The 57,671-nt window shown below is 33.4% G+C and carries 51 protein-coding genes, 1 tRNA gene and 2 pseudogenes (1 of these 54 only partly in view); 18 read left to right on the top strand and 36 right to left on the bottom strand.

The annotated features are described in order from the left end of the window. Window positions 1-36 precede the first annotated feature (36 nt). Window positions 37-1,815 (top strand): ABC transporter ATP-binding protein, encoded by a 1,779-nt coding sequence (locus AAGD42_RS03365; RefSeq protein WP_341753244.1) that lies wholly within the window; start codon window positions 37-39, stop codon window positions 1,813-1,815. A gap of 186 nt (window positions 1,816-2,001) precedes the next feature. Here the strand turns inward: AAGD42_RS03365 and AAGD42_RS03360 are convergent, their stop codons facing one another. Then, window positions 2,002-2,916, bottom strand: a complete 915-nt coding sequence (locus AAGD42_RS03360; protein WP_341760767.1) for a LysM peptidoglycan-binding domain-containing M23 family metallopeptidase — start codon at window positions 2,914-2,916, stop codon at window positions 2,002-2,004. 92 nt (window positions 2,917-3,008) lie between these two features. On the opposite strand from AAGD42_RS03360, the gene rpiB reads away from it, so the two are divergent. Then, entirely contained in the window at window positions 3,009-3,443 is a 435-nt protein-coding gene (gene rpiB, locus AAGD42_RS03355; RefSeq protein WP_341753242.1) for a ribose 5-phosphate isomerase B, read from the top strand. Window positions 3,444-3,567: 124 nt separating this feature from the next. Here the strand turns inward: rpiB and AAGD42_RS03350 are convergent, their stop codons facing one another. The 3 genes from AAGD42_RS03350 to AAGD42_RS03340 all read right to left on the bottom strand — a co-directional run bounded on the left by AAGD42_RS03350 (window position 3,568) and on the right by AAGD42_RS03340 (window position 8,082). After that, window positions 3,568-4,275, bottom strand: coding sequence for an outer membrane protein (locus AAGD42_RS03350; RefSeq protein WP_341753241.1), 708 nt, complete (start codon window positions 4,273-4,275; stop codon window positions 3,568-3,570). A gap of 567 nt (window positions 4,276-4,842) precedes the next feature. Continuing rightward, a complete protein-coding gene (locus AAGD42_RS03345) occupies window positions 4,843-7,113 on the bottom strand; it encodes an NADP-dependent malic enzyme (protein ID WP_341753240.1) in 2,271 nt (756 codons plus the stop codon). Between the two features lie 36 nt (window positions 7,114-7,149). Then, a complete protein-coding gene (locus AAGD42_RS03340; RefSeq protein ID WP_341753239.1) occupies window positions 7,150-8,082 on the bottom strand; it encodes an AEC family transporter in 933 nt (310 codons plus the stop codon). Window positions 8,083-8,650: 568 nt separating this feature from the next. Between AAGD42_RS03340 and AAGD42_RS03335 the strand changes: the two genes are divergently transcribed. Continuing rightward, window positions 8,651-9,592 (top strand): transposase, encoded by a 942-nt coding sequence (locus AAGD42_RS03335; protein WP_341753238.1) that lies wholly within the window; start codon window positions 8,651-8,653, stop codon window positions 9,590-9,592. A gap of 35 nt (window positions 9,593-9,627) precedes the next feature. Here AAGD42_RS03335 and blaOXA read toward each other — a convergent pair whose 3' ends face one another. The 3 genes from blaOXA to prfB form a co-directional block, all read right to left on the bottom strand. Next, a complete protein-coding gene (blaOXA, locus tag AAGD42_RS03330; RefSeq protein WP_341753237.1) occupies window positions 9,628-10,425 on the bottom strand; it encodes a class D beta-lactamase in 798 nt (265 codons plus the stop codon). A 19-nt stretch (window positions 10,426-10,444) separates the two neighbouring features. Continuing rightward, on the bottom strand, window positions 10,445-11,995 hold the full coding sequence (locus tag AAGD42_RS03325) for an Npt1/Npt2 family nucleotide transporter (protein ID WP_341753236.1): 1,551 nt from the start codon (window positions 11,993-11,995) through the stop codon (window positions 10,445-10,447). A 263-nt stretch (window positions 11,996-12,258) separates the two neighbouring features. Then, window positions 12,259-13,363 (bottom strand): peptide chain release factor 2 gene (gene prfB / locus AAGD42_RS03320; protein ID WP_341753235.1). Its coding sequence is split into 2 segments (ribosomal slippage): window positions 12,259-13,293 and window positions 13,295-13,363, totalling 1,104 coding nucleotides; the frame shifts between segments, so codons are not numbered across the junction. A gap of 193 nt (window positions 13,364-13,556) precedes the next feature. Between prfB and lepA the strand changes: the two genes are divergently transcribed. Then, window positions 13,557-15,359 carry a translation elongation factor 4 gene (gene lepA, locus AAGD42_RS03315; protein WP_341753234.1) on the top strand — a complete coding sequence of 601 codons (1,803 nt, stop codon included), beginning with the start codon at window positions 13,557-13,559 and terminating at the stop codon, window positions 15,357-15,359. A 212-nt stretch (window positions 15,360-15,571) separates the two neighbouring features. Then, a complete protein-coding gene (locus AAGD42_RS03310; RefSeq protein WP_341753233.1) occupies window positions 15,572-17,548 on the top strand; it encodes a UvrD-helicase domain-containing protein in 1,977 nt (658 codons plus the stop codon). Between the two features lie 299 nt (window positions 17,549-17,847). Here the strand turns inward: AAGD42_RS03310 and clpP are convergent, their stop codons facing one another. The 7 genes from clpP to murC form a co-directional block, all read right to left on the bottom strand. Next, window positions 17,848-18,450, bottom strand: coding sequence for an ATP-dependent Clp endopeptidase proteolytic subunit ClpP (clpP, locus tag AAGD42_RS03305; protein WP_341753232.1), 603 nt, complete (start codon window positions 18,448-18,450; stop codon window positions 17,848-17,850). A gap of 38 nt (window positions 18,451-18,488) precedes the next feature. Continuing rightward, window positions 18,489-20,018, bottom strand: a complete 1,530-nt coding sequence (locus AAGD42_RS03300; protein WP_341753231.1) for an NTP/NDP exchange transporter — start codon at window positions 20,016-20,018, stop codon at window positions 18,489-18,491. 442 nt (window positions 20,019-20,460) lie between these two features. Then, complete coding sequence (gene ftsA, locus AAGD42_RS03295; protein ID WP_341753230.1) at window positions 20,461-21,699, bottom strand: cell division protein FtsA; 1,239 nt, start codon at window positions 21,697-21,699, stop codon at window positions 20,461-20,463. 5 nt (window positions 21,700-21,704) lie between these two features. Next, a complete protein-coding gene (locus AAGD42_RS03290; protein WP_250311393.1) occupies window positions 21,705-22,499 on the bottom strand; it encodes a cell division protein FtsQ/DivIB in 795 nt (264 codons plus the stop codon). Next, on the bottom strand, window positions 22,496-23,461 hold the full coding sequence (locus AAGD42_RS03285; protein WP_341753229.1) for a D-alanine--D-alanine ligase: 966 nt from the start codon (window positions 23,459-23,461) through the stop codon (window positions 22,496-22,498). The genes AAGD42_RS03290 and AAGD42_RS03285 overlap by 4 nt, the downstream gene beginning before the upstream one ends. Beyond that, window positions 23,454-24,347 (bottom strand): UDP-N-acetylmuramate dehydrogenase, encoded by an 894-nt coding sequence (murB, locus tag AAGD42_RS03280; protein ID WP_341753228.1) that lies wholly within the window; start codon window positions 24,345-24,347, stop codon window positions 23,454-23,456. The genes AAGD42_RS03285 and murB overlap by 8 nt, the downstream gene beginning before the upstream one ends. Before the next feature lie 13 nt (window positions 24,348-24,360). Further along, window positions 24,361-25,809 carry a UDP-N-acetylmuramate--L-alanine ligase gene (gene murC / locus AAGD42_RS03275; protein WP_341753227.1) on the bottom strand — a complete coding sequence of 483 codons (1,449 nt, stop codon included), beginning with the start codon at window positions 25,807-25,809 and terminating at the stop codon, window positions 24,361-24,363. A 302-nt stretch (window positions 25,810-26,111) separates the two neighbouring features. Between murC and AAGD42_RS03270 the strand changes: the two genes are divergently transcribed. The 9 genes and pseudogenes from AAGD42_RS03270 (at window position 26,112) to AAGD42_RS07120 (ending at window position 32,071) form a co-directional block, all read left to right on the top strand. Then, window positions 26,112-26,912, top strand: coding sequence for a DNA polymerase III subunit delta' (locus AAGD42_RS03270; RefSeq protein WP_341753378.1), 801 nt, complete (start codon window positions 26,112-26,114; stop codon window positions 26,910-26,912). A 20-nt stretch (window positions 26,913-26,932) separates the two neighbouring features. Further along, a complete protein-coding gene (locus tag AAGD42_RS03265; protein ID WP_341753226.1) occupies window positions 26,933-27,457 on the top strand; it encodes a histidine phosphatase family protein in 525 nt (174 codons plus the stop codon). A 258-nt stretch (window positions 27,458-27,715) separates the two neighbouring features. Beyond that, on the top strand, window positions 27,716-28,216 hold the full coding sequence (hscB, locus tag AAGD42_RS03260) for a Fe-S protein assembly co-chaperone HscB (RefSeq protein WP_250312009.1): 501 nt from the start codon (window positions 27,716-27,718) through the stop codon (window positions 28,214-28,216). Then, window positions 28,207-29,073 (top strand): annotated as a pseudogene (locus AAGD42_RS07130) (Hsp70 family protein); the annotation flags it as partial. The gene hscB and the pseudogene AAGD42_RS07130, both read left to right, overlap by 10 nt. 3 nt (window positions 29,074-29,076) lie before the next feature. Continuing rightward, the gene (locus tag AAGD42_RS07125; protein ID WP_410521050.1) at window positions 29,077-30,183 is read left to right on the top strand and encodes an Hsp70 family protein; all 1,107 of its coding nucleotides are present in this window, start codon (window positions 29,077-29,079) and stop codon (window positions 30,181-30,183) included. 26 nt (window positions 30,184-30,209) lie between these two features. Beyond that, complete coding sequence (locus AAGD42_RS03250) at window positions 30,210-30,542, top strand: ferredoxin family 2Fe-2S iron-sulfur cluster binding protein (protein WP_250312008.1); 333 nt, start codon at window positions 30,210-30,212, stop codon at window positions 30,540-30,542. A gap of 14 nt (window positions 30,543-30,556) precedes the next feature. Beyond that, on the top strand, window positions 30,557-31,654 hold the full coding sequence (locus AAGD42_RS03245) for a hypothetical protein (protein ID WP_341753224.1): 1,098 nt from the start codon (window positions 30,557-30,559) through the stop codon (window positions 31,652-31,654). Further along, the gene (locus AAGD42_RS03240; protein WP_341750506.1) at window positions 31,623-31,820 is read left to right on the top strand and encodes a hypothetical protein; all 198 of its coding nucleotides are present in this window, start codon (window positions 31,623-31,625) and stop codon (window positions 31,818-31,820) included. The genes AAGD42_RS03245 and AAGD42_RS03240 overlap by 32 nt, the downstream gene beginning before the upstream one ends. Before the next feature lie 122 nt (window positions 31,821-31,942). Further along, window positions 31,943-32,071, top strand: a complete 129-nt coding sequence (locus AAGD42_RS07120; RefSeq protein WP_410520959.1) for a UDP-N-acetylglucosamine 2-epimerase — start codon at window positions 31,943-31,945, stop codon at window positions 32,069-32,071. A 56-nt stretch (window positions 32,072-32,127) separates the two neighbouring features. On the opposite strand, the gene AAGD42_RS03235 is transcribed toward AAGD42_RS07120, so the two are convergent. The 10 genes and pseudogenes from AAGD42_RS03235 to AAGD42_RS03190 all read right to left on the bottom strand — a co-directional run bounded on the left by AAGD42_RS03235 (window position 32,128) and on the right by AAGD42_RS03190 (window position 41,418). Next, window positions 32,128-32,463 (bottom strand): YraN family protein, encoded by a 336-nt coding sequence (locus AAGD42_RS03235; protein WP_341753223.1) that lies wholly within the window; start codon window positions 32,461-32,463, stop codon window positions 32,128-32,130. Beyond that, window positions 32,460-33,917, bottom strand: a pseudogene (locus AAGD42_RS03230) (NAD-dependent succinate-semialdehyde dehydrogenase). Before AAGD42_RS03230 ends, AAGD42_RS03235 begins: the two are co-directional and overlap by 4 nt. 1 nt (window position 33,918) lies before the next feature. Then, window positions 33,919-34,251 carry a HesB/IscA family protein gene (locus AAGD42_RS03225; RefSeq protein WP_250311486.1) on the bottom strand — a complete coding sequence of 111 codons (333 nt, stop codon included), beginning with the start codon at window positions 34,249-34,251 and terminating at the stop codon, window positions 33,919-33,921. A gap of 19 nt (window positions 34,252-34,270) precedes the next feature. After that, window positions 34,271-34,651, bottom strand: coding sequence for a Fe-S cluster assembly scaffold IscU (gene iscU, locus AAGD42_RS03220; RefSeq protein ID WP_094649773.1), 381 nt, complete (start codon window positions 34,649-34,651; stop codon window positions 34,271-34,273). 358 nt (window positions 34,652-35,009) lie between these two features. After that, window positions 35,010-36,047: an Rpn family recombination-promoting nuclease/putative transposase gene (locus AAGD42_RS03215; protein WP_341753222.1), complete on the bottom strand. Its 1,038-nt coding sequence runs from the start codon at window positions 36,045-36,047 to the stop codon at window positions 35,010-35,012. A gap of 40 nt (window positions 36,048-36,087) precedes the next feature. Continuing rightward, window positions 36,088-37,068 (bottom strand): Rpn family recombination-promoting nuclease/putative transposase, encoded by a 981-nt coding sequence (locus AAGD42_RS03210; RefSeq protein WP_341753221.1) that lies wholly within the window; start codon window positions 37,066-37,068, stop codon window positions 36,088-36,090. A 200-nt stretch (window positions 37,069-37,268) separates the two neighbouring features. After that, complete coding sequence (locus AAGD42_RS03205) at window positions 37,269-38,114, bottom strand: DUF2000 family protein (protein WP_341753220.1); 846 nt, start codon at window positions 38,112-38,114, stop codon at window positions 37,269-37,271. 175 nt (window positions 38,115-38,289) lie between these two features. Then, a complete protein-coding gene (locus tag AAGD42_RS03200) occupies window positions 38,290-39,546 on the bottom strand; it encodes an IscS subfamily cysteine desulfurase (RefSeq protein ID WP_341753219.1) in 1,257 nt (418 codons plus the stop codon). Then, a complete protein-coding gene (locus AAGD42_RS03195) occupies window positions 39,539-40,654 on the bottom strand; it encodes a cysteine desulfurase family protein (protein WP_341753218.1) in 1,116 nt (371 codons plus the stop codon). Before AAGD42_RS03195 ends, AAGD42_RS03200 begins: the two co-directional genes overlap by 8 nt. Window positions 40,655-41,016: 362 nt before the next feature. Beyond that, entirely contained in the window at window positions 41,017-41,418 is a 402-nt protein-coding gene (locus AAGD42_RS03190) for an Rrf2 family transcriptional regulator (RefSeq protein WP_341753217.1), read from the bottom strand. A 330-nt stretch (window positions 41,419-41,748) separates the two neighbouring features. Here AAGD42_RS03190 and AAGD42_RS03185 point away from each other — a divergent pair, with 330 nt between their 5' ends. Continuing rightward, window positions 41,749-42,339 (top strand): hypothetical protein, encoded by a 591-nt coding sequence (locus AAGD42_RS03185; protein WP_341753216.1) that lies wholly within the window; start codon window positions 41,749-41,751, stop codon window positions 42,337-42,339. Window positions 42,340-43,026: 687 nt separating this feature from the next. On the opposite strand, the gene AAGD42_RS03180 is transcribed toward AAGD42_RS03185, so the two are convergent. From AAGD42_RS03180 to AAGD42_RS03155, 6 genes are all read right to left on the bottom strand, one after another. Beyond that, a complete protein-coding gene (locus AAGD42_RS03180; RefSeq protein WP_341753215.1) occupies window positions 43,027-43,812 on the bottom strand; it encodes a DnaA N-terminal domain-containing protein in 786 nt (261 codons plus the stop codon). 347 nt (window positions 43,813-44,159) lie between these two features. After that, the gene (locus tag AAGD42_RS03175) at window positions 44,160-44,651 is read right to left on the bottom strand and encodes a hypothetical protein (protein ID WP_341753214.1); all 492 of its coding nucleotides are present in this window, start codon (window positions 44,649-44,651) and stop codon (window positions 44,160-44,162) included. Between the two features lie 116 nt (window positions 44,652-44,767). Continuing rightward, a tRNA-His gene (locus AAGD42_RS03170) sits at window positions 44,768-44,844 on the bottom strand. Window positions 44,845-44,991: 147 nt separating this feature from the next. After that, the gene (locus AAGD42_RS03165; protein ID WP_341760766.1) at window positions 44,992-45,186 is read right to left on the bottom strand and encodes an ATP-binding protein; all 195 of its coding nucleotides are present in this window, start codon (window positions 45,184-45,186) and stop codon (window positions 44,992-44,994) included. A 6-nt stretch (window positions 45,187-45,192) separates the two neighbouring features. Continuing rightward, window positions 45,193-46,428 (bottom strand): multidrug effflux MFS transporter, encoded by a 1,236-nt coding sequence (locus tag AAGD42_RS03160; protein WP_341753213.1) that lies wholly within the window; start codon window positions 46,426-46,428, stop codon window positions 45,193-45,195. Window positions 46,429-46,555: 127 nt separating this feature from the next. Continuing rightward, window positions 46,556-47,266, bottom strand: coding sequence for a winged helix-turn-helix domain-containing protein (locus AAGD42_RS03155; protein WP_341753212.1), 711 nt, complete (start codon window positions 47,264-47,266; stop codon window positions 46,556-46,558). Between the two features lie 480 nt (window positions 47,267-47,746). Here AAGD42_RS03155 and rpsF point away from each other — a divergent pair, with 480 nt between their 5' ends. Genes rpsF through rplI form a run of 3 tightly spaced genes read left to right on the top strand, consistent with a single transcriptional unit; the run spans window position 47,747 to window position 48,991 of the window. After that, entirely contained in the window at window positions 47,747-48,121 is a 375-nt protein-coding gene (rpsF, locus tag AAGD42_RS03150; protein WP_341750522.1) for a 30S ribosomal protein S6, read from the top strand. Window positions 48,122-48,141: 20 nt separating this feature from the next. Then, window positions 48,142-48,426, top strand: a complete 285-nt coding sequence (gene rpsR / locus AAGD42_RS03145) for a 30S ribosomal protein S18 (protein WP_341750523.1) — start codon at window positions 48,142-48,144, stop codon at window positions 48,424-48,426. Window positions 48,427-48,439: 13 nt separating this feature from the next. Then, the gene (gene rplI, locus AAGD42_RS03140) at window positions 48,440-48,991 is read left to right on the top strand and encodes a 50S ribosomal protein L9 (protein ID WP_341753211.1); all 552 of its coding nucleotides are present in this window, start codon (window positions 48,440-48,442) and stop codon (window positions 48,989-48,991) included. Between the two features lie 225 nt (window positions 48,992-49,216). Here the strand turns inward: rplI and AAGD42_RS03135 are convergent, their stop codons facing one another. The 6 genes from AAGD42_RS03135 to alaS form a co-directional block, all read right to left on the bottom strand. After that, window positions 49,217-52,462: an FAD-dependent oxidoreductase gene (locus AAGD42_RS03135; protein ID WP_341753210.1), complete on the bottom strand. Its 3,246-nt coding sequence runs from the start codon at window positions 52,460-52,462 to the stop codon at window positions 49,217-49,219. Window positions 52,463-52,716: 254 nt separating this feature from the next. Then, window positions 52,717-53,646 (bottom strand): DNA (cytosine-5-)-methyltransferase, encoded by a 930-nt coding sequence (locus tag AAGD42_RS03130; RefSeq protein ID WP_341760783.1) that lies wholly within the window; start codon window positions 53,644-53,646, stop codon window positions 52,717-52,719. A 38-nt stretch (window positions 53,647-53,684) separates the two neighbouring features. Beyond that, on the bottom strand, window positions 53,685-53,849 hold the full coding sequence (locus tag AAGD42_RS03125) for a MerR family transcriptional regulator (RefSeq protein ID WP_341753208.1): 165 nt from the start codon (window positions 53,847-53,849) through the stop codon (window positions 53,685-53,687). A 302-nt stretch (window positions 53,850-54,151) separates the two neighbouring features. Then, the gene (gene dut, locus AAGD42_RS03120; RefSeq protein ID WP_341753207.1) at window positions 54,152-54,592 is read right to left on the bottom strand and encodes a dUTP diphosphatase; all 441 of its coding nucleotides are present in this window, start codon (window positions 54,590-54,592) and stop codon (window positions 54,152-54,154) included. 253 nt (window positions 54,593-54,845) lie between these two features. Then, window positions 54,846-55,307, bottom strand: coding sequence for a peptidoglycan-associated lipoprotein Pal (gene pal / locus AAGD42_RS03115; RefSeq protein WP_341751002.1), 462 nt, complete (start codon window positions 55,305-55,307; stop codon window positions 54,846-54,848). A 182-nt stretch (window positions 55,308-55,489) separates the two neighbouring features. Continuing rightward, window positions 55,490-57,671: the 3' portion of an alanine--tRNA ligase gene (alaS, locus tag AAGD42_RS03110; protein ID WP_341753206.1), read on the bottom strand. It continues 608 nt past the right edge of the window; 2,182 of the gene's 2,790 nt are visible here — the last part of the coding sequence; the start codon falls outside the window, past its right edge; it ends in the stop codon at window positions 55,490-55,492.

Raw genomic sequence — 57,671 nt, 5'->3', positions numbered from 1 at the left:
TGAAGTGCATTTTGCATAATTAGAAAGAAATATTTTATGGTCTCTACCAAACAGCAAAATTATCCATTAAAATCATATTTATACTCCTTGGCTTACAAATATCGAGTATACCTATCTAGCATTGTCCTTATATATATCTGTGGTGCACTACTTGATATTTTTGTTAATTATCAAATTAGAGAAATTATTAATACTATTGCCAAGAATCCACATGACAATGTTACCCTACTTCTCTTAATATTTGTATTATATAAAATGATGCACCACGGGGTATATTTTACCTTTAGGCTTTTTGACATTAAATACAAACCAGTGATGCTGGCAGAAATCGTTGAATATGCCTACAACAAGACTATGAAACATTCTTTGCATTGGTTTGATTCACATTTATCGGGAGAAATTGCCAGTAAAATCACTGATTTTCAAGATGGCATTATAACTGTTATCACTATTCTTTGTCGTGCTTTGAGAGATATTGTAGTTGTTATAGGTGGCATAATATTTTTGTGTACAATGAATTACAAGATAGCCGGAGTGTTAATTGTTTTTATTGTGGTGTATGTACCAATATTATCAGTTTTACTCCAGAAACAAATACAGTTACAAGAAGAATATACTAAGGCACGACAAGAAGCGGTAGGTATTATCAATGACTCTGTTGCCAATATTTTTGGTATTAAAATTATTGGCAATGTTTGGACAGAACTGAAACTAAAGCTCCTGCCTGCCATTGATCAATGGAAAAGTTGGGATCGAAAAACTCGGGTATATGATGCTTATTATGTAGACCTGACTGATAGCATATTAATTACTCTAATGGCAGCGGCTCAAATATTTGTGGTAGCATATTTATATAAAACTGGACAAATCACTGCTGGTGATTTTGCCATTAGTATGGTGATTACTTTTAGAATTGAATGGGCGATTGATCAATTATTAGATAATATCATATTTTCCATTAATCCTAAAATCGCTGCTATCAAATCTTCATACAACTTTATTAATACTATCTCAAATGTCACCGATACAGAAAATGCTAAGTTGCTTCCTTCTGTCAAAGGTGATATTAAATATCAAGATGTAACTTTCAACTATGGTAGTGGTGGAGATAATATATTTGACAATCTTACATTACATATCAAAGCTGGAGAAAGGATTGGTATAGTTGGGACATCAGGGGCTGGCAAAACTACCTTAATCAAATGTTTGCTAAGATATTTCAATTTGCAAAGCGGAACTATTTTAGTTGATGGATATGATATTTCGCAGGTAACGGAAGAGTCGCTAAGAAGCAATATTTCAGTAATCCCACAGGATATTACGATGTTTCATCGTTCTATCCTAGAAAATTTGCAGCTGGCTAAATATGATGCTACTTTACAAGAGATTCAGGAAGCCTGTAAAAAAGCTAGAATACATGATGATATTCTGCAGATGCCCAATGGTTATCATTCAATAGTTGGTGAACGAGGGGTAAAAGTAAGTGGTGGGCAACGGCAACGAATTGCAATCGCTAGAGCTATTTTAAAAAATGCCCCCATCCTTATTTTAGATGAAGCAACATCGGCACTTGACTCACCAACCGAGGCTTTAATTCAAAAATCTATAGATGAAGTTTTGGAAACCACTAATGCTACAACTATAGTCGTTGCCCACCGTTTATCAACACTTTTACACATGGATCGTATTTTAGTATTCAAGCGTGGTAAAATTGTGGAAGACGGTACTCATGCTATGTTAATCGCTAGAGGAGAGTTATATAAAACTCTCTGGGATGCACAATATAGAGGATTTTTGCCGGACAGCGAGGTATAGCTAACCCGGTTAGTATTTAAGATTCCCGCTTACGCGGGAATCTGGATCCCTCACCGAAACAGGTATGACATACTACGCATGGATGACACAAAACAGGATTGCTTCGCTCTAGCTTCAACGCATCCTTGCTAATAGACGTTGACCATATACTATTTTAAAGGGTCTTGCTACGTTATGTTCTAAATTTTAATAGTTTACATATTGTAGCGGATCAACAGCTAGCTTTCCCTGGCGAATAGCAAAATGCAGCTGAGGGTATTCGGCATCTCCAGTACCCCCTACATGTCCTATTACTTCTCCTTGTGAAACTGTTGCTCCTTTTTGAACAATTAGGTCTTGTAAATAAGCATAAGCAACATAAAGGTCGCTATTATCTAATTTTACTATTAGTAAATTACCAAACTTCGTATCATTACCTGCAAACATTACTTTACCTGAGGCAATAGATTTTACATTAGCACCTTCTTTTGCAGCAATATTAATCCCTTTGCTTTTTCCTTTAGATGTTTGTTCACCAAATTTGATAGTAATTTTACCATCAATTGGTTTGATAAAATTTGTCGCATTTTCCATTTCTCTTATAGTGCTTTTTCTTATTGATCTTTCTTGATTTTTTTTATTTAACAGCTCAGTATTAACTTTTATCATGATAATTTGAGATTTGCTAAGATGGTATGGGGCAGACATGTTATTTAGCTCAGCTAATTGCTCAACCGTTTGACCATACTCATTGGCTATCGATTCTAACGTTTCTCCTGATTGAACCTCACGATAGATTATCTTATTATCATCTAGTTTTACTTTTGGGACTATTATTATATCGTCCTGATTTTGAGGCTTTATAGCATGGCGTTCCTGTAAGAAACCAGTTGGAGCATCAAACTCTTTTTCTTTCTCGTCAATCTCTCTACCTATTATTTCGCCTTCATCACTTTCTGATATATGGTTATTTTCAGAATATGTGGTAGTTGGTGGTTTTGTAGTTGTAGCTTTTTGGGAAAAATTCTTTCCACGATTATATTCAATAGGAGCTGGAAGTTGAGTAGCACATCCAGAAACCATAAATATTACAAAATAGATAAAAAATATATTGTTTTTCATAACTAACCAAAAAATTTGCAATTTTATTATGCAATAAACTAACTTTAATGTACAATTAATTTTAGTATTTTTTTCACCAAGATTACGTAATTATGAAAACTTACAGCGTTCTAATAGCCAGTGACCATTCCGGATTTTCACTCAAGAGTAAAATTATCAGTTATTTAAACAATAAAAATATATCTATCCTTGATTATGGTACCTATAGTCAAGAAGTAGTGGATTATCCAGATTATGCTAAAAAAGTTGTTGATGGAATCTTAGAAAATATAGCTCCTTTAGGAATTTTGATTTGTGGAACTGGTATAGGTATGTCAATTGCCGCAAATCGTATATCTGACATAAGGGCTGCTTTATGTTTTGACTTATTTATGGCAGAAAGATCAAGAGCCCATAATGATGCTAATATAATAGTGTTAGGAGCTAAGATACCAAACGAAGAATTGGCATGTCAAATAGTCGATAAATTTTTAACCACTAAATTTGAAGGTGGAAGACATAGTACTAGATTATCAAAAATAAACTAGGAGACACTAATTAATGTGAGCGTTCACGAATTTACTTATGATGATGAATAAATAACAAAAAAGAGGGCTAGTAAAATCCCCCTTCTTTTATAGAATAATAATAATGAATCGATAAACTATTATATTAGAGATCAAATCTTATACCAGCCATCAAGTTATGCCCTCTGATGTTATCTTTAGCTTTTTCTTTGTCTTTCTTGTCCTTATCTTTATCTTTTTTTGCATCACCTGTTTCCCCATAATCTCTCCAGCTATAGGTAAGATCTAGGTTTATGCCATCAGACACATTAAAAGAAGCACCAGCAGTCAACTGATAAGCAAAATTATTAGCGGTTTCATAGGAGAAAGTATTTGTTTGTTCCTGTTTGCCATCAATTGCATTAGTACCAGTTATCTTTTGTTGCACTTGAGCCATACCAATACCGGCTCCGGCAAAAAATTTAACAATACCTGCATCATATAAATCAACATAACCATTGAGTAATAATGATCTGACGATTTCTTTAGCTGTAGCTTCTGAAGAGTAATTCTTACCATCTTCCTTATCAGTATGAGAGTACTTAAATTCTGGATTTGGGAGGAGGCAGTCAATTGTCAGCTCTGCTCTAACATTATCCATGATATAATAACCAGCACCAACACCAAAAATACCAGAAAAAATGGGTTTAAATTTAATATCATTAATCTTAGCACTTTCAGTCTTAAATTTTAGCATATTCAACCTAGTTGCACCGCCTTCGGCTTTAAGATAAAATCCCCCTGTTTCAGCAAATGATGCAGCAGAAGTCAAAAGAGTTGTACTAGTAGCAGCAATTAACAATAATTTTTTCATATATATTTCTCCTTAAAAATTAATAAACAAGAATCCCTTATAGGCTCTTAAAATAAATACCCGTGAAACACAAATTCTTTTCAAATTCCACTTAGGTCACCTAGCTTTAAGTGTATAGCATAATATTTGTCTTCAGCCTACTTAAAAAATTACTATGAGCATTGAACAATAATATTATTGCGATAATTTGTGGCAATAAGAACACAGTATAAAGTATCTATATAGCTAACCCAATTATAGTCAATTCAGGAGAAGTTGGGGACGTTGTCGCTCAATGCTTGCCTATTACTTATAGGCGTCGCTCCATCGTTCCTAGCCCCAAATTCTCCTGAATTGACTATAGTATTTTCCTATAACAAACTGACGTCATTGTAAGCAGTAACTTTGCTGCAACGAAGCAATCCAAATCTTAATCTCTTTTCATTTTTTTGGATTGCTTCGTCTGCTTACGCCTTCTCGCAATGACGCCTTTTCGACTACTATTTTCTTAAGTTGACGCCTGTGTACAATGATGAGAGTACTATGTGGTTTCGCTAATAGACGTCAATATCGGGTAAACTAAACCTCCTAAAGGTTTATTGCATCTATACAAGCAAATGTGGCAATTTTTGTTATCTCACTTGCTGATGCCCCCATTCTTACTATTTGTACCGGATATTCAAAACCATTAATTATTGGTCCGATAAAAACACCTCTGGCTAATTCTTGCAATAGTTGCGTTGAGATTGCAGCTGAATGCAAACCAGGCATAATCAAGACATTAGCGGAACCTGATAACCGACAAAACTTATACGAATTACGTAAATTGGGGTTCAGAGCAACATCAGCTGACATTTCCCCATCATATTCAAAATCTAGATTCATCCTATCTAGGATTCTAACAGCCTCCCTTACTCTATTTGCCTTTTCTCTCATTGGATTACCAAAAGTTGAGAAGGAAAGTAGAGCAATCTTTGGCGTCATTCCTATATTTTTTGCTATACTGGCAGTTTGCAAGGTTATTTCTACGAGATCTTGCTCACTTGGCAGTTCAGTCACGCTATTATCAGCAATAATTATATTATGTTCCTTGGCAATCATAATAGAATATCCCAATATTCTATTATTCTTTTTGGGTTCCATTACCTTCATAATATCCTCTAAACTATTATAATAGCTCTTTGTTACGCCAGTAACCATACAATCTGCATCACCGCAAGCTATCATGATAGCTGAGAATATATTTTTATCACTTTTAACGAGTCTAGCACAGTCACGGTATAAATACCCTTTACGTTGTAATTGGCTATAAAGAGTATCTATATATTTATTAAGATTTTGGTTAATAGCCGCATTCATTACGGTAATACCCTCTAAATCATAATTCATACCTATTTTATTTAAAACAGCAGATATTTTATCATACCTACCCACTAGGATAGGGTGAGCATGACCAGCATCTCGCATAATAATAGCAGCCTTAATTACCTCTTCTTCCTCGCCCTCAGCAAAGACCACTCTTTTAGGCACTGATTGTTGGATTCTTTCAAATAACAGATTCATGTAATGCGAGGTAGGATTTAGTCTGCTCTCCAATTCCTTTGCATAATTCTTGAAGTCAAAATCTGTAATTCTAGCAACCCCACTATCTATAGCTGCCTTAGCTACTGCCATCGAAACAGTGGTAATTAATCTTGGGTCAAATGGTACAGGAATTATATACTCTGGACCAAAAATCATTTTTCTACCAGGATATGCTTTATAAACTTCATCGGGTACAGCTTGTCTTGCTAGCTCCGCTAAAGAAAGGGCTGCAGCTATTTTCATTTCCTGATTGATAGTAGTAGCTCTAACATCTAAAGCTCCACGGAAAATATACGGGAATCCCATAACATTATTAAGCTGATTATTGTAATCAGAGCGTCCTGTAGCAATAATCGCATCACTTCTAACTGACTGTATATCCTCTGGAGTAATTTCTGGGTCTGGGTTAGCCATCGGGAAAATAATGGGATTTTGAGCCATACTAGCTACCATTTCTTTTGATACCGCACCTTTAGAAGATAAACCAAGGAATACATCAGCTGACTTCATAGCATCACTTATGGTACGCAAATCGGTTTCGATAGCATATAATTCCTTCCATTCATTCATACCTTCTTTTCGACCCTTGTAAACAACCCCCATTTTATCACATAGTATAACATTTTTTTTGTTAACACTAAGAGCAATTAGTAATTCAATGCAAGCAATAGCTGCCGCCCCTGCACCACTTACTACAATTTTTAAATTATCCAATGAACGATTTATAATATATGCCGCATTAATAAGACCTGCCGCAGCAATAATAGCCGTTCCATGCTGATCATCATGAAAAACCGGTATCTGCATACAGCTTTTTAATTTTTCCTCAATTATAAAACATTCAGGAGATTTAATATCTTCTAAATTAATACCGCCAAAACTATAACCAAGATATTTTACGGCATTAATAAACTCATCTGGATCAGTAGTATCTATTTCAAGATCGATAGAATTAATATCAGCAAATTTCTTGAATAAAACGGCTTTTCCTTCCATTACCGGTTTTGACGCAGCTGCCCCCAAATTACCAAGACCAAGAATGGCCGTGCCGTTAGTTATTACAGCAACTAAGTTACCTCTAGCCGTATATTTATAAACGTCATCTATATTCTTAGCAATTTCAAGACATGGTGCTGCTACCCCTGGCGTATAAGCCAAAGCCAAGTCCTGTTGAGTATCCAAAGGCTTAGTTGCAGCAATAGCAATTTTGCCTGGTTTCCCATTGCTATGATATTCTAAGGCTTTGAGATAATTTATTTTATTCATTTCATCCATAAATGTTACTCCTTAATTACTTCAAGTTTTCTACTATTAGATATTTATCCACATCAGAACTGACAATGAAACTATTGAAAAAAGTGTTGTGAAAGTAATAATTGATGCCATAGATTCTGGGTCTCCACCAAGCTGACGTGATAAAACATAAGCTGTGCTGGCACATGGTAAACAACTATATAGAACCCCAACTGATTTAGCAGTACCAGTGATTGACATTAGTGACAATACAATTATTGCAACAACAGGAAAAGCCACTAACTTAACAAAACTAGTAAATAATACATTGTGGACAATCGTACCACGCATGAAGAATTTGAGACCTGCTCCAACATTTAGCATACCTATAGCTAAAGCAGAGTCGGATAGAATAGATAAGGTTTTTTTTATGCCAAGATGTAATTCTAAGTTAGAGTAATTAAAAAGAAATCCAATGATACTAGCGATAATCAAGGGATTTTGTACTAGCAATTTAAGCGTCCATATAAAGCTAGCTTTAGAACCCTGAGCTACAGAACTATCAGGAATATAATGGACAAAAATCATTACTGATATGATATTAGTAAAAATGATCATATAAGATGAAATCACCGATACTATAGCAAGCCCTTCCTGACCCAAAAGAGGACTACTAACACCAAAAAAGATATAACTATTATAGCGTACTGCCCCTTGAAAGATTGAAGTAAACTGAATCTTGTCAAAGTTGGTTTTTTTCTGATAAATAATTAAAGCAACCGCAATAATAGAAGAAGAGATGATTAATGCAAGTACCAGCCTTATTATAGAAGATGCATTTAAATCAGCTACAGATATATTATTGAAAAGCATGATAGGAAAAAGAAAGAAATACGATAATTTTTCTATCCCCCTCCAAAATTCTTCAGAAGTTAACCATTTCCTTTTGATAATACTACCAAGCAAAGGAATCAAAAGAATAGGTAATGTACTAGAGAAAATGTCATTCATCAGTCTACGATTATCCCAATTACCAACTGCTATGTAATTAGCAATTATAATTTATAGAGGCTATAAATTATGTGTTACGATTAAACTTTCTACTTTGGCATAATATCAGAGTTTTATTGCAAATCAAGACGTATATAAACTAACCCGTTAAAGTTGTAGGAGGATATCCGTCATTGCGAGAAGCAGCTTTGCAACGATGAAGCAATCTACTCACCAAGTGTCATTGCGAAACCACGTAGTGGTCGTGGTAATCCATTACTTTGGGATTGCTTCGTCGCTACTGAAGTAGCTCCTTGCTAATAGACGATTGTGAGGTTAGATTGCTTATTGGCTTAAGCCTTCTTGCTAATAGATATCTTGTACTTTAACTTTTTTCCGTAAACGCTCACTAGGCTCTTATATCTTGAAAATGTGGTATAAGTAATTAAAGAGGGTGACTTGAGTTAACTGGACTGAAGTAGTCGTTGTCAGAATAAGTACCCTCTTTTTGGTAGTTTACCTTGAACGAATTGCAGAAGGTGCCCTTAAAAAGAGCAGCCTTGCACCATAAGATGAAGGAGATTATATCATGAGTAAAATAATAGGTCTAGATGTAAGTAAAAAATGGTTAGATATATGTTTATATGAGTCTAACAATAATCCTATATATTACCGTTTTCCTAATGATAAGTTAGGGCATCAAGAACTGATAGAATTAATAAAAGATCAAGAGATTAAGCTAATAGTGTGTGAACCTACAGGGGGATATGAGGCTGAAATTTGTCAAAAGCTATATAATAATAAGCAACAAATACATAAAGTAAATACCTATAGTTTTAATTCATTTAGTAAATCAGTGAATTTATGTAAAACTGATAAGAAGGATGCATTTAAATTAGCATATTATGCCGACAAGATGCAGCTTTCAGAGAATTATATATATCAAATTGAATCAGAGACTTTAAAGAGATATCAGCAAAGACGAGAAGATTTAGTATTAATGCTTAGCAATGAAAAGAAAAGGCTGCATCATAGTATTGATGGTATTGATAAAAACAGTATAGAAAAACACATTGAATTTTTACAAAATGAAATAGCTGAGCTTGATAAAAAGTTAAACAAAATAATAGATGAGTCAGAAGAGCTAAAAGAGAAGGTAAAAATATTAGAGACTGTACCTGGTATTGGTAAATGTTTGGCTACAAAACTAATTAGTTTTGTACCTGAATTAGGGGATAAAAATTATAGTAGCAATGAATTGTCAGCAATTGTTGGTATAGCTCCATATGCTCGTGATAGTGGTAATAAGCAAGGACGAAGATTTATTCGAGGAGGCAGGAAAATACCCAGAGATGCTTTATACATGGCAGTGTTAACTGGTAAGAATGGTTTCCAATATTTAAAAAATTTATATGATAGGCTTGTTAATAGTTTTAAACCTAAGAAAGTTGCGATAGTTGCTTGTATGCGTAAGTTACTTGAAGTTTGCCATAAACTTATTCAACAAAAACGCACTTTTATTATTGGATAATATATATAAAAGATAATTGCTGTGAATCATACAGATCACTTATAGGTGGGTTGAACTATTTGCATCAATTTTTCTTTTGCTTCTTCTTTAGCACGTAGGCTGGCATAAACATCTTGCTTACTGTCATCTGTAATATGATTGGCAAATACAATAATTCGGTTATCTTTTTGTATCCAGCCAACAAACCACCCTTGTTGGATACCTAACTTCTGCATTCTATCTTTGCTAAGCTGGGAACCATTACCTGTTTTTCCATAAAGCTTCCAGCCTCCTGGCAGCTCCTCTACAAATAGGATATTTTTTGTCATTTCATGAGATTTCAAACTTACTGGCAGCTTATTATCAAGAATATTTTGTAAAAATACGACTTGCTCTTCAGGTGAAATCTCCAATGAACTAGATAGCCATGAATTTGTTAATCCATTATCCTTACCTTTATCACCTGAAACATCCTGACTTCCATAGTTAAATTTTGTAACATATTCTTGGAATTTACTCATTCCAAGTTTTTGCGTTAAAATTTGCGAATACCACACACAACTATTCTTCATCCAAAGATTGGGATTATGAGGTTGTTTCCATCTATCAAGCCAATCTATATAACCTTTTTTAAATGGTAACTCAGGATGAGTTTCATCAATCAGTAATCCTTCGTTATATCCCATCAGACCAATGGCAATTTTGAACGTAGAGCAAGGAGCATGACGTGATTTACAATCGCCTTGTTGTTCGATGACTTTATTATTTTCTTTAGCTAAAAAGCACTTTGTCTCTGCCAGTGCTGAAGTACTAAATAATAATAAAATACTTAAAAATAAAGTTATTTTTTTCATTGTTACCTTAAGATATAGATCAATTAGAAACCTTACAAAGCTTAGTGTATTCTTTATTCAATTCTCTAATCACCCAAATCCATATGATACAGATTACACCAAATACTATCATTAAATATATAGAAATAGATTGATAAGTTGCACCAGGCAAAATAATAAATATTAAAGACTGGAGAAGGGCACTTGTTGACTTTCCAAGCTTAGTACCAATTACATCGGCAGCTGCCTTACCTTTTGTCTTAAGTTCGGTATCTAGAGGAACATATGACATTTCTTTTGTAGAATCAAATAAAATATATTTACTTGATTTACTTAGAGTATTGTTGACTATTCCCATTGTAATAGCAATCAAAGAAGGATCAGTTATCATAAAGCTAACCACTATTATGGCAGAAAGCCCATCAAAGTTAGATACTAAGAAAAACAGCATGCCAGTTATAAAGACTATTATTGGCGTTATAATTGCTGCAGCAAACCAGCCCAACCTTCTTACAATATTAGATCCGAGAAGAACAAATAAAATGGTAAATATGCCAGTAATACTTAGATAATTGCCAACAAAAGCAGCAAATTCCGTAGGTGTTTTATAAATCTTTGAAACTGATGCTTTCCAAGGTCCTTCAACTAAATTTATAGCTATACCATAACAGACAAGTAGTGTAGCAATTAGCCTAATATATCTTGAAGTAATAATCATTTTAAAACTTTCTGTAAGAGTTAGTGATCGTTTCTTGATAGAAAATTGCAATTTTTCTACTTGAGCTTTATCTAATATTTTATGATTCAGTATCCAAAAAGTTGCTAATGCTATTGAGCCAAGTACCAGTACGCATCCTAATATGATTTGTACTGAAAGTTCGGACTCTGTATGTTGTAAGTCAAACTTTTTAATTAAAAATTGATTTAAATAAGCTAAATTTTCTAGAAACTTACCTGATATGTAAAGTCCCGTTTGAGCAAAAAGACCAAATAAAGGATAGAATCTTTTCGATTGTTCTACCGAGGTTATATTATTAACAAATTGCCAAAAAAGTAATGCAAATATTACGCTCGGCCATAATTCTGCTATAATATAGAACAGAGAGAAACTCCAATTAGATAAAAGTAATATAAACCATTTCAAATTCGGATAAGACTTTATTAAAATGCCAGCATGCTCACTACTCAAATGGAATGCTAGATGATTAGGGAAAATATAAAAGGCAAATAAGGCAAAAAATAGTAGAAAAATTGACAATATAAGGTAGAAGATATGTTCACCCTTCATCTTATTTACTAATTTTATATAGATTATCGACAGCAAAAATGCCGAAGGCAAAACCCCCCAAAATTTAAGGAATGATACAGTTTCGGTACCAATCATGGTATTAATCAGACTATCTTTTAAGGCTCTGATAATATTTTGTATAAATAAAATACAGAACATCAATAATGTTACATATAGAAATTTAGATAATTCCTGCCTTTCGATAGGAAAAACATATTCCGACAATCTATTTGTTAATTTTGAGGTGGGTGATGTATTGTGAGTTACAGAGAAATACGAAAAAATTTTAGAAATGACTGCCATATACGGCTCTAACCTACTTATTACTTGGCTAGAGCCGTATACTAAAGTTTTTTGTCTTGTGAGTCAAGAAGAATATTTCTTAATCAGCAGTTCTAATTATGGTTTTGTAAGTTCGTGTAATGGTACGTAGGCATCAACTTAAGGAAAAAAGCTAAAGTACAAGACGTCTATTAGCGAGAAGGCGTAAGCCAAGAAGTAATCATCTGGTCACTTGTTTGGATTGCCGCGTCGCCGCAAAGCGGCTCCTCGCAATGACGGAGAGGCTATATATTACCAACACTAATTGATAGGCTAGCTGAAACAAATTTTTCTAAATCTCCGTCAAGTACACCTTTAGTATCAGAAGTCTCATGATTGGTACGTAAATCCTTAACCATTTGATAAGGTTGCAATACATAAGATCTTATTTGATGTCCCCAGCCATTCTCAGTTTTTGATGCATTCTGTTCTTGAATATCCTCAGTACGTTTTTTTAACTCTAGTTCATAAAGCCTTGCTTTAAGCATTTTCATAGCCTGTGCTTTGTTATTATGCTGTGATCTATCATTTTGGCACTGTGTTACGATATTAGTAGGTAAGTGGGTAATCCTTACGGCGGAATCAGTAGTGTTTACGTGTTGCCCCCCAGCTCCGGAAGAGCGGTAAGTATCAATTCTAAGGTCTTTTTCATCTATTACAATGGCAATACTATCATCAATTTCTGGATATACCCAACTACTAGCAAAGCTAGTCATCCTTTTGCCCGCTGCATTAAAAGGCGATATCCGTACTAAACGGTGCACTCCTGATTCTGTTCGAAACCAACCATATGCTTGGTAGCCATTAATTTTAATAGTACATGATTTTATTCCTGCTTCTTCACCGTTAATAAGATGAATAACCTCGCTTTTAAAACCCTGCCTTTCCGCGAAACGCAAATACATACGCATCATAATTGATGCCCAGTCATGACTCTCCGTACCGCCAGCTCCAGCATTGATTTCAAGAAAACAATTATTACTGTCAAATTCTCCAGAAAATAAGCATTCAGTCTCAAATTTTCCGGCAATAATAGATAGTTTTCTTAAATCTTCTTGAACTTGTTCTAGAACTTGTTGGTCATTTTCGACAAACGCCAATTCCTCAAGTTCTAAACATTCCGTAAGATTAGATTGAAGTTGTTTAAACGAATTAAGCTTAGTCTCTAGAAGTCTTTTTTCTTTCATAATACTTTGAGCCTTCTCCTGATTATTCCACAGAGTTGGATCTTCTGAAATATTTTCCAGCTCTACAAGCTTTTTGGTTGCGTTTTCAAAATCAAAGTGACCTCCTGAGCAGCTCTAAAGACTGTTCGATTTTTTTTACATAATGTTCAATTTCAGCACGCACTATTATTTCCTACTATAAAATGGAATTTTACTATATAAAGATAAGATAAACCGGTGTCATTGCGAGATCGCGTAAGTAGGTCGTGGCAATCCACTATTCATTAGATTGGATCGTTTCGTTCGAGCTTCGCTACTTTTTGCAATGACCAGTCGGGTTAGCATTTTTCTAATTTTAACATTATATCGCATATACAATGAATAATCAAAAGTTTATCAGAAATTTTTCAATCATCGCTCATATTGATCATGGTAAGTCTACTTTAGCAGACAGATTAATTGAATATTGTGGAGGATTGGTAGCTCGAGAAATGAGTCAGCAGGTACTTGACTCAATGGACATAGAAAAAGAACGGGGAATCACTATCAAAGCACAGACTGTTAGATTAGTTTATAAAGCCAAAGATGGTAATACCTATTATCTAAACCTAATGGATACTCCTGGTCATGTGGATTTTTCTTATGAGGTTAGTAGGTCACTCGCTGCTTGTGAAGGCTCGTTATTAGTGGTAGATAGTAGCCAGGGTGTTGAGGCGCAAACTCTCGCAAATGTTTATCAAGCGATTGATAATAAGCATGAAATTGTTCCAGTACTCAATAAGATTGATCTACCGGCTGCTGATCCTGATAAGGTTAAACAACAAATAGAGGACGTAATTGGTATAGATGCAAGCGATGCATTATTGATTTCGGCAAAGAGTGGTATAGGAATAGAAGAAGTACTTGAAGCAATTGTTAATAGACTACCCTGTCCTGCAACTAATCAAACAGATATTCTAAAGGCATTATTGGTTGATAGTTGGTACGATTCTTACCTAGGAGTAGTAATTTTGGTTAGAGTTATCGATGGAACTTTACGCAAAAATATGCGTATCAGGATGATGGCTAGCAATTCTAGTTATAATATTGAGAATGTTGGGTATTTTACTCCTAAGAAACATATATCAGATATTTTATATTCAGGAGAAATAGGGTTTTTCACTGCTTCAATCAAGCAAGTTGTGGATTGTAAAGTTGGTGACACAATAACTGATGAAAAAAGACCTTGCAAGGAGCCTTTGCCTGGTTTCAAGCCACATTTACCGGTAGTATTTTGTGGATTATATCCTTCAGATGCTTCACAATTTGAGCATCTAAAAGATTCTTTAGCTAAATTAAGGCTTAACGATGCTAGCTTTGAATTTGAAGCAGAAAGTTCAACTGCCTTAGGATTAGGATTTCGCTGCGGTTTCTTGGGGTTACTACATCTTGAAATAGTGCAAGAAAGACTGGAGCGTGAATTTGATCTTGATATGATAACTACTGCTCCTAGTGTGGTTTATAAGATTAATATGCGTGATGGACATCAATTAGAAATACATAATCCGGCTGACTTACCTGTTACTCAAAATATAGAATCAATGTTAGAGCCTTGGGTTAAGGCAACAATATTAGTGCCAGATGAGTTTTTAGGTAATGTTTTATCTTTGTGTACTGATAAAAGAGGAGTACAAATTGAATTAACTTATGTCGGTGGTAGGGCTATGGTAATTTACCGATTACCGTTAAATGAGATAGTATTTGATTTTTACGATAAGTTAAAAAGTTACACAAAAGGCTATGCTAGCTTTGATTGGGAAATGGATGGTTATGAGGAAAGTGATTTGGTAAAATTATCTATTTTGGTTAATAGCGAGCCAGTTGATGCTCTATCTACTATAGTACATCGGTCACGATCAGAATATCGTGGTCGAGAATTGTGTAAACGCCTTAGCGATTTAATCCCAAGGCAATTATTTCAGATTGCTATTCAAGCTGCTATTGGTAGCAGAATAATCGCTAGAGAAACCGTTAAAGCAATGCGTAAAGATGTTTTATCTAAATGCTATGGTGGGGATATAACTCGTAAACGTAAATTATTGGAAAAACAAAAAGCTGGGAAAAAACGTATGCGTAATATTGGTAACGTCGAAATTCCGCAATCAGCTTTTATAGCTGCTCTTAGAATAGGAGATGAATAATGATGACATGGTTTGGTAAATCTAAGGAATGAAAAAGTATTAATATTTGATGTTAAAAGATTAATGTGCTAGAATATTTTGTTGTGGATTAAGCTCAGGATAAAAAACTATATACTCAATAATCCTGCAAATGAGAACAACAAACAAGGGGAAAGTATGCTAAATATACCTAACGTGAGTGCGAACATTAACATTTCCATTGGCACTAGATAATGACACAACAAAGCTTTCTAGATTCATTAAATCACCAACAACTAGCAGCGGCTTTACATGCACATGGACCTCTTCTTGTACTTGCTGGAGCAGGGACTGGTAAAACTAAAGTATTAACAACAAGAATAGCCAACATAATCAATCAGGGTTTAGCGTCACCTGGCAATATTTTAGCAGTTACTTTTACCAATAAAGCGGCTAGAGAAATGCAAGATCGAATCAGTAAAATGATTGATTGTTATGGGCTAAACATAGGCACTTTTCATTCTATAGCAGCCAAGATTTTACGCCAGCAAGCAGAGTTTTTGAATCTTAGTTTAAACAGTAGATTTACTATTATTAGTCATGATGATCAGCTTAAATTGATTAAAGACATAGTTAAACAGAGAAATATAGATCCCAAAAAATACGTTCCTAAAATTTTACATATTATTATCTCGCGTTGGAAGGATCAAGGATTATTGCCGTGTAAACTTTCGGAATCTGACATTAAGCTACCGATTCATAAAGTGGCTAAGTTTATCTATGATGAGTATCAACAAAATTTATTAGCATCTAACGTAGTGGATTTTGGAGATTTGCTACTATACAATAATGAGTTATTTATAAAAAATCCTGAAATATTAAAGCATTATCAGGAACGATATCAATATATTTTAATTGATGAATATCAAGATACCAACGCTGTCCAATATCTTTGGGCTAGGATGCTTGCGAGTAGCACAAAGAATATTTGTTGCGTTGGCGATGATGATCAATCTATATATGGTTGGCGTGGTGCAGAAATTGGTAATATATTACGTTTTGAAAAGGATTTTTCAGATGCTACAGTAATAAAATTAGAACAAAATTATAGGTCTAGTTCAGAAATTTTATCAGCTGCATCCAGTGTAATTGACAATAACAAGAATCGTCATGGTAAAACCTTGTGGACTGATAAAAATGATGGACAAAAAATTAAAATTATATCTTGTTGGAACGATAAAGAAGAAGCAAGATTTGTTGTATCTGAAATTGACAAATTAGTTACAGAAGGTAAGTATAATGCCAGTTTAGTTGCGATATTAGTTAGAGCTGGTTTTCAAACTAGAGCATTTGAAGAAGTTCTGATTAGTAATGCATTACCATATAAAATAATCGGTGGTCTTAAGTTTTATGAACGAATGGAAATACGTGATCTACTCTCCTACATACGTATCACTTTAAATCATAGTGATAGTCTTGCTCTTGAACGTATAATAAATGTTCCAAGAAGAGCCATTGGCAATACTACATTAAAACAAATAAAAGATTATGCAGCTGAACATAACATACCTATTCTTGTTGCTATTCGTCAAATGTTACAAGAAGGAGTTGTTAAAAATAAGGTCAAAGATAGTCTAAATCAGTTAATTACTAACATAGATAATTGGAATTTGCGATATCAAAACGAGCCAGCACTTAATGTGACAAAGGTTTTATTAGAAGAATCAGGTTATCTGGCAATGTTACAAGAAGAAAAAACTGACGAGGCACTTGGCAGAATTGAAAACATTAATGAGATGCTTAGAGCAATTGCAGAATTTGATAATATTCAGGACTTTATCGAACATTCTAGTTTGGTAATGGAAAATGAAGCATTAGAATCAAATTTTGGTGGGTCTATTAGTATTATGACTCTACATGCTGCCAAAGGTCTTGAATTTGATTTAGTTTTTTTGCCCGGTTGGGAAGAGGGGGTTTTTCCACATCAAAGATCACTAAATGAAGATGGGGAGAAAGGTTTAGAAGAAGAGCGGAGAATTGCTTATGTTGGTATTACTAGAGCGAAGAAAGAGCTGTATATTACTTATGCCGAAAGTCGTTTTATGTTTCATGAAATAATTAGATCATCTCCTTCTAGATTTATTAGCGAAATACCGAATGATGTTTGTATTAGAACTTCTTCAACCAAACAACTTAATTACCTTGGTACAAAACACAAATTTTCTTTTTAATCTTTATATATACTCAAATGATTTGGAGAATTGGATTTGAAAATGAGGGGCGAACCTACGGCAGCGTACATGAGGTACGTGAGTATGCGACTTATCTTCCAGATGGAGAGGAACAAAAATTATGCTATGAGACGGGATTAGTATGCTGTTAAAAAGCGTGCAATAATGACCCAGTAAATGGGTCATTATTGCACGCTTTTTAACAAAAGGTCTTAAAGCTTTTAAGGAAGGAATGAAAGATGATGAGAAAAAAGATGAATAACAAGATTATTCGTACCTTCTTCCCGTACCATTATAATTTATTTTTTTACTAAAATTTTTGCTCTATCGGTGATAATTTCATCAACAAGCCCAAATGATTTGGCTACTTCAGGATCCATGAAATTATCACGTTCCATGCTTTTTTCGATAGTCTCTAGTTCTTGTCCTGTATGCTTGACATATAAGAGATTAAGCATTCTTTTTAGTTTCATGGTTTCTTTGGCATGAATTTCTATATCTGTAGCCTGCCCTTGGTAACCACCTGACGGCTGATGGATCATTATACGACTATGCGGCAGGGAATAACGCATGCCTTTTTCTCCAGCCGTAAGCAACATAGAGCCAGCAGAGCAAGCTTGACCTATACAAAGAGTAGAAATTTTAGGTTTAATATATTGCATAGTATCATAAATTGCTAAACCAGAAGTTACAACGCCACCAGGAGAATTAATATACATAGAAATATCTTTTTCTGGATTTTCTGCCTCAAGGAATAATAATTGTGCAACCACTACATTTGCCATATAATCTTCAATTTGACCGCAAACAAAAACGATACGTTCCTTTAATAACCTAGAATATATATCATAGGCTCTTTCACCTCTAGGAGTTTGCTCAATTACAATTGGTACGTATGTCATTAATTTTTTCCTAAATTTATTAGACTTCCTATAAAACTTTAGTTCTGCTGTGCTAGCAAGTTTTTATAATATCGATTTAAGACTTTTACACCAAAAATCCAAGTTATACAAACAATAACAAAAACCACCATGAGAAAACCTGCTAGGTCATTATGTACAGCACTTGGAAAAATACTAAAAGAGACAAATTGAACAATTGCTCCAGCAGATTTCCCTATTTTGCCACCAAGTATATCTACAGCAGCTTTTCCCTTGGTTTTCATTTCGCTATCAAGAGGAATATAGACCATTTCTTTAGTAAAATCAAAAAGTGAATATTTTACTCCTTTCCCTAAAACATGCCACAAGCCACCTACAAAAACAATTATCATTAATGGAGAAATGTGACTAAGACCAGTCATAATTGCCAATAAAGGCTTTTCCAATAAGACAAAAGTAAAAAACATTGCTCCTGATAATAACGTTGCAACGGGAGTAAGTACAGCTCCCCAAAACCAACCACAATTTCTAACTAAACTACTACCTAGAAAAGCACAAATTAAAGTAAATATTCCAGTCCAAAAAAATACCTCACCACTGTAAGTTATAAATTCCTGGGTAGTAGGATATAACTCCTTGGTTTTAGACATCCATAATCCTTCAATTAAGTTGATTGACATGGAATATGAAACCATTAATACACAAATAATTCCTAAATATTTTGATTTAAGAATTATTTTGCTACTCTCAACTAACCCTAGCTTCAGTATGTCGGTTCTTTTATTTTTATATCTAATATTTTTAGTAGTTTCTATAATTTTCAATTCAACAAATCTATGTAAAATCAAACAGATAAGCCCAGATATGGTAACGATTACTATGAATGATTTTAAAAGAATTTCTGTTTGGTCATTAAGATGAGAAAATAGAGGCATCAAGAAGTGCTGACCTTTGGCAAAATAGATAATTACACTGCCAGAGATTAGTAAATTAGTTTGACCAAATAAGGAAAAAAACGAATAGAATCTAGGAGCTTCTTCAGTGGTGGTAATCTTATTAGCAAGTTGCCAGTATAATAGTGTACAGACAATCATTGGCCATAATTCCCCTATTATATAAAATAACACAATACTCCATTTTCCCCAAATGATAACAAACCATTTTAAGTGTGGAAGTGTAGTAATATAATGTTCTATTACTTGAGGGTCTGGATGAAAATATTCTCGGTATGGAAACAAAACAAAGGTAAATAATAGGAAAAATCCCAAGAAAAAAGATAATATAATCCTGAAAGCTTGCTCAGTTGTCATAATATTACAAAGTTTGGAATAAAGGATGACAAATAAGATACCTGCAGGCATCTCGCCCCAAAGTTTTATAAAGCTTAAAACTTCCGAACTAATTAATGTTATTACCAGGCTATCTTTCATACTACGTACTAGATTCTGGTTAAGGAGAATAAAGAATATTAGTAAAGCCATAGGTACAAACTTTACCAACTCGTTAGATCTAATAGGCCAAACAACGTGTCTAAATTTACTATTTCTAGCTCTATTCCACATAGTGAAAGAAGAATCTACTGCATTCATATAATACTCATGCTCATTTTCAAGCAACCTAAACTATAATAAAATCCCTGTCAAGTGGTTTTATAATTTAATAAAATTATAAATTCAGAAACGTTAGTTTTAAAATAAGATAGAATTACAATTACCAGGTTAGACTAGACTATATTTAAATCTTCTTTATAACCCGAATTCTGGATTAAAAAATCTAGATAACCTTTCAAACATCAGTATTTTAAAACGTGAACCTTGTCGTAATATGATATAATATTTTGAATAAATTACTCATCTTACGCATGGCATTTAAAAGTCATAAGGAAAACAACCTGGTGCTATTAGCGAGGAGGTGTAGCCGACAAAGCATTTCTAATCACTTTTATGGATTGCCCCGCGTTGCCGCAAAGTGGCTCCTCGCTAATAGAAGCTTGGGACACATATACGCCCTCCTCACAATGACGTTTGGTAATCAGATATTTTCTTTTAGCCAAATTAGAAATTTTTTAAACCAACTAGCATCATTATTATCATTAATATCAAAATTATTCTTTTGTATTTTTAAAGATTGGGTTTTTACCATACCTATAGCAGTGGAATATATATGGGGATTATAATCTTCAGCAAAACCTGGTAAGATTTCCGGTTTACCAATTCGTACTTGTTTCTCAAAAATTTTACTTGCTAGTTCTTTTACTCCCCGGAGCATCGCTCCTCCACCAGTAATAACAATGCGGTAGGCGATCATATTGCCTGCCACAACTCTATCGTGCTGGGCTTGAACCATCAATAATATTTCTTCTACTCTTGGACTGATAACGCATGCAAGATATTTTGAGGTAATTGTTGGTCTACCACTGTCAGGAATTTCCATTTCAAAATCTTCTAAATTAATAATATTGTCTTTATCCATAGAAGATGGCATGGCATTACCATAGAGAATCTTAAGTTTTTCTGCAACGTTCAGGCTTACTGAGAAGACTTTTGCTATATCAGATGTAATATGAAAGCTACCTATATCTATGTAGCTTGTATATATTAACTTGCCTGAGACAAACACGCCAAAAGAGGTGGTTCTTGCCCCCATATCGATTATGATAGAGCCAAGATTTTTTTCATCTTCTGAAAGACAAGCAATTCCTGACGCATAAATTGCTAATATAATATTATTTATTTCCACATGACATTTTGCAAAACAATTGGTAATATTCATCAACATATTAAAATTTGCTGTGATAATATGTAATTCACACCCTAATTCTTTGCCAAACATTCCGATTGGATCTTCAATAGCATTATTATTATCAAGAGTAAATTCTATAGGGAAATAATGAATAATTTCTTGGTCTTTAATTTTGAATTCCAATAAGGCTTTTTTGATAAGTTTTTTGATATCTTGTGGTGAAATTGGCTGATTAGAAAGTTTTATTTTACTATTTGCATAATAAGACTTAGTGCCATAGCCTGTTAGTGATATAGTTATTTTTTTTATGTTTTTACCGCAATCTTTTTCTAATGCGTAAATCGCTCCGACTATGCTATTTTCCGCATCTTTTAAATCTAATATGACTCCTGATTTAATACCTTTTGAGTGATGCAGAACTTGGCTTACTATTTTTGCATCTTCTCTTTTGTCAATATATGCTGCAATACAAGCTATTTTACTACTACCAAGGTCAAGAGTTAAAAAGTTAGACAATCTGGCTTTCATAATTCTTAATATTTTTCTATATAAAACTTACTCAAATCTCGTAAATCTATAGTTTTATAATTTTGATTAAATAATAGATTTTTCATATCCAATCCTGCAAGGTAATCTAAAGCACGATCAAACCCAGAATCTGGCATTTTAACAGTTATACCTTGCTCTAGATTTAAATTCCATCGTCTTTTCCCATAAAGTACCGAAGAGATAATTTTCTTAGCTAGTTCAGGGTATTTTGCTAAATCTTGAATTAATTTGTTAGTATAAATATTAGCGTCCGATCCTACAACATGAGGAAGATTAGTGAAAGTACCTATATCAGTAGTAATTTTATATCCTTCTTCATCAATAAGGAAAACCTTCTCGTTAAATTGCCAGATAGCAATTGGCACTCTCTCAGTTAATCTTATGTAAATAGTATTAGGTAATCTTCTCTCAATAATTACAACATTTTTAATCCAAGGATTGCGTTGCAAATTACTCTTTATTGCTCCCAGGTCTAAAGAAAGAATAGGCGTACCCTTATCAGCATTTAAAGTTGCCAATATATCTTCTTCCTTAGTATTATATTGCCCTTCTATTAAAACATTTTCAAGTCTAAAGCTAATATCAGAAGTCAATTCATAAATATTTTGGATAATTTCTTGTCTTACAGGAGCAAAATAGCTGGTAAAGAAAAATGAAGACAACAAAACTACTAGGGTAATTTTAATAAAAAATACCGCTCTAATATACACCATTGCCAACTTTCGTCGTAAAGGTATATTGGCTTTTTTCTTCTTATTAGACGCTTTATTCCTCTTCATGTGTCAATACATGCTGTTTCTAAGATTCTTTCCACTAACGAGCAAAAATTTATCCCCTGTAAGGCAGCTATTTCTGGTATAATCGATAAGGGAGTCATACCAGGATGAGTATTAATTTCTAAAGTAAAAATTTCATTCTTACTTTCATCAAAAATAAACTCTGCTCTAGCCACACCTCTGCAATTCATGGTTTGATATATTCTTTCCGACTCTTCTAGTAACTCATTATATATATTTTGCGGTAATGGAGCTGGACATAAATGCTGGGCAAATCCATCAGTGTATTTAGTCTCATAATCATAAAAACGCTGTTTCAGGAGTTTTATTTCCAATACCCCTAAGGCTTTGCCGTTTAAAACGGCTACTTGCATTTCTCGCCCCTTAATATATTCTTCAATCATTACCTGATCACCATAAGGAAAATTATAATTAGCAAAGTTAAAATCATCCTCAGCAAATATTACTTCAACGCCTATACTTGAGCCTTGGGTAAGGGGTTTTATAACATAGGGTCTTGGCATAGGATCAACCTTAATGTTATCAGATTTATTAACGACAATATTCTTGGCTACCTTAATATCATTAGCAACAAACCATGCTTTTGCATGTATTTTACTAAATGCTAAAGAAGAAGCGAGAACCCCACTGTGAGTATAAGGAATTCGCAAGATATTGAGTAACCCAGGCAAACAACCATCTTCGCCATAAGTACCATGTAAACAATTATAAACTATATCAGGTTTTATCTTTAAAAGTACCGAAGCAATGTCTACTCCCATATCTATAAAAGTGACTTTATATCCACTATCTACCAAAGCTTTGTTAACTCCCGAAGATGATACTAAAGAAACTTCTCGTTCAGCCGACATACCGCCACCTACTACCGCCACATGTTTTTTTCCTTTATCACTCAATATTGTAACCTTAGAATTAGCAATAAAACTTGTTTGATATTTATGCATATTTCCCTATTATTTTAATTTCCCATTTTAGATCAATCCCACTATTTTCAAATACTCTTTTTTTAACAAGATCACCAAGATTTTCTAAATCACCAGCAGAGGCATTGCCATGGTTTATCATAAAGTTACAATGTAGTTGTGAGATGGAAGCCCCACCAATTTTGTATCCCCTCATGCCAGCTTTATCGATTAGTTGCCATGCTTTATGATTTTCTGGATTAGCAAATGTACTACCACCAGTACGTTCTTTAATTGGTTGGCTTGCTAGTCTGTTTTTACTTATTTCATTCATTTTTTCTAGGATCATATTACTGTCCACCATCGTTATCTTAAATATAGCTTTGGTTATAATCAAATCTTGTGGTAAATTATTACCTCGATATTTAAAACCTATTTCTTCGTTAGGGATGGTAATAACATTACCTCTAGAGTCTATTGCTTCAATTGCTAGGATAATATCTTTAAATTCCGAGTTATAGGCACCGGCGTTCATTACCACTCCACCACCTATAGTACCTGGTATACCGCTTAGAAACTCAAAACCAGTAATTGAATGTATTTGACAAAATTTAGCAAGATTAAAATTAAGGCAACTACTTCCTACCGATAATTGCCCTGCCGATAATTGGTGTTCTGGCATTAATTCTATATTAGTAAAATTCTGACCAAGTTTTATCACAACCCCCTCTATACCACCATCTCTAATAATAATATTTGATCCAGCTCCTAAAACAGTTATTGCTTTCTGTTGTTGGTTTTGTGCGACAAAATCTGCTAAGCTTGAGGAATCTAATGGTTTAAAAAATATCTCCGCAGGTCCACCAACTTTAAACCAAGTTAAATGACTTAAATTGTAATTATTTTTATATTCACCAGCTATTTGCATAATTATAAAATATCTACTTTACAGATTTGTTGAGGCTAGAAAATTGCTGATGCAAATTATTTGCCCAAGCAGAAATACTCCCAGCACCCATCATAATTATTATATCATTTGGCATAGCTTCCTTGGCAATAAGACCAGCTATATCCTGGTGATTCTCGATAAATGATACCATCGAATGAGATTTAGTATCCTTGATTTTGTCTACTAAATTTCTTCCCGTTATACCATCTATTGGCTGTTCACCGGCAGCATATATATCTGTGATATACAGCTGATCAGCATCAAAAAAGCAAGTTATAAAATCATCAAACAAATATTTAACCCTTGAGTATCTATGTGGTTGGAAGATTGCTATAACTTTACTATTTTGCTTATTAGCAATATTTCTTGCCGTAGCAAGTGTAGCTTTTACTTCTTCCGGATGGTGTGCATAATCATCAATTATCGTAGCGTTATTATATTCGGCTACTTTAGTGAATCTGCGTTTTATCCCTTTAAAGCTATTAAATCCATTTTTAATAATTTTAATACCAAAATCAAGCTCTACGGCTATCGCGATAGCCGCAAGAGCATTAAGGATATTATGCCTTCCCGGAGTAGGTAAGGTGATGTGCTCGATAGTTGTTACCCCATTTACGTTAGGTAGACTAATTCGCACATCAAAAGTTGATGATTCAATATCAGAGTTTAAATTAAAGGCTTGTATGTTGGCATCATTTGAGTCTATTCCATAAGTTATGATTCTACGCTCAAATATGTCATTTACTAGTTTTCTAACAATTTGATGATCAATACAAGCCACGGCAAAACCATAAAATGGTAAATTAGCTACAAAACTCTTAAAAGCTTTAATTAAACTATCAAAATCCTGATAAAAATCTAGATGTTCTGGATCGATATTAGTTATTACTGCGATTGTTGATGGTATGTGAATGAAAGTTGCATCAGATTCATCAGCTTCAGCTATTAGATAATTCCCAGACCCAAGATATGCATTGGTGGATATATTATTAATAATACCACCATTAATTAACGTTGGGCAAAGCCCAGCCGCTTCAAATAAACAGGCAACGAGTGATGTAGTCGTAGTTTTGCCATGCGAACCAGAAATTGCTATGGAACATTTTAGCCTCATTAATTCAGCTAGCATTTCAGCTCGCCTAATTATTGGTATTTTTTTACGTATAGCTTCCTGAATTTCAGGATTATCTTTATTAATAGCCGACGAGACCACTACATATGAAACATCAGTAATATTCTGAGCTTGATGACCAAGGAAAACCTTAATACCATTATTCTCTAGTCTTTTAGTATTATAATTTTCGGCTATGTCAGAACCTTGCACTTTATATCCGAGATTATGTAGTATTTCGGCAATGCCACTCATACCAATTCCCCCAATGCCGATAAAATGCATAGTGTCAAGAGTCCCATTTATTTTTTTTAACTCTAATAGAAACATGTATATAATAATTAATTGTTTATCTCTTGCATAATCAGTTTTTAACTAAAGGTCAAGCTCTAATGATATTTGACTATACAACAATTATAGCGTACACTAAGTGTTATTGGAGAAATATTGTAAAAAATATTATATAGCTAACCCGACTAGCATTTAACCATGGTAAATTGGCATCTATAGTCAATGATGAGAAATTGGTGACGTCGTTACTCGTCGCTCCTAGCACCAAATTCTCCTGAACTAACTATAATCCCTACTTTGGGTAGCTAAAAGATAAGCAATTGACAAGTGGAATAAATAGAATGATCAAAGAATATCTTGGGGATAGATTTAAACAAGGTCGGCTTTATAATAGTTGGTTGATTGACGTTGATGATACGGCAAAAGCTTTAGAAAATTTACTAATATTTATAGAAAGCAGTTTGTTTGCAGATAAAATTCAATTAAAAAATCATCCAGATTATCGGTTAGTAGCAAGGGATAATTCTGGTGCTGCTAATGTCAAAGACATATCTGTTGACCAAATTAGGGATTTACAGCAATTTTTTTATAAAACATCGTCAATATCTAAATATAGAGTAGCTGTTATCTATCAAGCCGATCTAATGAATCTTAATGCAGCAAATTCCTGTCTTAAACTTTTAGAAGATACTCCAAAAGATAGTTTTATTTTCTTAATTACCTCAAGAGCTGCTGGCATAATCAGCACTATAAGATCTAGATGTGCTAAAATTAATATAAAATCACAAAATCGCTTAGTGGGAAGTGAGATATATGTTAAATTTATTACATATATTGCCAATTGTTCAGACCCTAAAGTGAGGCTAAATATTATAGCAGAGTTTACCAGTAAAAACAAAGAATTATGGGGAGATTTTGCTTATAGCATGATATATCTAGTGAATAGAATTACTAAAAAATCTCTTAATATTAATATTGAATCCAATGAATTAGAGAATAAAATATTTAATCAATTATCCTCTAATTCACCTGATTGTTTGGTAACAAAATTTGCCAATATTAAGCGAATAATAAATAATACTATAGATTATGATCTAGACCTAAGGGCTAGTACTATAGCATTAATAGAAGAACTAACTTAAATATATCCTTAGTTATTTTTGTGACAATATTCTTTTTAATACGACATGGTGAAACAGATTGGTCTTTAAATGAAAAACATCAATTAAAAGGTGAATATAGGGACTTGCCATGTTTAACGTCAAATGGGATTAGACAAGCCAATGAGCTATCTAAAAGTTTGAGATTAGAAAATGCAGAACTAATTCTATCTTCTCCATATACTAGGGCGTTGCAAACCGCAGCAATTCTTTCAAAAAACATTAATTTAGACATTACTGTAGAATTTGACTTAAGAGAATGGCAACCAGACTTAAAGTTAGAAATTAGCAATCAACTACAGCTAAAAAGTGCAATAGATGATTATAAAAGAAATGATGGTATATACCCAGAAGGTATTCTTAAAACGTGGGAATCAAAAAGTTCTATAAAAGATAGAACAGAAGGTGTTTTAACAAGATATCTAAACTATAAGTATGTAATAATAGTAACTCATGAGCAGGTAATAAAAACATGGGTAGATACTTATCAGATACTACATTGTTCTATTAATGAGTTAGAGATATAGTCAATTCAGGAAAATTTGGGGCTAGGAGGTTGCCTACGATAACTAATTAATTATATTTTGAGCTATTTTCCTGCGAGAATAAATATGATTTTTGAAGGAGTGTATCTATTTCAAGAAAATCATGTTTATTTGCAGCTAAAAAGAGCCGGATATAGAATTACTTTAGTTGTTTCCGACAACCTCCTAGTATATAATAAGCTTCCTGTATAAGCCAATTAGTCACGTGGTTTGACAATTATTAACCCACTAATAATGATTATGAACAATTATTTTGAGTTATTAGGCATAGAAAAAAAATATGATATTGACTTGTCTAATCTGGATCGTCAATATTTTTCTATGCAATTAAAATATCACCCAGATAGAATTAATTCTAACAGTGAAAAGCAAAAAAATTTAGCTATCTCTATTGACATAAATAAGGCTTATGCAATGCTTAAAGACGATTTAGCACGAGCTGAGTATCTTCTCTTGTTAAACAATATAGTTTTGGATGACATAACGGTTAGGCAAGGTATTTCAAAGGAACAATTAAATGTTGTGTGGAATGAATTAGAGTTTGTTGAAACTACTCAAGAATTAACTAAGTTACAATCTATGCTAAATAACAAGATTCTTGAAAAGCAACAACTTACTAAATCTCTAACTACTGCATTCCAAAATCAAAATATGCAAGATGCCGTTGATAGTACTATAAGATTTAAATATCTTAAAAACTTAATTAATAATATTCAGCTAAAAATCAAGTCATGCAAATAATAGAAATTAGTGAGGCTGGCTCTTCCCAGCATAAAGAAAATGATAAGAACATAGCCGTTGGCATTGATTTCGGTACAACAAACTCATTAATTGCTTTGTCAAATCAACAAGTGGTACAAATTATCACAAATGATCAAGATTTAGAACTTATCCCATCAGTGATAGCCTTCCATGGTGAAAGCTTTATTGTGGGTAATCATGATATAATCGATAATCTTTGCTCTATAAAAAGGCTCTTCGGTAAGAAACTATCCGATATACAAAATAACCCGGCACTTTTTTCTTTAGTAAAAGATTATATTGATCTAAATAGTGAAATATTACGGCTGCAATTTGCTGGAAAATTGATGACTGTTCCGGAAATTGCCGCCCAAATCTTTCTCTATTTAAGGCAACAAGCTACTGAAAGATTAAACTCAGAAGTCAAAAAAGCGGTAATAACTGTACCGGCACATTTTAACGATGCTGCTAGAGGAGAAGTAATGCTGGCAGCAAAAATTGCTGGATTTGAGGTATTACGGTTAATTGCAGAACCAACAGCAGCAGCCTATGCGTATGGTTTAAATAAAGAAAGCAGAGGGTGTTATTTAGTATATGATTTAGGGGGAGGAACTTTTGATGTATCAATTCTCAATATGCAAACCGGCGTACTTCAGGTTATTGCCACTGGCGGAGATAATATTTTAGGTGGTGATGATATTGATCACTTAGTGATGAAGTATTTTTGTGATAAATATAAATTAGTAGCATCTAACGAATTAATAAAATTAGCAAAAAAAGTTAAAGAAACACTTAGTGTACAAAATAAATGTAGTATTATAGATAATCCGACTAGTATTGCTCCCAATTTACAAACGTCATTGCGAGGAGCTACTTTAGTAGCGACGAAGCAATCCATAAAAGTAACCAAAAATGGATTGCTTCACTCTACTACTCCTCGCAATGATACCAGTTTGTTACGGATAAATGCTAATCGGGTTAGCTATATATATGAAGAAAAGATGTGGGAGTTAGATATAGAAAATTTTGAGAGGTTAATAGCACCATTAGTAGAACGTACCATAGCTATTACTAAAGATACGCTAGAACAGGCAAAGAACCCTGATATTTCAGGTATTATCCTGGTTGGTGGTTCAACTCGTATACCGTTAATTAGTAAGAGTTTAAGACAAACATTTAATACTATTATTTTTTCAGATATTAACCCAGATAAGGCGGTAGTATGGGGTGCGGCTCTGCAAGCAGAGAACCTAACTTCTGCAAATATTAATTCCTTATTAATCGATGTAGTGCCTTTGTCACTTGGTATTGAACTAAATGGAGGAATTACTGAAAAAATTATTCTGCGTAATAGCCCTATACCGATATCGGTTACTAAGGAGTTTACCAATTATGTGGATAACCAAACTTCTATGAAGCTACATGTGGTACAGGGGGAGAGAGAAATGGTAGAGGATTGTCGGTCACTTGCAAAATTTGAACTAAAATTGCCACTAATGAAAGCAGGGGGAGTTAGGATAGAAGTAACATTTTCTATTGATGCAGATGGCATTTTGTCAGTGTCAGCTCTAGAAAAAAATAGTAATATATCGCATAACATTGAAATAAAACCAAGTTATGGTTTAAATGAAAGTGAGATTACCGAGATTTTAGAAAATGCTTATCAAAATGCGGCTAGTGATCATAATAAGAAATTGTTACAAGAAACAATTATTAACACAAAATCTTTGCTTTATAATATAGAAAATGCTATTAGGGAGATGCCAAATCTTCTTGCAAAAAATGAAATGGAAAAAATTGATATGGCAATTAAAACTCTAAAAGAAGCAATAGACTCAAATGATCGTGATTACATTATAGAATGTAGCAAAAATTTTGAGAGTATAACAGAGCATTTTCTTGCCGAAAGATTAAATAGCACGGTGGAAGGCTTACTTAAAGGTAAGCATATTAATGAAATAAACTAAAGTAAATTGAAGATGGATGATAACTAATGCCTAAAGTAATTTTTGTTGTAGATAAAGATGGGACAGAGAAAATAGTGGACGCCCCTATAGGATTGTCTATTTTGGAAATTGCTCATCAAAACGATATTGATCTTGAAGGTGCATGCGAAGGTTCTCTAGCATGTGCCACTTGCCATGTTATTTTAGATGAGGAATTTTATCACAAATTAAAAAATCCTTCCGAGGCAGAAGAAGATATGCTTGACTTAGCATTTGGTCTTACTCATACTTCAAGACTTGGTTGTCAGATTATTGTTACTGAAGATCTTGATGGTATAAGGGTTCGCTTACCATCTGCTACCCGTAATATTAATTTATAATTGAGTATAATAAAGTGATACGTAAAATTTTACTTTTTATTTGTTTAACTTACACCATAATATGGTTTGCCATTGCTTATACTATCAAAAGTAATGTGGTAAGTACTATACATAACTCAGAGACCGACAATATTAAGATATCTTATAGCCAAATCAAATTTTCTGGTTTTCCTTCTCGTTTACAGATTAGTTTAGTCGAGCCAAAAATAAAATTTATCGATCATGTTGATTTCAAAGAAATATCTGCTGAAAAAATGACATTTTTATTCGATTTTAGTTTTAAAAAAGCTAACTTGATTTTAGGACAAACAATAAAACAACAAGAAAATTTTGGTGGTAAGTTAATTGAATATAGTGTTCAGTCGAAGGAAGATATTGCCGCACTAGTTAAATTTAATAAACCTATATATAGATTGTCTAGTGGAGATAATCTAAAATCTATCGTGAAGCTTTTGCAAGTTAACAATAAATTATTATCAATTATTCAGGAAGATAAGGAAATTTTTAATATTAGTGACTTGACTTTCTTAATCAATAAAGCAAAATCTGAGGATGGCGAAGATATAGCTTTACAATTACGTTTGTCATATGCTGCAGAGGAAAATTTTTTGAATTTCAAAACAGCTCAGCTTGATTTAGCCACTCTAATAAATATTGCTACTGATCAAGGTAAAGATATCAATTATATCAAAAATTTAAATATTGACCGATTAGTTTTCTCTTGTGATGATAATTCCCAAATAGCTTTGATAGGGTTCTTACAATTTTTTGAGAATAATTTACCAAAAGGTAAATTATCTTTTGAATTAACTAATCATCATGATATCATCGATAAGTTGATACCTAATAATTTGCTATTACCTAAAAAAATGATCAAGGCTATAATTGAGAAAGTTGCTAATTCTTTTGTATCTGAAGTGGTTAAGACAGATGATAGTGAAGTAGCGAATTATGAAAAGGTAAAATTTGATATTGAGTTTTCTGATAATGGCATACATATAGGTTCAATTAATCTGCTTGAGTTTAAACTAGAAGATAGTAAGGTAGATACTGAGGAACCTTTAAAAAATGATAAGGCTGATGTTCAGCAAGAAGAAATACCAGAAAATTAAGGGGGTATTTCCAGATGATAAATCAATTCAGAAAATAATATTTTTAGCTCTGCAAAATGCAGCTAAAAAATGGATCATGCCCATAAAAGATTGGTCATTAGCTTTGAATCAATTTGAAATACTTTGTGGTGATTTTAAATATGATTTATTGGAGTGTAAAAAATAGAACTTACACAAAATAAATGATTGACTCATTTCTAACTATTTTCTTGAATTGCTTTGTCGGCTTACGGCTTCTCTCAATGACAGCACAATGCTAATCGAGTTAGTATAGACTTGTAAACAAGAATTGTTCATATTGAAGCAGGTCTTCGTAGTGGTAACGTACATTCACCATACCCTGAAGAAATGTACTGCATTCTTACCGGTCAATTAACAAATTACCATTTTGTACCTACTCAAGTTGCAGCATTTTAATTAGCCTTATGCAGGAGGTCTATTGTATAGCTAACCCGATTAATAATAGGACACTATTACCAAGCATTCTCAATAATAATGGGCATACTGTAAGGTTTAATAATTATTAGATCAAATCTAACCTGATAATTTTGGTATTTAGGGTTAGAGCTTAAAAACATACTGGTAGCTCTTTTTATTCTCATCTGTTGATGAGTTGATAATATTCTATCATCCACGTCAGAACATCTTGCTTTTACTTCTATAAAAACAAGTTGTTTACCACGCAGGGCAATAATATCAATCTCGCCAACATAATATCTTTTACGATGATAGAGAATTTGATAAAATTTAATTTTGTAAATAATAATAGCTATATACTCAGCTATTAAACCAAGGGTAATCTTTCTCATAATAAAGTTAATTGACTTGAATCTGCATAATTATGCAAGTTTACAAATTTACTATTTAAATACTCAAATATTCCCTCATCTGAACCTTCTACTCCAAACCCTGAATTTTTTCGCCCAGCAAATGCTGCCTTGGCATTAGCAGGTAGCGAATCATTAATTGATACCATACCAAAATCAAGTTTTGTTGCCATTATTTGAGCTATAGCTATATTATTGCAATATATATAAGCTTGCAAGCCATATTCCGTATTATTAGCTCTATTTATAACTTCTTGTATACTGCCAAATTTATAACATGCAAGAACGGGACCAAATATCTCTGTGCTAAAAATCTCCATATTATCCTGACAATTACTAATAATTGTTGGCTCAAAAAAATTACCATGAGCTTTACCTCCGCATAAGATTTCTCCGCCTTTATTTTTAGCATCTTCAATCAATTTTAAAATCTTATCTATAGCTGCTTTATTAATCAACGGCCCTATAACTGACTCAGAATCAAAACCATCCCCTACTTTAAGATTAGCAAATTTTGCAGTAATAATTTGTAAAAATTCATCATAAATTGCTTCTTCAATGAATATTCTGTTGGGCGAAGTGCAAGATTGTCCACTATTCCTTATCTTTCCTAATATAAGCTCACTGGCAGTCTTATCTAAATCAACATCACTTAATATAATAAATGGAGCATTACCACCAAGTTCTAGAGATAAACGCTTAATAGTAGCACTAGAATTCTGATATAATATCTTTCCTACCCTCGTAGAACCAGTAAATGATAATTTACGAATTCTAAAATCATTACAAAATATTTGTCCAATATTATTGGCATCACCGGTGATAATATTTAGTACTCCAGCCGGTATCCCAGCATCATTTGCCAATTTAGCCAAAACCAATGCAGAAAAAGGCGTGAATTCCGACGGTTTAAGTATAACGCTACAACCAGCAGCTAATGCCGGAGCAACCTTTCTTGTTACCATAGCATTTGGAAAATTCCATGGAGTAATTGAACAAACCGTACCAACTGGCTCAAATTCGGTGATAATCTTGTGATTTATTGATTTTCCAGGCTTTATTTTACCTTGAATGTTATGAATGTTACTAGCAAACTAATCAATAAAAGACGCCCCATATAATATCTCACGCTTTGCATCTTCTAATATTTTCCCCTGTTCTAAGGTAATTATATAGGCTAGTTGATCAATATTCTCTAATATTAAAGAATGCCATTTTCTTAATATAGTTATTCTTTGTTCAAAAGAAGTTTGTGACCAAATTTTAAAAGCTCTAACAGAACTGTCAATAGCACTAATAATTAAATCATTAGGTAAATTTGGTATCGACCCAACCACTTTATCATTGGCAGGATTATAAACTGATAACTGCTCTTGGCAATCTAGCCAATTTCCATCTATATAGTTTTTTTTATTAACAAAATCTAGTAATTGCATATTAAACATTAAACGATTTCCCACATCCACAACTACCTTTTTCATTTGGATTGTTAAAAGTAAAGCCAGATTTAAACTTACCTTCTACATAATCCATTTCACTTGCTAGAAGATACATTAGAGCTTTTGGGTCAATTAATATTCGTACACCTTTATCTTCTATCACCTCATCAAACTTATTTTTGATATCAGCATATTCTACATAATAAGATAGACCGGAACAACCACCAGATTTCACACCAATCCTAATACCAAAAGATGGTTTATCACGCCTGTCTATCAATCTCTTTATTTGTTGAGCTGCTGCCTCAGTCAATGACATAACATTTTTCATAAATTTTTCATAATAATTACTATGAGTTTTTAGTTTTATAATCAAGTATTGCCGCTTTTATGGCATCTTCTGCCAATAAAGAACAATGGAGTTTTACTGGTGGCAAAGATAATTCCTTGGCTATCTCTGTATTTTTTATACTACCAGCCTCGTCAAGAGATTTACCCTTAACCCATTCCGTTACTAAAGAACTTGAAGCAATAGCAGAACCACAACCAAATGTTTTAAATTTTGCATCTGTAATAATTCCCTCTGCACTAACTTTAATTTGTAGCTTCATTACATCACCGCAGGCAGGGGCTCCCACAAGACCTGTCCCAACATATGCATCATTTTTGTCTAATGATCCAACGTTACGCGGATTTTCGTAATGATCCAGTACTTTTAAACTATAACCCATGTTATTCCTATATTAATAATTATTCTACCTTAATACGTCTATACTCCTCTGCTTTGAAGGATTGTTTTTTTGAAAATATCAGGGATTCGCATACTAACATACGCTACCGTAGTCTAGGAGGCTGCCTCCTAGCCCATTATTTTCAAATCCAATTTTCCAAATCATTTGAGTATATATCTATAAATATAACAGATTTTTTTGACCCACTAATAGTTGTTTGCATTATTTTTGCAATATTGCTTATTTTTTTTCATACCCTACAATTTTTTTTATTATTATGAAAATAACAAAAATTTTAAGGTATTATGCTATACATAGGCATTATTACTAAAGTAATGCCTTGCTAATAAGCACCAATTTACTGTACTTTCAGTAATTCATTGATTCTTGTAACAGATAATCTAGTCATTCTTGCTACTTCCTCAATAGAGTTACCACTTTTTATCATCATTTTTATTAATTTAGCTTCTCCTCTAGCCTCTCCGATTCTAATACCATCCTGTAACCCTATCTCTATCCCTTCTTCTTTCCATACTTGAGCTATACTAGGCATAAGTTCTTCTCCTTTTTCTTTAGTTAAACTATTTTTTAATATTTTTTCTAACTCTATTTTATCATTTTGCTCAATAAAGGTCAAAGTATACTGTAATAGATTTCTTATATGGTCATAGCCTATTGTTATTTCACTCAATTTAGGCAAGAGATGAGAGATTTCTTGCCATCTCTTCAGTAATTGACGTTCGTGGATGTGTTTGAGGAAAAATAACAAAATCCCAGACCATACTTTTTCCTTGAGTTCTTCATCTGGGATATCATGTACGTTAATAAGCTGACAATCGTTGATCCAGAAACCTCTAGCTAAATCTGGATGGCTAAATAAATTCCATATATTGAGCGATGCGTTATATTTCTTCTTGCCATTATAAAGTATTAAGGGATAAATTAATGGAAGGCTTTTATAGTCAATTGATGAGAAGTTGGGGACGTTGTCACTCGTCGCTCGCCTATTACTTATAGGCGTCGCTCCATCGCTCCTAGCCCCAAATTCTCCTGAATTGACTATAGCTTTAGGATTAGTAGTTAAATATAGATCACAAATATTAATCATATATTTAAATAACCTAAATGCCATCATTTTATCAACAGTACTTTGATGTTCCAATAGCAAAAAAATATAGCCATCCTGATCATTAAACTTAACAGAAAATAATACATCAGAAATAGTTTCAGAAAGGTCTGACTCAATAAAACTATCTTTTTCTAATTTTAAAGATGTGCTATCGATTAAAGCCAGCACATCCTTCGGCAAATGAGTTGCCAAAAACTCTTGAGCAACTATTGGATTCTCCATAGATTTGCGAAAGATTTCGTCATGTTTTGGCTTGTCTAGAGTCATAATAAAATTTGCTTATATAGCTAATCTAATAATTCATTACTTACTGTACTTTCAGTAATTCATTGATTTTAGTAATAGATAGTCCAGTAATTCTCGCTACTTCTTCAATAGAGCTACCATTGTTTATCATCATTTTTATTAATTTAGCTTCACCCTCGGCTCTACCTTTATCTTCTCCTCTAACTTCTCCGATTCTAATACCATCCTGTACTCCGATTTTGATACCATCCTGTAGCCCGATTTGAATCCCTTCTTCTTTCCATACTTGAGCTATACTAGGCATAAGTTCTTCTCCTTTTTCTTTAGTTAAACTATTTTTTAATATTTTTTCTAACTCTATTTTATCATTTTGCTCAATAAAGATCAAAGTATACTGTAATAGATTTCTTATATGGTCATAGCCTATTGTTATTTTACTCAATTTAGGCAAGAGATGAGAGATTTCTTGCCATCTTTTCAGTAATTGACGTTCGTGGATGTGTTTGAGGAAAAATAACAAAATCCCAGACCATACTTTTTCCTTGAGTTCTTCATCGGGGATATCATGTACGTTAATAAGCTGACAATCATTTGTCCAAAAGCCTCTGGCTAAATCTGGATGGCTAAATAAATTACATATATTGAGCGATGCGTTATATTTCTTCTTGCCATTATAAATTATTAGGGGATAAATTAATGGAAGGCTTTTAGTTTTAGGATTAGTAGTTAAATATAGATCACAAATATTAATCATATATTTAAATAACCTAAATGCCATCATTTTATCAATAGTACTTTGATGTTCCAATAGCAAAAAAATATAGCCATCCTGATCATTAAACTTAACAGAAAATAATACATCAGAAATAGTTTCAGAAAGGTCTGGCTCAATAAAACTATCTTTTTCTAATTTTACAGTTGTGCTATCGATTAAAGCCAGCACATCCTTCGGCAAATGAGTTGCCAAGAATTCTTGAGCAACTATGGGATTCTCCATAGATTTGCGAAAGATTTCGTCATGTTTTGGCTTGTCTAGAGTCATAATAAAATTTACTTATATATTCACCTTACCCACATCTATTAGCAAAACCACGTAGTGGTCGTGGCAATCCATAAAAATGATTAGAAATGGATTGCCACGCCACCTACGGTGGCTCGCAATGACAGGAATGCTATGCCTCCTCACAATGACGGTGGTACCCTTAATAAAATATTTGTGGATAACTAACATCCATTTGCTTATTATCCCTTGATTTTAGTAGCAATAAAATCACTTTCCGTTATTTCTTTATTTAGCAATGAGTTGCTGTTTCTATCTATACAATCCTCTATCAGTTCTTTTAAACTAAAAGCACAAGAAAGAACAGTAAGTTCCTCTTCTTTGAATGACATTGAGACCACACCATGTTTGGTAGAAATTCTTTCTGCCATTATTTCAAGTTTACTTTGGTTCTTAGCAGTTAAAATTGTAAACGGATGATATGATATCCCTGAATGCTTTCCCCCACCAGCATCATTAAATTCTAGTAACCTCAAGGAAGAGGTATCTGCTTTTCTCCCTACTTCTATGGCAGCTATAGGTACTAAATTTACTAATTTAGCAGGAGATAGCTGTTTACTTGCTACAATTGACACTTTATGAGGCGCAGAACTGACGCTCTGATCTATATACTCAAACTTTCTTTGTTCAGGAGTAGAATGGAATGGTTTGTATCCAGATAAAATTTTATCATTTCCTCTTAGTATCGCCTTAATTTCTTCCACTGTATCAGCATCTGTACAAATAGTAACCCCATAATATTGTAAACTTTCTACAGGTGTTTCTGTTGTTCTTTTCAATTGATCTTCAGCCGTACCTTCAGTCATTGTATTTGTGAAATCAGAAAAAACAGACCCTAACCGGGATTGACATTCCTCTCTTACTTTACGTATTGAATCACTATCTGCAAAATGTACTTCCACAGCAGGCATCTTCCCTTCAGGGAATCTATGCCCCATCCCTAGAGACATATGACCCAAAGCATTTAATGATTTACCGAATGGGATATCTTTATTTAAAACTGAAAATAGTGTATTTAACTTTGACATTTTATACCTCTAATATTAAATTTGTCAGTAGACCTCTTGCAAAACTCGCTTATGAGCAAAGATTTGGAGGAAACGCTTCACCTCGAACCGCAGCGTACTCTAAATGTACGTGAGGATTCGAGTACCGCATCGACGTACAAATTACCAGCAGAAGAAGTAGAGTTTTGCAAGAGGTCTAGTGTACTGCCCACTTAATTTGCTTTAAATTAACACCTTCTTGAACCATCTCCCAAAGAGGACTCAGTTCTCTTAATTTGTTAATTTTTGACTTTATTAACTCTACAGCATAATCTATTTCTTCTTTAGTGGTAAATCTACCAATACCAAACCTAATTGATGTATGAGCCATTTCTTCGTCAACCCCCATAGCTCTTAACACATATGATGGCTCCAGTGAAGATGAGGTACAAGCTGAGCCGGATGAAACGGCTAAATCCTTAATAGCCAATATCATTGACTCCCCTTCGACATAAGCAAAACTTAAATTTAAATTTCCCTTATATCTCTTATGCATATCACCGTTTAAATAGACATCAGCAATTTGTTTAGTAATATTATTATAAAATCTATCAAAAAGCTCTTCTACCCGCTTAGCATCTTGTGACATTTCCGATAGAGCTAATTCAGCTGCTGCCCCGAGTCCAACAATTAAAGGAGTTGGGAGAGTTCCAGAACGCATACCTCTTTCCTGCCCACCGCCATTTAAAATTGGTACTAATCGTACCCTAGGTTTTTTTCTTACATATAAAGCTCCAATACCTTTGGGACCATAAATTTTATGCCCAGAAATACTTGCCAAATCAATGTTACAATCATTAACATCTATGGGAATTTTACCATATCCTTGGGCAATATCTGAGTGAAAAAATACGCCTAATTCCCGACAAATTTTACCAATTTCTTTAATTGGCTGAATAACACCGATTTCATTATTTACTGCCATCACCGATACCAGCATAGTTTGGTCGGTTATGGCATTTCTTAATTGCTGTAAATCAATCAAGCCATTTGTTTGAATTGGCAAATACGTTACCTTAAACCCTTCATTTTCTAAATGCCGACAAGCATCTAAAACGCATTTATGTTCACTTATCACTGTTATTATGTGATTTTTCTTACTACCATAGAATTTAGCAATACCTTTTATCGCTAAATTGTTAGATTCAGTAGCACCAGAAGTAAAAACAATTTCTTTAGAATCAGCACCAATAAGCCTTGCCACTTTCTTTCTTGACATTTCTACAGCTTCTTCAGCTTCCCAACCAAAGGAATGACTCCTAGAGTGTGGATTACCAAATTTAGTAATAAAATATGGCAACATACATTCTAGAACCCTTGTATCCATAGGGGTTGTTGATTGATAATCCATATAAATTGGCAACGATTTACCAGTTAATTTTACTTGTTGTCTTAATTCTTCTAATTTATCCATTTGAGTATACTTCTTCAAACGCTTTAATAAATGTCACAACATCTTCAATAGTTTGTTGATAATCGAAGCTGATTCTAATCGAAGACCTAGCATCTTCCTCACTAACCCCCATAGCAGATAACACATGTGACTTACCAACTTTTCCTGATGAACAGGCAGAGCCGGAACTAACCGCTATACCCCTTAAATCGAAAGCTATCAACTTAGTTTGTGCATCAGTTTCTGGCACAATCATCAAGGTAGTATTAGGTAGTCTTTCAACATTCTTTGACACTATTTTAACATTTTTATAGTTGAGTAAATTCTGCTCCAAATATGTTTGTAATTTCTTCATTTTATTATATCTATCTTCTAGCTCATTAGTAACTATTGATGATGCAAGTCCGAACGAGGCGATTGCCAGTACATTTTCTGTACCTGAGCGAATATTCCTCTCTTGCCCTCCGCCAATCATCATCGCTTTAAGCGTATTTCCTGCCTTAACAATCAACGCACTACTACCCTGCATTCCGCCTAATTTGTGAGCCGATATAGTAGCAAAATCAACAGCTAGTTCTTTAATATTGACCGGTATTTTGCCAACTGCTTGCACGCAATCACTATGAAATACCGCCCCATATTTTTGGGCAATTTTAACTAGCTGCTGTATGTTTTGTACAACACCACTTTCATTATTAGCCAACATCACAGAGACTAGCTTTTTACTAGCTTGACTAGTTGATAATAATTGCTCTAAATGTTCAATATCAACAATGCCATCACTATCAACGCGGATAATTTTAATATTATCCCGATATTTAGTGTGATCAAAGATCGATAAATGCTCTATACTAGAAACAAAAATTTCTCCATCATAATAATTATTCATCAGCAAATTATTACTCTCTGTACCAGAGGAAGTAAAAATTACCTGATATTCCCTAGAATTTATATCAGCTCCAACAGATTTGGCAACCTGCTGCCTAGCTATTTCTACTAAACTTCGAGCATAACGCCCCTTTGTATGAATAGAAGACGGATTATAATAGGTCTCTTTCATCAAATTCTCCATCAGCTCTTTAACCTTAGGATGAATGTTAGTAGTAGCATTATGATCTAAATATAACATAATTTTTCAGCCCACTAATACAAAAGTTGTAAAAAAATAATTTTTATATTAGTTATTGTTCACAACGTCATGGCAAGGAGCTACTTTAGTAGCAACGAACCAATCCAGAAAACGAGTAGAAATGGATTGCTTCGCAGGCTTACGCCTCCTCGCAATGACGGAAATATAGCTAATCGGGTTAGCTATATAGGGAATTTAGTTTGACTATATACGCTCCTAATCATTTGAAAAGTTGGTAGACGAAGATCAAAATCAAGAAGTGCTAGGAGTATTCAAGCCGAGGAGCGGAGCGTACATTTAGTACGTGAGTACCACAGGTCTTGAATAACGACAACGCAATTCTTGATTTTCATCGAGTATACCTAAAGCATATCAGCTATCGAGATAGTATCAAAATAATCCCTTATATGCCGACTCAAACCCAACCATAAATGATGGGCGTTACATTGCACTTTATTAGGTACACAACTATTTCCAGATTTCCCTAAACATCTGGTCATTTCGATATTCTCATCTACCGCATCAATAATATTAGCAATCTTGATTTTATCTAATTTTTCATTAATGATGTAACCACCTTTTCGACCTTTAGCTGATCTAACTATGTTAGCTTTCTTCAGTTTTGCAAAAATTTGCTCCAAATAATTAACCGGTATATGTTGTTTTGCTGAAATTTTAGCCAAGGTAACAGGCATATTCGACATTTGCGATGCAATTTCTAAGATTGCCATCACCGCATATCGCCCTTTTGTAGTTAATTGCATACAAACGACTCCACCATTATAGCATATATCTTATAATATCCTACTAATTTAGTCAAGTATTATATTAACAAAAAAAAAATCCAATTGACAGTAGCGAAATTGGTAACTAAACTTTACTTATTAGGAGGTTGCCTGTGATAACTAATAAATCAATAATCATATTATAATATTTTAAAATAGAGAGTAACACATGTCTAAGAATCAAGATAATTATGAAACAGCAGAAGAGCAAAAAGAAGCTTTTGGAAGGTTTTTGCCCCTTTAGAAGATGTCCGAGCAGAATTTGAGAAAAAGTCAGTAGAGGAAATCAAAGAATCTAGCATATTAGAGTTGGCTAAGTATTTTTGTGCTGCTTATCAGCTGATCGAACAGTATCAAATACAGAGAAAAAATCTTTCTGATTCCAGCAACGACAGTGATGAGACAAAACACGAAGCGTATATCTATCTAGACAAACACAGCAAACCTGATACAGACAAGTTTATAGAAGCCTTTGATGTACTGAAAACTAAACTCCAAGTAATACTAAACAGTAATTATGGTAATTGTGATATTAATGAGTCTTTCAAAACTTGGATAGCAGCAATTAAATATGGTCTGGATTGCTTAAAGACAAAAGATTTTAATGCTTTTTTTAGCGAAACACCAGAAATAGACAAATCTTTAATTAAAGAAGAGGTGTTGTTTGCTTTCCTTGGTTTTAAGCAATTCGTAGAAACTCCTATTTACCAAGAATCTATAGAAAAGATTATCGATATAACAGATATTCCTGAAAAACAAGAATCTAATATTGATATAGGCGATAAGAAATTACCAGAAAAAACAGTTCCATCTAATATAGCAGAGCCGTTGCAAATTTTGGATACTACTTTGGATACTGTACCTATAACCGGTTCTAATTTGGATGGCAATGATTTATAGTCAATTGATGAGAAGTTGGGGATGTCGTCACTCGTCGCTCGCCTATTACTTATAGGCGTCGCTCCATCGTTCCTAGCCCCAAATTCTCCTGAATTGACTACACCTCTATTATACCTGACTTCCAGGTTTTTTGCCAGTTGATTCACTAAAATTCCTCTTATGTTTTGCATAGTATTATAACTAGCAATTGTTGTCAATAGCTTATTTTCTATTTTTTATATTATTATTAAATTTTTATTCAAGTAATATAAAAATGCTAATCCTTGTAAAATAAAAACTAAAAAAAGTGAAAATTTTTAATAACAAGTGACTAATTACCTCAAAAAAATTTTCGCGAAATGCCCCCTATGCCCCATTTTGCGACGCGGGTACCCCCGGGTGATTTCGCGGACAATTTTTGTCAAAAAATGTAAAAAAGTGACAAAAATTGCTAAAAATCTCAGCAAAATAGCTATAAATTAGTAGTTTAGAGTGTGCCTTATGATTCACAATCAAAGACTCGTACACTTATAAGACGCATTACTATCAAGTTTTCTAAGTCTTAATAATTTCCATGGCTAGTTTTATGGCTGTTTCAACCCTCATTAACTAACTCTTGATTATTATTAACTTCTTTGTAATCATTCTTTTTTCGCTTAATACAATTAGTCTTTTGTTCCATTTGCCATATTTTATATCGTTGCCATTCTATCGGACTTGCAGTAACTCAAAAGTAAAATTCTGGCTGCTGCAAGCCTCTCTTAAATCTCTCCAGTAATTATTCTTAATCCAATCCCCAATAAAGGCACTGGATGGTTTAAGAGTGATCTTCTTGCTACTCACATCTTCGTCTATTGCTTCTAATTGGCTAAACCAGGTTTTATCAATGAATTCACCACATAACTTTAACAAATATTCCCTTATTTTATACCATACTGACTTTGGGTCTAGTTGGCTTAGCCCTGAATAAATTGATGCTGATTTATTGCTAGTGGCAGTGGTGTTTTTGCTAATAATATGCAATAGATCAACCTGCTTGCCATATACCTCTTGCACTTGATTAAGCAATGTGTCTTTATCAGTTTCTGACAAAGAGATATCTGCTAAATCAATCTGGTATTTATCGTCACATACTCCAAAAAAACGACAACTAGTCAGTAATTTATCAGCAGTATCAGACTCAAAAGCTCCAACAATCTTGCGTTTCAACTGCCATAGTTCCGAAGTGTCTTGATTTGCTTCTACCGCCCTCAAACGAGCCTCACTTGCTCTGGTAGCAGCGTCCATGAAGTTAAAATTATCGTTATTTACCAAAGCTGGTTTACGCAGTTCATAAATCAAAGCTATTTTCATGTAATTCAGTACTGCTTGCTTGCAGGGAAAGCGACGATTAGGATATTTCTTGTTAAGGTGAATCAACAGCTTGTTAATGTAACTCAACTCGTAGTCAGTACCTGTTCTCATTCTTAACAAAGCCCCATCTTCTTTGGTCAATGGGTAAAACTCCTCTAGCTTCTTAGATGCATACCAGCTTTTAACCTTGTTGGCAAGATTGCTAGTCCAACTTGATGATTCCCTACTTGGTTCTTGCTCTCTGCTATTTCCTGAAGCTCCGCCTGTTGAATCGAAATCTGAGTCTGACTCATCATCAGTTGGAGATGCGTCGCCGGAATTACTGTCTGGGGAATTGTAAGGTAACGTTTCACTTACTGAGCTTATCGTTACCTCAGGAGGTAAACTAAAGCTTTGCTCCTCAATTGATTCAGTTTTTGGTAAACTTTGTCCACAATTTTTTCCATTTTTTTTATATCTAGATAAAGATATAGATATATTATTATCTATTATATTGAGTGGAGAAAATTCTTTTTCAGTTGAGTGAAAATTTTTTTATGGCTAGATCGATTATTTATGTGATTAAAGTGAGAAGAATTATCGTTAGCTTTACGAAAATTTATAAATTTCTTAAGGAGTTTGATACATAAAATATTGCGGCATTTTATATTATATTTGATTGTAGTAATTAAAGTGTGATGAATGAACCCACTTGTTTGTAATTCTCTTAGACATTGTGCAACCCGTTTTTGGCAAACTCCTAGTTCTTTCTCGAAGAAATGATAACCTTCTTGTAATTCTTCTACTTGCTTATCCTTATTATAAAACTGTAGACGAGAAACTATCAACGACAGGAGCTGACGGGAAGTCTTACTTAATTGCTTACCACAATTATTGGTAAGGTTTCGCCATTCAGGCGGGACGAAATTACCGACTATATTATAGAAAATAGTATCTAGATTTTTAACTAAGCTATCGGAAAAAGTTAATGATTTTGTCATACTTCCTCCCCGTGAAAAACGGTTAAAAATAGACCTTTTTGTAGGTCAATTTTGGGGAGTTTTACTGGAAAACCAAAATAAAAATGTTTGAGTGAAGTTATAAAACCTTGAGAAGGTGGGGCGAAAGACGGGGCTTGAACCCGCGACCCTCAGATCCACAATCTGATGCTCTAACCAACTGAGCTACATCCGCCATATAACCTGCGTTAAAGTAAATTATTATTACCTGTAAGTCAAGTATATTTATAACTAACTGTCGATAACTGTAAATTGCAATCATTTTTTGTCCCCCTGACCACATAAAAAATCAGTTAATTTTAGTTAAAATTCTTGATAATTTTTAATTAATACAATAATCTACATTTTTTCCTCCTCTAAAACTTTTATTACCAGTTTCTATGATTTGACAACGATGGGTTATCCTGTCGATAATTGTCTTTGTTGCCTTAGGATTACCAAATATATCTCCCCATTTTTCAAATCTCAAATAATGTGTCGTTATAACCAGTGACGACTGTTCATATAATTTTGCCAACAGCCCCTAACTATTCTTTTCTGTTGGTTGCTTATTAATGGCAATATAAAACACTAACATCATGCTAATTGCAATGATCAGTATAAATAATGGTAATTGTATCAATGTTCCGTCATGCATATGTCCCATTAATATTGTAAAGCCTGCTGCAATTACATAATACATAAAACCATAAAGTGAAGATGCCGTGCCAACAAATTGACCATAATTTTCCAAAGCTTGGCTAAAGCAATTGGTCATTACCATCATGGCACAAGTATTAATCATGCTCATCCATAATAAAGTTTGTAATACAGATACTGTTACATCATCTTTATTAATTAGACCAAAATAACTAGATGAAAAGAATAGCAGAGCTCCTAAGCACATAAGTTTAATACCTGCAAAAATAATATTGTCAGATGTTATTTGCAATTTGTGCATCCTTTTAGATATCATCCCACCTAAAATTGAAGGAATACATAAAAATAATGCTATCATACCAAATGATGAAGCTGCCATATTTAGTCCTGAGATAAAATAAAAAGGTGCTTCAGCAAAATAGCCAAATCCAATACCATTTACTGCTCCAATTAAAAATACGAAACCGAGCAATCTTATATCTCTGATCATTTTATTAAAACATTCTTTATACAATATAATAATCGAGCGTTTAGTCTCTAGATTTTGGTTAGTTTCTGGAAGTTTAGCTGATACTAACAACATAATTAATATTGCCATTACGATTAATACAAGAAATACAGCTGACCAATGATAAAATTTTATTACCAAACTACCGATCATTGACCCTGTAGCAGGAGCAAAAGCCATAGCAATACTTATAGTTGAGAATATCCTGCCACGATCTTGCGGTTTTATTGCATCTCTAACTATGGTTTGTCCTAATACTGACCCAACACTAGCCCCAAAAGCTTGCATAAATTTTGCAGCTAGTAACATATTTATATTATCTGCTAGATAACAAATGTAGCATGATAAGGCGTAAATCAAAAATCCTATAAGTAGACAAGGCTTACGTCCATAAGAATCAGATAAGTTACCCCATAGTAAAACCCCAACAGCAAAACCAAACAAATAAATAGTAAGGGTATATTCAGCTAAATTAGCACTAATTGCTAAATCCTTGGCTAAGCTAGGAAGTGAGGGGGTATAAATAGTTTCGCTTAGTATCGGTATTGCAATAATTAATATAATAATGTATAATGGTATAATGAGGGTGTTTTTAATTTTATCTGATTTCATAACAACTAATCTATTGGTTTGTACTTTTATATATTAAAATATTCAGAACATTACACCAAGTTTTTAAAATTGCAAGTTGTATATCTTTTGCAAGAATTATATGAGAAATTTTTGATAATTTCTTACTTTAATCCTGAATATCTGGTAAATCAAGGCAATACCCTGTAGAACGAACTGTTCTTATAAATATTTCAGATTCTTTGTTTTTTATAGATGCTCTTATTCTATTTACATGTACATCAATAGTACGCAGGTCAATAATCGTATCCTTGCCCCACACTTTGTCTAGAATATCTTGACGGGAAAATATTACTTTAGGTGATTTTATGAAAAGTTGTAGAATCTTGAATTCTGTTGGTCCTAGACGAATTATCCGACCGCTATTAGTTACTTTATAGGTGGTAAGATCCATAGTAACTTCTTTGTATTTTATAACTTTATCTTGTAAAATCAAATTAGAGCGTCTTAATAAAGATCTTATTAAGAGCATTAGTTGATCTGACGTGAATGGTTTTATGAGAGAAGCAACAAAGTTGTTATCTTCTAAAGTGTAGTTAGACGGAGACTCGCCAGGGTGTAACAAAAAAATTATTGGTACTTTTGCCAAGCCGTCAATTTCTCTTATTGTAATTGCTATATCTGTAGCAACTTTATCTTGTACTATCGAATCAATAATAATGACATCAGGGGGATTTGTAGTAGAAAAAGATATAGCCTTTTCTACTGTATTAGCCCTAATAAGATTAAACCATGCTCTCTCTATAACATTAGATAAAGAAGCGTTAATGCTTTTAGTTGATTCTATAATAAGAATTCTAGGTGGTAATTTATCAAACATTTTAAATACTAATTAAATGAAGATTTTAGGCATAACTAACTCCTTTTCTTGTATATCCAAATTATTTGAAAAATTGGAGCATAAACAAAAGGTGAGTGTGTTAAGACGACATATACATAATTATTAAGTAAAGTGCGTCAACCTCCAAAGTTTTGCGAAACCAATTCTAAAGCAAAAGAGTATAATTTAGTTATGCAAGAGTCTAATGTTACATTATTGTAAATTATTGTAATGATATTAAACTTAACTTTTTAAAGTGCAATATTATCGAATTAATTAATAAATTTCTACTAAATTTATTAACATAAGTCTACTAATTTAATTATTTGTTTACAGACCGTAGAAAACGGTTGTAATTATGCAATTATTTAGAGATATTTTAGAGATTCATTAATTATGCCTTATAGTAAAGATAACACTTGAATTAAATGTTTTTTGTTGTTATAAATAACTTTATTTTGTAGCTGGAGATTCTTATATATGGCTTTTTACGAATCAGTTTTTATCATACGGCAAGATATTTCGTCTGCTGATGTAGATAAAATTACCGATGATTTTACTAAAATTGTTGAAGATAGTAATGGTGAGGTTGTTAAAACTGAATATTGGGGTTTAAGAAGTTTAGCCTATAAAATTGGTAATAACAAAAAAGGACATTATGTTTTTATGGGGCTTAAAACTGACTTTTCAGTAATAACTGAAATGGAAAGGAAAATGAAGCTAAGCGAAAATATTATTAGGTTTATTAATATAAATGTTGATTCAATAAGTATTGAACCTTCGCCGATTTTAAGAAGTAAAAGTTTAGACCATGAAGAAATAGTGGATGTAACAATTAATAAAGACTCAATATAATAAAATTGGAAAAGATTAAAATGTTTGAAAATGATGCTACTGACTCCAAGTCAATGACTAGAATGGCTGATAGAACCAATAAAAGGGTGTTTTTTAGAAAACGTAAAGGTTGCCCTCTCTCTATTGCAAATGCTCCAATAATTGATTACAAGAATCCTGACTTGTTAATAAAATTTGTATCGGAGGGTGGTAGAATGCTACCTAGCAGGATCACCAATGTATGTGCCAAAAAACAAAGAAAACTGAAAAATGCTATAAAAATTGCTAGAATTCTAGCATTGTTACCTTTTGTGTTTCAAGTTTGAGCAGAGGAATAAAATGGAAGTTATTTTGATTAAACCCGTAAGAAAGCTCGGGAAAATTGCAGAAATTCTTAAGGTAAAAAGAGGATTTGCTCGTAATTATCTTATCCCTAGGAAATTAGCAATTAGGGCAACAGAGATTAATAAACAGTTCATAGAAACTCAAAAACATGATCTTGAGGAAAAAGACCTAAAAATAAGATCTGAGGCAGAAGCTATTAATAATATCATAAGTAGTAAAGAACTGGTCTTTATTAGACAGTCTTCTGATGATGGTCGGTTGTTTGGTTCAGTGAATAATAAAGAAATTTCCGAAAGTTTATCTAAGACTTCTTCACAGTTAATATCACATTTAAATATCATTCTTAACAAGCCGATAAAATCAACAGGTGTATTTGTGGTAGAGGTCAGATTGCACGCTGATCTTAGCACAAACATAACAGTAATTGTGGCACGATCAGAATCTGAAGCACAAGATTATGCAAGGAGCAACAAGCAAGATGCTATTAGTCCTCTTGAGAGTTTTGATCAACAAGAAAATTTTACTCCTAACGATGAAGCAATATAAGATTAGAGACTAGTTTTGAAAAGAGGCTTCCTGTATAAGTCAATCTAGTTGGTAATTATTTTTTCGTTGAAATTTGCTTCCACTCTTCATAGCTTGTCCAAAAGCTAAGTAATAGAAGTAAGTGTCCTACGAAGAAGTAATCAACTCATAGCCAAAAAAATTACGTTTTCATTCCAATTAATTTTAGTTTGCGGACAAGCTCTATATACCATAAGGAAAGATTAGCTATAGTTTTTCCTGCAGAGAATTTTGTTCTAAACGACTCTTAAGCCCTGTGAAATCGACTATTTTTGCATCTTGCTCCTGGCAGGCACAAGTAAAAATATATCTATTTTTGTCTGTAATTTTTTGAATACATTGCCCACAAATGCCTTTCATCATACATTGCATAGGAGAATTAATGCTTACTATTAGTTGGGGTTTTTTACCAAAAAAATCATCTTTTATATCTCTTATAGCTTGCATCATTTCTGAAACACCGGCGGCTATTATCCTATCTATAGCCAAATTATCCCAGAGAGAACAATACCCCATTATAGCATACAGCAAATTACCCTTAACACTAATATCTTGCGACCGATTTTTTGATAAAATCCCCTCTTCACAACACCAAACTACTATATCAGCTGATTCTTCAATTTTTTCTTGATAAAATCTATCTTGTAAATTTTTATAACCAGCAAAATATATAATTTTACAATTATTATTTTTAAGAGCCTTGGCTATTGAGCATAAAACCACATTTCCAACCCCTCCTCCAATAAGAACTATATTGCTATCTTTCAATATCTCAGTTGGCTTACCATTAGGCCCCATTAGTACTACCTGCTCATTTTTCGATAAATATCTACATAAATTACTTGATTTACCACTTTGCCAAACTATCAAATGAATTAACCCATTTTTTGAATCAACATAAGCTCCAGCAATAGCCAAAGGTTCAATAATTTTTGCAATATCACTAGAATAATTTTGCAAACGGAAAAATTGCCCTGGTTGAAAATTCTTAGCAGCAAGAGGAGAATGTATTACAAGCTCTACTATCTTATCAGATAGAATATTAACCTCTTCAATACGACTCATTAATAGATAATCTAATTTAGCAAAGAAATCTATATAACTACCAGGAAAAATTGGGCTATTTTGGGTAAGTTTTTCTCCGATATTTTTGTACCCTTCTTTACTACTTGCTATGGCTTTAACCACACTTCCAGAGTATAAAGGATCACAATCACCAAAATATGTTACATTATAGTCAATTGATGAGAAATTGGGGACGTTGTCGCTCAATGCTCGCCTATTACTTGGCGTCGCTCCATCGCTCCTAGCCCCAAATTCTCCTGAATTGACTATATCTTCTAAATGATTATTTACTACCTCTTTATCGATACCTATTGCCATCAGTACAGTTCGTGCCTTAAATTTTTTTCTTACACCTAAATTATCAAATTCTATCGATTGGGTATAGTTGTACTGATCAACATCAATACCTAAAGGTATCATATCCTCAACAAATTTTACACCATCCCCCATAGCATACATCACTTCCTCAGGGTTTAACTTATAGGCAGGAGAATCTTTTAATTTACCCCTATAACAAATTGTTACTCCACCTAATTCGTCTAGGATTTGCTTGATAGATTGTCTAGTTTGTGCTTGCTTAAATAATTTTGCATGCAAAATAAATTCTTCAGCTATTAATCTATCCTCATTTGTCCAATGTTGCTCTGTGTGCTTTTTACCATTCTTTACAACTGATAACTGATAGTTCTTTAGAAACTTTTCTACTTGTAATTTATAATAATTTAAGCTTTCAGTTGCTGCATCAATAGCGGTCAATCCACCACCAATAATGATAATAGGCATCCTGATAAGTAAATTAGTGATAGATTGCTCTAAAAAAGCTCCTCCTGATTGCAAGGTCATTAGAAAGTCGGAAGCTGTTCTAACACCTTTTGCAAGAAAATTTCTCATCTCAACGATTTTGGGCTTACCAGCCCCGGTACACAAGGCAACATGGTCAAATCCTAAATGAAATACCTGCTCCATAGTTATATTACTATCTAAGCTTACACCACCAAAAAGTTTAAACCGACTATTTCTTTGTAACATCAGACGTAATATCGTCAAATTATTTTTATCCCATCTTGGAGTAATACCATATTCAGCCACTCCACCAAAACCTCCTGGTATTCTCTCTGATAAGTTTTTTTTATAATCAGACCAATATTTAATAGGCTGGTTAACATCAAAAGGCAATGGGGTGATTTTTAAACCATCTATGGCTACTACATCATGCCCATCCCGTAATAAATAATGACTTAAACTAAAGCCAGCTGGTCCTTGACCAACTACTAAAACCTTATAATTAGTTGGAAGATTTGGTAAAGGAGCAAAAATGTTAAGCGGATTCCAATTGGTAAGTAATAAATATATTTCTACCCCATAAGGCAGAAGCAGAGTAGTCTCTAAGATATTAGATTCAACAAGAGGAATATCCACAGCTTGTTGCTTTTGATAGATGCAAGCATTGGAACAATCATTACAAATTCTGTGACCAGTAGCAGCTACCATTGGATTATCAATGATAATAATAGCAAGGGCAGCTAGATTAAATCCCTTTGATTTTACATAATTCATCTCAGAGATTTTTTGCTTCAGCGGACATCCCGACTTTGACAGCATACTCTTCTGATTTGAGCATATTGCTGATAATAACCCTTTAGAACAGGAGTCTTTTTCCTGTTTATGACAATAGATGCAATAATGAGTATTATTTAAAACCACATCTAGATTGGATGTAGAATCTAAATAATCAAATCCTATTCTTGCATTGTTTCTATACTTAGCTACCTTGTCATGGTCTATTAGATTATCTTTATCTATTTTTTGGGGTAGGGAAAATAGTTGATTTTCAACGTTATTATAAACCATAAAAGCCGCATATTTTGCTGCTATATCTAACTCAAAAGCATATTTTTCAGCATCTAATTGCCATTCCATTACTTGACGAGCAAACTTATTCGTAAAATTACTTTTGTCATTCTCGCAAGGGTGACATCCAACTTTCAGAAGTTTTTCTAGAGAATTTGATACACTAGCAAAATCAATCTCTTGCAATTTCTCATAAGGATATTTTTTTACTGCAACACGCTGAACAAACTTTCTCTTACATTCGTAAATTATATCAAACTCTTGATGGCTAAGTCTTATATTTGCTATTTCTTGCTCGATAGCAAATAATTCAGCTAGAAAATCATCAAAAATAGGTGAAATTTCTAATAAAAAATCTGAGTAATATTGCTGATCAACTTGCTCAGGATTAGTTCTTAATGATAAAATAGTTTGATAGAGAGAATAACTATGATTCTGCAAGAAATTTAAAAAAATTTCATCTAATTTTCTTAGACCTTGTAAATTGTTTAAATCAACAAAGTCTAAACCGGAATTTAAACCAAGGACAAGTGTCATACCGTAATTCTAATTATGGTTTTATAGGCTCACATATGCTAACCCGAATAGCATTTATTTGAGATAATCCCAACCATCATATCAAACTTACAGCCAGAATTCAAAATTAATACAGGGCAAAACGATGAGTTTATAAAAAAATTCTTCAAATCTGCGTTTCAGGCAAAATAGTCATGCTAAGAGGATCAAAATAATTTTCTAGCATTGCCACAAGGCATCTGCCAATATGATATGCAAGATTAACAGGCACAGCATTACCAATCTGCTTGTATTGCGATGGATCTTGAACCAACAAATTTCCAAGAATCTGGAAAACTCTGTATTCTAGCGTATTCGCGTATTGTTAAAGGACGCGTCTGCGACGGATGGCATCGTTCTGTTTGTTTTTGTGCAGGGTTACAAGTCAAAGTTAGGGACGGCTCATTCCAAGAAAGTCTTCTTGCCATTCCAGTCTTACCACCACTTAGATGATAGCTAGCACCCATATAATCTCTTTGTAGAACATCAGGCAAATTTCGCCAGTATCCACCTTCTGGTATTAATTCCATTATTTTCTTTTTCTGAGCAGTATAAGTTTGACCATCAGATATTGGAACATCCTTTAGCACTTCAGCTATACTAATAGTATAATCTTGTTCTTTAGGAAATATAATAGAACATGATAAGTCGTTCCTTACTCCTATAATTACTAATCGTTCTCTTTTTTGAGCTACATCTAAATATTGTGCTCTTAGAACTTTATAAGCGATACGATACCCTAATTGACTTAGAATATGAATCATAGTTGATAATGTTCTACCTTCGTCATGCTTTTCCAGTCCTTTAGCATTTTCAGCTAGTATAATTTTAGGTTTTATTTGTTCTATTGCTCTTGCATATTCAAAGAACAGAGAACCGCGTATATCTTCAAAACCAAGCCTTTTACCGGCATAACTAAAAGCTTGACAGGGAAATCCACCAGCTAAAATATCTACATAAATATTCTTGTAACATATTTTACTTACATCATCATTAATAACATGCCAGCTTGGCATATTAGTTTTTAATGTATCAGCTGCATTTTTATCTATTTCTACAAAAAGAGAACCTTTAAGACCGGAATTATGCAATCCTAAAGCTAAACCACCGGCACCAGCAAATAGTTCTAAAACTTGAAAATTGGTTTTTCTTTCTGATTGTAATATTTTGAATCCTATATTATTATTCCCGGATAATTTTGATTTTAGTCTCTGTAATTCTTCAGATTGAAAAAAACGATGTTTATTTTTATTTCAAGCCCTTTTTTTTCCCACTTTCTGATAGTATCCAACGATACTCCTAACAAAGCACTAGCCCCTGCAATAGTAATTAGAGAATTAGTATTATGGAGTTGATGTTCATTAGACATATAGTAACCCTTTCATATGTATAGGTTACTATATTATATAAATCATGGTTAATGTCAATCAGTAACCTCAATATACTCAAATGCTTTAAAGAATTGGCTCCGCAAAACGGCTGGACATTTGCATGAGAGAGACAACATTTACTATGCTGTGTTCGCCTCCCTTGTTTATCGTTTTCATTCTTCAGAGCATTCGAGTATAAAAGAGCTTATTCAAAATATATAGTTTATCGGTCGCGACCGCGACCATAAATTATATAATCATAAACAATATCAAGCATTTTGTTCACAGAGCCTAGTATAACTTAAAATTTTCCAGTCGAACCAAATCCACCAGAACCTCTAGATGTTTCATCTAACAAATCCACCTCATCCCATAATATCTGTTCATATCTAGCAATAACCATCTGAGCAATTTTCATGCCACGTTCAATTATAAAATCCTCCTTAGCATGATTAATTAAAATTACTTTTATCTCACCACGATAGTCGGCATCAATTGTACCAGGTGAATTTAGTACAGTAATGCCATGTTTTAGTGCTAAACCTGACCTTGGTCTGATTTGAGCTTCTAAATGAGTAGGTAAAGCTATGCAAATTCCTGTGGGTACTAACTTTACTTCTTGTGATTTTATAGTTATTGGCTCAATATTTGCTGCTATTAGATCCATACCGCTACTTTGCTGGGTAGCATAACCAGGCAAAATGTCTACAGAATGTTCTAATCTTTTAACTTTAATGTTCATAAAGATAATATTTTTTATTTTTTTTAAATCTTAGATAAAAGATAATTACTGTTAACAAAGGTGTAATTTGATAGCAGCAAAGGGAACTTTGTACGTTCTAAAAATCTGTCACCCCTTATTAATCACATAAAAGAGGTTTATTGAAAGATAATAGAAAAGGGTCAACAAAAAGATGCTGACCCTTTTCTATATTTTTCTGTTCTAAAGAACTGGTTCTTGTTTAGTTCCAATTCTTTAAATCATTTAACATACCTTATTTTACAGAAGTTACAGCTCTACGGTTCTGTGCCCAAGCTGCTTCGTTATCACCATCAACAGCTGGTCTCTCTTTACCGTAAGAGATAGTATCAAGCCTGCTTTTCTCAACTCCTAGAGTAGTTAAGTATTTTCGAACAGCCTCTGCTCTTCTCTCACCAAGCGCCAAGTTATATTCTCTTGTGCCTCTCTCATCACAATGCCCTTCAATAATGGCTGTTACTTTAGGATGACTTTTTAACCAAACAGCTTGTTTATTTAGCTGCTCTTTTGTTTGAGGTGAAATATCTGATTTATTAAGAGCAAAAAATACCCTGTCACCAGCACGTCTTTCAAAATCAGAAGCTAGAGAACTTTCCTCAACTTCATTAGTTATACCCGTATCTATCGGTTTTTTCTTTGCACCACACCCAGAAAGCATAAATAGTGCCAAAAAAGCTATTGTGGTTTTTTTTAGTATCATAACAAACTCCTTAAATTATTAAATAAGCTACTGATTTACATTTGCCTAACAAAAAATTGTCAAACACCCATTGCCTGCATTATATACTATCATATCACTACTTAAAAGCATAAAATTATTCTAATATTACATTTTAAACTCTTTAGTATCTGTGTCAGAAATACCATATATCTAATCCGTTAAAGTTCTGATAACACCCCCTTTATCATGTTTGGTAACTTTCCTAGTTTACTTACATCTGCACCACCTGCCTGAGCTATATTCGCTTGACCACCACCGCCACTACCGCCAAGGAATATAGATATTTCTTTAGCCAAATTACCAGCATGAACCTTATCACTGATTTTTTTACTAACAGCAACTGTAATCGATAATTTGCAAGCATTATGCCCTGTGCTACCACTAACCTCTTTAGATTTTTCCGGCATAGCTATATATATAACTACAAGATTATCAGACTTATCAACTATTCGTTCAGCAGATAAGCGTAATATTTTACTATCTATATTATGTACTAGCTTGTAGACAAACTTTATACTCTTCTGCTCCTGCGAATTGGCTCCGCAAAACTGCGGGGTATTCGCGTGCTCACGTAGGTTTACTACGCTCCGCTCGCTCACCCCTTGTTTTATGTTCCAATTCGCAGAATCATTCGAGTATACATTGACTGATTCTTTGGCAATCTGTTCAATATTCAAATCAAGCATCGAGACCTGCAGAGATACTAACTGATCTTCTAATTGTTTCTTACTAGCAATTAGACTATTAACTTTATCAATAAGTTCATTCTTACCTATTTTTAAGGCGGTAGATATATTTTCAATCATTGCATCATTCTGCCTAATTAGCTTTAAGACAAATTCACCGCAAACCGCTTCTATCCTTCTAACGCCAGCTGCAATAGCACTTTCACTGGTAATTTTAAACATCCCAATATCACCAGTTCTAGTAACATGTGTACCACCACATAACTCAAGCGAATTCATCCCTACCACCCGTACTTCAGAATCATATTTTTCACCAAATAAAGCCATAGCCCCTGCTTTAATAGCGTCGTCTGTTGACATTAATGTTGTAGTAACTTTTGAATTATCAGTAATAATCTGATTTACTTTATCTTCTATCAAGATAATTTCTTTTTGGGTTAATGCCGCCATATGACTAATATCAAAACGTAAACGATCATATGCTACCAACGATCCTTTCTGCGTTACATGTTTACCAAGTACTTGATGTAATACTGCATGTAATATATGAGTTGCCGAATGATGAATTCTTAAATTATTACGATATTTGACATCAATAGCAAAATCGGCACTATCTCCAACCTTAATGTTGGTTCCTTCCTGCCAAATACATATATGAGCAATTATTGAACCAAGATATTTTACAGTATCTACTACTCTAATTTTACTGTTGCTAGATTTGATATAACCTATATCCCCCATCTGTCCACCAGATTCCCCATAAAAAGGAGTTTGATTACTAATTAAAATAAATCTTTCCTCATTAGTTTCTATAGTATCAACTAATTTATTATCTTTAATGAGAGCTAATATCTTACCTTCCGCCTCATTCAAATAATAACCCAAAAATTCGGTGCTACCAAATTCTGCTTTAATATCAAACCACATCTTATCTGTTTTAGATTCATTCGAACCTAACCAAGATTTTCTTGCCCTGTCTTTTTGCTCTTGCATCTTATTATTAAAGCCATCAAGATCAATGGAGATTTGTTTAGATTTTAATATATCTTCAGTTAAATCGACAGGAAAGCCGTATGTATCATATAATTTAAAAACTATTTCTCCTGAAAGCTCTGAATTTTTACTAAGATGGTTTGTTTCATCATCAAGTAATTTAAGACCTCTTTCAAGAGTTGCTTTAAATCTTATTTCCTCCTGTTCCAGGATATTACTGGCAAAATCCTCAGCCCTTCTCAGTTCGGGATAAGTTGTTCCCATAATCTCTACTAATTTAGGAAGCAGTCTATACATTAAAGGTTCGCTACTACCAAGTATATGGGCATGCCTCATACTCCGACGCATAATACGCCTAAGTACATATCCTCTACCTTCATTTGAGGGCATGATGCCATCACTAATTAAAAAAGCACAAGCTCGTAAATGATCTGCAATAACCCGGTAAGAAAACTTAGCCTCTCCTTCTACCTTAACTTTTACTATATTCTCGGTATAGGCGATTATTTCCTTAAATAAATCTGTGTCATAATTATTATAGACATTTTGCATCACAGCACTAATACGCTCTAACCCCATACCGGTATCAATGGATTTTTTAGGCAATTCAATCCTAGTATCACTATCGACTTGTTCAAATTGCATAAAGACCATATTCCAA

Origin of the sequence: Candidatus Tisiphia endosymbiont of Dioctria linearis, assembly GCF_964026545.1 — a bacterium.
Taxonomy (GTDB): Bacteria; Pseudomonadota; Alphaproteobacteria; order Rickettsiales; family Rickettsiaceae; genus Tisiphia.
This window is presented reverse-complemented; position numbering and strand designations above follow the sequence as displayed.

What these genes read in the sequence shown, in the direction of transcription:
- AAGD42_RS03365 (WP_341753244.1), top strand. Translation starts at nt 37, where the DNA reads ATGGTCTCTACCAAACAGCAAAATTATCCATTAAAATCATATTTATAC.
- AAGD42_RS03360 (WP_341760767.1), bottom strand. Translation starts at nt 2,916, where the DNA reads ATGAAAAACAATATATTTTTTATCTATTTTGTAATATTTATGGTTTCT.
- rpiB (WP_341753242.1), top strand. Translation starts at nt 3,009, where the DNA reads ATGAAAACTTACAGCGTTCTAATAGCCAGTGACCATTCCGGATTTTCA.
- AAGD42_RS03350 (WP_341753241.1), bottom strand. Translation starts at nt 4,275, where the DNA reads ATGAAAAAATTATTGTTAATTGCTGCTACTAGTACAACTCTTTTGACT.
- AAGD42_RS03345 (WP_341753240.1), bottom strand. Translation starts at nt 7,113, where the DNA reads ATGGATGAAATGAATAAAATAAATTATCTCAAAGCCTTAGAATATCAT.
- AAGD42_RS03340 (WP_341753239.1), bottom strand. Translation starts at nt 8,082, where the DNA reads ATGAATGACATTTTCTCTAGTACATTACCTATTCTTTTGATTCCTTTG.
- AAGD42_RS03335 (WP_341753238.1), top strand. Translation starts at nt 8,651, where the DNA reads ATGAGTAAAATAATAGGTCTAGATGTAAGTAAAAAATGGTTAGATATA.
- blaOXA (WP_341753237.1), bottom strand. Translation starts at nt 10,425, where the DNA reads ATGAAAAAAATAACTTTATTTTTAAGTATTTTATTATTATTTAGTACT.
- AAGD42_RS03325 (WP_341753236.1), bottom strand. Translation starts at nt 11,995, where the DNA reads ATGGCAGTCATTTCTAAAATTTTTTCGTATTTCTCTGTAACTCACAAT.
- lepA (WP_341753234.1), top strand. Translation starts at nt 13,557, where the DNA reads ATGAATAATCAAAAGTTTATCAGAAATTTTTCAATCATCGCTCATATT.
- AAGD42_RS03310 (WP_341753233.1), top strand. Translation starts at nt 15,572, where the DNA reads ATGACACAACAAAGCTTTCTAGATTCATTAAATCACCAACAACTAGCA.
- clpP (WP_341753232.1), bottom strand. Translation starts at nt 18,450, where the DNA reads ATGACATACGTACCAATTGTAATTGAGCAAACTCCTAGAGGTGAAAGA.
- AAGD42_RS03300 (WP_341753231.1), bottom strand. Translation starts at nt 20,018, where the DNA reads ATGAATGCAGTAGATTCTTCTTTCACTATGTGGAATAGAGCTAGAAAT.
- ftsA (WP_341753230.1), bottom strand. Translation starts at nt 21,699, where the DNA reads ATGAAAGCCAGATTGTCTAACTTTTTAACTCTTGACCTTGGTAGTAGT.
- AAGD42_RS03290 (WP_250311393.1), bottom strand. Translation starts at nt 22,499, where the DNA reads ATGAAGAGGAATAAAGCGTCTAATAAGAAGAAAAAAGCCAATATACCT.
- AAGD42_RS03285 (WP_341753229.1), bottom strand. Translation starts at nt 23,461, where the DNA reads ATGCATAAATATCAAACAAGTTTTATTGCTAATTCTAAGGTTACAATA.
- murB (WP_341753228.1), bottom strand. Translation starts at nt 24,347, where the DNA reads ATGCAAATAGCTGGTGAATATAAAAATAATTACAATTTAAGTCATTTA.
- murC (WP_341753227.1), bottom strand. Translation starts at nt 25,809, where the DNA reads ATGTTTCTATTAGAGTTAAAAAAAATAAATGGGACTCTTGACACTATG.
- AAGD42_RS03270 (WP_341753378.1), top strand. Translation starts at nt 26,112, where the DNA reads ATGATCAAAGAATATCTTGGGGATAGATTTAAACAAGGTCGGCTTTAT.
- hscB (WP_250312009.1), top strand. Translation starts at nt 27,716, where the DNA reads ATGAACAATTATTTTGAGTTATTAGGCATAGAAAAAAAATATGATATT.
- AAGD42_RS03250 (WP_250312008.1), top strand. Translation starts at nt 30,210, where the DNA reads ATGCCTAAAGTAATTTTTGTTGTAGATAAAGATGGGACAGAGAAAATA.
- AAGD42_RS03240 (WP_341750506.1), top strand. Translation starts at nt 31,623, where the DNA reads ATGTTCAGCAAGAAGAAATACCAGAAAATTAAGGGGGTATTTCCAGAT.
- AAGD42_RS03235 (WP_341753223.1), bottom strand. Translation starts at nt 32,463, where the DNA reads ATGAGAAAGATTACCCTTGGTTTAATAGCTGAGTATATAGCTATTATT.
- AAGD42_RS03225 (WP_250311486.1), bottom strand. Translation starts at nt 34,251, where the DNA reads ATGAAAAATGTTATGTCATTGACTGAGGCAGCAGCTCAACAAATAAAG.
- iscU (WP_094649773.1), bottom strand. Translation starts at nt 34,651, where the DNA reads ATGGGTTATAGTTTAAAAGTACTGGATCATTACGAAAATCCGCGTAAC.
- AAGD42_RS03215 (WP_341753222.1), bottom strand. Translation starts at nt 36,047, where the DNA reads ATGACTCTAGACAAGCCAAAACATGACGAAATCTTTCGCAAATCTATG.
- AAGD42_RS03210 (WP_341753221.1), bottom strand. Translation starts at nt 37,068, where the DNA reads ATGACTCTAGACAAGCCAAAACATGACGAAATCTTTCGCAAATCTATG.
- AAGD42_RS03205 (WP_341753220.1), bottom strand. Translation starts at nt 38,114, where the DNA reads ATGTCAAAGTTAAATACACTATTTTCAGTTTTAAATAAAGATATCCCA.
- AAGD42_RS03200 (WP_341753219.1), bottom strand. Translation starts at nt 39,546, where the DNA reads ATGGATAAATTAGAAGAATTAAGACAACAAGTAAAATTAACTGGTAAA.
- AAGD42_RS03195 (WP_341753218.1), bottom strand. Translation starts at nt 40,654, where the DNA reads ATGTTATATTTAGATCATAATGCTACTACTAACATTCATCCTAAGGTT.
- AAGD42_RS03190 (WP_341753217.1), bottom strand. Translation starts at nt 41,418, where the DNA reads ATGCAATTAACTACAAAAGGGCGATATGCGGTGATGGCAATCTTAGAA.
- AAGD42_RS03175 (WP_341753214.1), bottom strand. Translation starts at nt 44,651, where the DNA reads ATGACAAAATCATTAACTTTTTCCGATAGCTTAGTTAAAAATCTAGAT.
- AAGD42_RS03160 (WP_341753213.1), bottom strand. Translation starts at nt 46,428, where the DNA reads ATGAAATCAGATAAAATTAAAAACACCCTCATTATACCATTATACATT.
- AAGD42_RS03155 (WP_341753212.1), bottom strand. Translation starts at nt 47,266, where the DNA reads ATGTTTGATAAATTACCACCTAGAATTCTTATTATAGAATCAACTAAA.
- rpsF (WP_341750522.1), top strand. Translation starts at nt 47,747, where the DNA reads ATGGCTTTTTACGAATCAGTTTTTATCATACGGCAAGATATTTCGTCT.
- rpsR (WP_341750523.1), top strand. Translation starts at nt 48,142, where the DNA reads ATGTTTGAAAATGATGCTACTGACTCCAAGTCAATGACTAGAATGGCT.
- rplI (WP_341753211.1), top strand. Translation starts at nt 48,440, where the DNA reads ATGGAAGTTATTTTGATTAAACCCGTAAGAAAGCTCGGGAAAATTGCA.
- AAGD42_RS03135 (WP_341753210.1), bottom strand. Translation starts at nt 52,462, where the DNA reads ATGACACTTGTCCTTGGTTTAAATTCCGGTTTAGACTTTGTTGATTTA.
- AAGD42_RS03125 (WP_341753208.1), bottom strand. Translation starts at nt 53,849, where the DNA reads ATGTCTAATGAACATCAACTCCATAATACTAATTCTCTAATTACTATT.
- dut (WP_341753207.1), bottom strand. Translation starts at nt 54,592, where the DNA reads ATGAACATTAAAGTTAAAAGATTAGAACATTCTGTAGACATTTTGCCT.